The sequence below is a fragment of the Amycolatopsis silviterrae genome, assembly GCF_042684085.1.
Taxonomy (GTDB): Bacteria; Actinomycetota; Actinomycetes; order Mycobacteriales; family Pseudonocardiaceae; genus Amycolatopsis; species Amycolatopsis silviterrae.
Genome location: NZ_JBHUKS010000011.1, coordinates 225,954 through 281,579, shown reverse-complemented (window position 1 = coordinate 281,579; position 55,626 = coordinate 225,954). Strand labels below are relative to the sequence as shown.

The window sequence follows — 55,626 nt, the reverse complement described above, 5'->3', positions numbered from 1 at the left end:
ACCGTTCCTTCGGCGGATCGAACGGCAGTCCGGCTCCGTCGTAGTCGGCGCGCATCCACCCGGTGCCCAGGCCGACGTCGAGCCTGCCGTCGGAAAGCACGTCGACCGTCGCGAGTTCCTTGCCCAGCACTACCGGATGACGGTAATCGTTCGCGAAGACCAGCGTGCCGACCCGCAGCGTGGTCGTCGCGGCCGCGGCGGCCGTCATAGCGGCGATCGGCGCGAACCTCGGCCCGAGGACATGATCCGGAACCAGCAGCGTCGAGAAGCCCAGATCCTCGACGAGCCGGGCCCGTTCAGCCCATGCCCGGCCGGATTCCGCCTTGCGGACCACGACCCCGAACCGAAACGGATGCCTCGCCATACCGCACTCCTGACTGAGAACGACTGTGGATTTGACCAATCACTTGCTTGTTTTTCGGAGGCTAGCCTCGGCACTCGCGCACAGTCAATCGAAGACGATCAGCGATCGGTTCACCGCCCTTGCTTGTTGCCGGGCAAGCGCTTCGTTGACCTCCTCGATCGGCACTCGTTCCGAGACCAGCGGATCCAGCGAGAACCGGCCCGTTCGAACCAGCTCGATCAGGTTCGGCAAGTCCGCGGCCGGGTTCGCGTTCCCGCCGACGCACCCTCGCAGCACTCGCCCGCCGAACAGCAACGCGGAAGGCACGCCGATCTCGGCGGAAACCGGGCTGCCGACCAAAACCGTCGTGCCGCCCGGCTTTGTCGCCGCCATGGCGTCAGCGGCGATCCCGGCAGCGCCGGTCACGTCGAACGCGTGATCCCCCCGACTGGTCAGCCGGCCCACCGCATCGGACAGCGAATCGCCAGCATCGACTGCGTCCCTCGCCCCCGCCACGCGAGCTTCGTGGAGCTTGGCCGGGTTCACGTCGGCGGCGATCACCCTTGCGGCCCCCGCGAGCACCGCGGCCTGCACGACCGCAAGCCCGGCGCCACCGCATCCGACCACCAGGACGGTTTCGCCGGGGCGCACCCTGGCGCCCCGCCACACCGCGCCGGTCCCGGTGACCACAGCGCAAGCGAGCAACGCCAGCGACGCGTCGAAATCTCCATCCGGGACCGGAATGAGCATCTCTTCGCCGACCACGACCCGCTCCGCGAAGGAGCCGATGCCGATGAACGGCCGGCAGTTCCCGGCCGTCCAAGCTGAACGGCGTCCGCCCGTCCGCCAAACCGGCCGGCAACCGCGGAGTGCCGCGCCCGACCCTGGCACAGGTACGCATGACCAGAGGCGCACTCCGGACACCGCCCGCAGGCCCGGTTCATCGCCACGAGGACGTGATCGCCGGGCGAAACCGCGGTCACCGCCGCCCCCGTCGCCTCGACGATCCCAGCGCTCTCGTGCCCCGGAACGACTGGCGGCCGCGGGTACAGCGGATTCCGGCCCGCGCGGCTTTCGCGTCCGAACCACAGACACCGGAGGCGACTATCCGCACCTGGACTTCCTCCGGCCCAGGATCGGCGACGTCGATCTCGCGGATCTCCAACGGCTTACCGAATCCGGTGAGAACCGCGGCTTTGGCTCGCATGGACACCTCCCGACCGAACACGCACCCGGGCAGACGGCCAAGCGACCGCCCTTGCCGCCCGAATACTACTTCGCCTACGCTACTTGAGCGAGCGCTTGGTTTCTCGACGAGGAGGGCGGCGTGCGACCGATACCGGACTGGGGAACTGTTCCGCGCATGCTGCGGACGACAGCCGAATCCAGGCCCGACACAGTGGTTTGTCTCGACGGCGACGTCGAGTTGACGCAGAGCGGGCTGCGGGTACAAGCGTCCCGGGTGGCCAGGGCGTTGATCGCGCACGGAGTGCGGCACGGCGACCGGGTCGCGATCTGGGCGCCGAACACATGGGAATGGGTGGTGACCGCGTTCGGCATCTGGGATGCCGGCGGGATCGCCGTGCCCCTGTCGACCCGCGGCAAAGGCATCGAAACCGCCGAGTTGCTGCGCCGGATGGGCTGTTCGGTCCTGGTGGCGACCGAGGGATTCCTCGGCCGGTCCGCAGTGGACATGCTCGCCGATGTCGCCGGTCCGCCGGAGGGTTCCCGGCCCTTCGCCGAACTGCCGGACCTGCAGCATGTCGTCCTGCTCGGAGATTCGCGCGCCGGCCGCGGCCTGGTGTCCTGGGCCGGCTTCCTCGACTCCAGCGAAGCGGTCACCGCCTCGCACGCCGAGGACCGAGCTCGTGCGGTGGCACCGAGCGATCCGTTCGAGATCCTGTGCACCTCCGGCACCACCGGCACGCCCAAGGGCGTCGTGCTCGACGGCAGCCAAATTTTGCGCGCCTACTGGGACTGGGCCGAAGTGATCCGGCTCGGCGAAGGCGATCGGTACCCGATCGTGAGTCCGTTCGCACACGGTTTCGGCATCAATGCCGGGCTGCTCGTCTGCGTGGCCCGAGGCGCGACGATGATCCCGGTACCGGTCTTCAACCCCGACGCGGCGTTCGATTTGGTCGAGAACCAGCGCCTCAGCGTGCTTGCTGGCCCGCCCAGCCTCTTCGCCCGGATGTTGTCGCGACCCGACCTGCCCGGGCGGGATCTGTCGTCGCTGCGCGTGGCCGTGGTCGGCGCCGCAGCGGTTCCGACGGATCTGGTGCGTTCCATGCACACCGAGATGGGATTCGAACAAGTCGTCAACGCCTACGGACTGATCGAAGGCTCATGCGTGGCGATGACCCGCCGGGACGACCCTCCGGAGGTCATCGCCGCGACAGCCGGGCGCCCGATGCCCGGCGTCGAGGTGCGGATCGTCGACGATGCTGGGACTCCGGTTTCCGCCGGTGATCGCGGAGAGATCCTGCTCCGCGGATACGGCGTCATGCGTAAGTACTGGAACGCCCCCGATCTCACTGCGGCCGCGGTCGACGGCGACGGCTGGCTCCACACGGGCGACGTCGGCGTCCTCGACGCTTCCGGAAACCTGTCCATCGTGGATCGCAAGAAGGAAATGTTCATCTCCAACGGATTCAACGCGTATCCGGCGGAGATCGAGAACCTTCTGCTGCGCTACGAAGCGCTGGACCAGGTGGCGGTGGTCGCCGTCCAGGACGAGAGACAAGGCGAGACCGCGTGGGCTTTTGCCGTCGCCGCCGACGATGCCGAGCCCGACGAAGCCGCCGTGATCGCGTGGGCCAAGGGTGCGATGTCCAATTACAAAGTTCCGCGGCGCGTGGTCTTTCTGCCCGAGCTGCCGACCACGCCCAACGGGAAAATCGACAAGGCCAAGCTTCGAGAAGCAGCGCACGCCAACGAATCGCCGACCGGCTGACGGATGATCAGGTGCGCGATACGTGCCTGACACCGTGGGCGACTCGCATCTTCCTTGGTGGACGGAAATAGGCCGCCGCGGCACGGATACACACCGGTTTCGCTCCTGCCGACCGAGTGGATGTCCACGCTGCCGCGCAGGGCTGCACCAGCATCATGGTGATCAAGCCATAAGGTCGGCCATCGGCGTTGGCACCAGGGCCCAACCGATCGCCGCGGTCTGTGACAACCCGCGCAAGCACGGACCGGACGTCCGCGTCGAGGCGAATCCCTTCACCGACCTCGCCGATGTCCGGCCCACTCGATCGATCGTTAAGGCTGCGGACGGGCGAGCTGCAGGCCAGTCCTCGACACCAGGCATTGCTTCCGGGGCGCTGGCGACATGGAGGTGCTCGACGAGATCCCGGTGTCCAAAGCCGACAGCGACCTTGGAGAGGAGCCGCCGTGTCGGCTGATCCCAGGCACCGGCGGGCTCGACTTCAGACGAATACTCAGCACTCCGCGAGCACACGGCTTCTCCGGTCCCATCGGACCCGAAGTGATCTCGCCCGCTCTGCAGGCCCCGGAAACAGCCGAAGCGGCAGGCCGCGCTGCCGCGGCCTGCCGCTCGATGGGTGCTGTGAAGAGGGCACGGTTCTGGCACCGGACTCCCTCTGGCAGGCCTCAGCCAGTCGCCACAGGCGTCTTCGCGCCGATACGCCGCATCACCTCGTCAGCGACCTCCTGAAGCGCCTCCCGATACGCCCGCACTTCCTCCGTGCTGCTGGTCTCCGGCAACCCATAGACGCTCAAGCTGATCGCCGCCGAGCCCGTCTCGTCGAAAACCGGGACCTGCACATTGCGCACGTCGTATGACTGGCCAGGGATCAGGTCTTCCGGCTCGTAGAGACCGTCGAGCGTGCGGATCAGATCCCGCAGCCCAGCCCGTCGGTCAGGTCCCGCGGTGCTGCCCGCGCCGAAGACCCGTGCCAGTTCGGATTCGACCTGCGAATGCAGCGCGTTGCCCAAACCGACCGACCAGCGCCGCTGCCTCACCCGGGCGAGCACCGTGCGGAACGTTTCCCGCTGTGCGGCCGTCGCCCCCGCGGCCGTGAGGCGGGAGTCGACGACGTCGTCCTGCTCCCACGCCAGGTAGATCGATCCCAGCGGCGGGACCAGCGGAATACGCTGCCCGACCCGGGTCGGCGGCTGCCCGTGGTGCGGACGGATCCCGGCTCCGGCGAGCAGGACGATCTCGTCGCCGGCCACGGTCGCCGCATTGCATTCGACGCCGAACCGGTCCGCGGTGCGTTCCATCCCTGGCCGGGCGAGGTCCACCAGGCGCAACTGCCCCGCCAGACCCGGTTCGATCGGCGCGGTCAGCGAGGCGGAGTGGAACCGGCCGTAGCCGCCCTGGAAAAACACCAGCGGAAGGTCGGTCTCCGAGGCTTCGAGAGCACGCACCCGCCCGAGAACGATGTAGTGGTCGCCGGCCTCCGTCACAGACTCGAGGTCGCAGTCGATCCACGCGAGGACCCCGTCCAGGATCGGCGACCCGGTCGGCGCCGGACGCCAGTCGAGGGACGCGAACTTGTCGGCGCCGCGGGTCGCGAACGTCCGGCACACCGTTTCCTGCTCATGAGTGAGCACGTTGACGCAGAACCGGCCCGCTTCCTTGATCCGGGGGAAGCTGGTCGACGACTTGTCGGGCAGGAAGGCGACGAGCGCCGGGTCGAGAGACACCGAGGTGAACGACCCCACCGCCATCCCGGCCGGCTGCCCGGACGCGTCGATCGCCGTGACAACGACGACGCCGGTCGGGAAGTTTCCCAGCACGCGGCGGAAGTGGCGCGGATCGGATGAGTCCGCCATGGTGCTCTCCTCTACTTCGGGCCGTAAACGACGAATGGGTTGCCCCAAGGGTCGGTGAGGACAGCGCGGATCTCGTGCGGGCCCTCCGCGGGCGGCCGGACTACCGTCGCGCCTGCAGCCTCCAGGGAGGACACCACCGCCGACACGTCCGCGACTTTGTACGAGGCGGCGGGCCGGCCGCCGGTCACGTCTTCCTCAGGGCCGGCGATGGCGAGCGTCGCGCGTCCACCGTCCATCGCCGCGTATCGGTCGCCGTCGGCGAACTTCAACGGCAGGCCCAGTGCGTCCCGGTAGAACGCCACCGCCTTCGCGACATCCGGCACCGGGTACAGCACATTTCCGATTTCGGTCATCTGCCAAGCCTTTCTAGTAGCCGCCGGAGCGGGCGAGGATCTCGCGGGGATTCCGGACAAGCATCTGGTCGATCTGTTCCTCGGTGACGCCCCTCGCGCGCAAAGCAGGCAGCACGTCCTGGCTCAGGTGCAGCCAGTGCCAGTTCGGATGCTGCTTGCTTCGCTGATCGGGGTCGGACATGTCCGACCAGCAGGAGGTGTCGTGCGAAAGGACCATCCGCCCGGCATGTCCACGGCGGCACATCTCGACGACGATCTCCACCCGCTTGTCGAACGGGACGGTTTCCAGGCCGAACCGGTCCATGCCCAGATACGATCCGGCGGCGACGAGTTCCTCGAGGTACGCGAAGTCGTCAGTGTCCCCGCTGTGCCCGATGACCACCCGGCTCAGGTCGACGCCCTCCTCGGCGAACACCTTCTGCTGGTCGAGGCCGCGACGGCTCCCGGCGTGGGTGTGCGTAGTGATCGGAACTCCCGTCGCACGGTGCGCCCTGGCCACTGAACGCAAAGTCCGTTCCACGTCCACGGTCAAGCCGTCGACATCGGTCACGCATTTCAGCATCGCCGCTCGCACACCGGTGTCTCCGATGCCTTCGGTGATGTCCCGGACGAAGTAGCCGCACAGCAGATCCGGTCCGCCCAACGGCGCGCCGGGGCCGCGGAAATGGAAGTAGACCGGCAAGTCGTGCAACACGTACGCCCCGGTCGCGACGACGATGTTCACCTCGCTCCGCCGCGCGACCTCCGCCACTCGCGGAACGTATCGGCCGAGGCCGAACACCGTGAGATCCACGATGGTGTCGACTCCGGCTTTCTTCGCCGCGGCGAGTTTCGCCACCGCCTGGTCGATCTGTTCGGCCTCGTCCCAGCCGGGCGCCGGCCAGTTTTCCCGCACTTCCGGACTGGTGACGAAGATGTGCTCGTGCATCAAGGTGGTGCCGAGGGACTCCGCCGGGATCGCTCCCGCGGCAGTCGGCACCGTCGCCGCGCTCATCGCACCGTCTCCGGGTGCACGATGTGGTTTTGCGCGTGCCACGGCTGGTGGGCCTGGAAGCCGCCGTCCACGATGATCGTCTGCCCGGTGATGTACTTCGCGCCCGGCGAGGCCAGGAACACGATCGTCTCCGCCACGTCGCGCGGTTCGGCGAAGTCCGGGACCAGCAGGTTCGCATCGTAGGCCGCGAGCTTGTCCGGAGAGAGGTTCTTGCGGGCAGTCGGGCTGAGGACGAGCCCGGTCGCGACCGCGGCGCACCGGATGCCGGCCTTGCCGTGGCTGGCCGCGATCGACCGGGTGAGAGAATACTTCGCCGCCATCGAGGCGGCGTAAGCCACGTGGACGGTGTCGCCGCTGAAACCGGAGGTCGACCCGACGTTCACGATCGTGCCGCCGCCGTTCTTCAGCATCACCGGGATGGCATGCCGCGCACCGTAGACCGCGCCGTGGAAGTTCACCGCGAACGTGCGCTCCCAGTTCCACTGCGGAGTGCTGACGATGTCGAGGTCCGTGACGTGCACCTCGTGGTCGTAGACGACCGCGTTGTTGACCAGCACGTCGATCCGGCCGAACACCGACGCCGTTTCCTCGATCATCCGGCGCACCTCGTCTTCGACCCCGACGTCGGCTTCGACGACGTGCGCTTGTCCTCCGCGCTCGGTGATCTCGGCAACGGTGCGGCGAGCACCGTCGCCGTTGATGTCGTTGACGGTGACGGAGTAGCCCTTTTCGGCTAACAGGAGCGCCGTTTCCTTTCCGATGCCTTGTGCGGCACCGGTCACGACAGCTACAGCGCTCATGAACGCCGCCCTTTCCGCGCCGATTCGGTGGCTGCAGCATCGATGCTCGAACTGCCGCCGAGCACTACGCCGTAACGGGTTTCGGCGGCGTCCCGCGACACCTTTCCGGACAGCACGTCATCGCGGACGGCCGAAGCGGGCCGCTCCCATGGATGACCTAGCCCGCCTCCGCCCGTGGTTTCCACTACGAACGCTTCGCCGGCGCGGAACGGTTCGTTGTTCACCTTCGCGGCGAGCCGCTCCCGGGTCCCGTCAGCAGCAAGCCGGTAAAACCCGCCGGGCACACCCGGCTCGCCTCCGGACCTGCCTGGCGGACCGGTGCGCAGCCGGTCGCCACGAGTCGTCACATAGGCGTCGGCCAAGAGGCGGAACACCGTCCGCGTCCCCAGACCGCCGCGCCATTGCCCGGCGCCGCCCGAGTCGGCGATGTACTCCACCGCCTCGACCACGAACGGGCACCTCGCCTCAACCGGCTCCACCTGAGGCACCGAATTGCGCCCCAGTCCGAAGTGGACTCCCGTGGCGTCGGGACCGTCTTTGCCGTACCGGGCACCGACGCCGCCGTACTCGTAGGCGAGATGGACCCAGTACGGCGCGACCCGCGCCGCGATCGAAAACGGCTGCAGGATGCCCGAAGCCGCGATTGCGGAATCCTCGACCGCGTCGGAAAGGGCCTGGAACACGGCTTCCATCGCGGCGTATGCGGGCAAGAAGCGTCCCCCGCACGGATAGGGCGACGTGGCGTTGAGCAGACTCCCCTCCGGGAGCCGCACGTCGAGCACGCGGAGGCAGCCGTCGTTCATCGGGATCGCGGGATCCAGGAAGCACCGAGCGGCGAACACCGCGGCCGCAAGCGACTGAGACAAGCTCGCGTTGATCGCGGCGGGTACTTGATTGTCCGTGCCGGCGAAGTCGAGAACCGCACGGTCGTCGTCGATCGTCACCTTGACTCGCACCGTGTACGACCGGTCCGGGTGGATCCCGTCGTCGTCGATGACGTACGACGCCTGGTACTCGCCGTCCGGGAGCTCGCGAACGGCAGCCCGGGTCAGGGTCTCGGTGTAGCCGAGGTAAGCGTTCACCCCTGCGGCGAACCGTTCCGCGCCGTGCTCCTCGATGAGAGCTTCGACCCGGCGCGCCGCCGTGGTCGCGCCGGCGATCAGCGCGCGTACGTCACCCAGAACCTTGTCGGGAGTCCGGCTGTTGAGCGCGAGGATGCTGGTGATGGACTCCTCCAGGCCGGCCGCGGTGGCGATGCGCACCGGCGGGAGCTGGAGACCCTCCAGGAAAATCTCGGTCGCGAGCGACGCCATCCCGCCCGCAGATCCGCCTCCGATATCGGAGACGTGGATCAGAGTCGCGGTGAAGTACTCGACCGCTCCGCCGACGAAGACCGGCCGAAAGATCAGCAGATCGTTCGTGTGGATTCCGCCTTTGTACGCGTCGTTCGTCACATACACGTCGCCCGGGCGCATGGTGTCGAGCGGATGGTCGGCCAGCAGGTACGGCACTGCTACCGAAAGTGCCATGCTGTTCATCAGCGTGGTCGCCATCGAATGCGCGATGAGCGTGCCGGACTTGTCCAGGATCGCCGCCGACGCGTCGGACCCCTCGACGATGAACGTGGAGTACGCCGACTTCACCACCACGATGCTGGCTTCCTCGGCCGCCACGACCAGCGCGTTGCGGAGCACCTCCGCGGTCAGGTCCTCGGTGAGCACTCCGGTCATCGGCTGGTTTCCTTCCGGCTGAGCACAACGGTGTACGAACTGTCGGCTTCCGCCGACCAACCTGGCGGGACGACGATGGTCGACTCGTGATCGCCGATGATCGCCGGACCGGCTACCGGCGAACCCGGAACGAGAGCGTCGCGCTCCAGCACCGGCGTCTCGCGGTACTCGCCGTACTCCGGGAACCAGACCGCCCGCGTTCGCGCTGCGCCTCCACGGCTTGCGGGCCGTCGCCCGAGCGGCACCTTCGGCACTCGTTTCGTCACGCGGACCCGGAAACTGACCAGCTGCACGTCGCCTCTCAGCGCGATGCCGTACGCCTGCTCGTAGCCGGCGAAGAAGCGGTCTTTGAGTTCGGCGAACGCCGCGGCGTCGAGCGGCCACTCAGGCAGGTCCACGCGGATTTCGTGCGCTTGCCCGACGAATCGGAGGTCGACCGAGCGGGATATCTCGACGTCCGGCGAGCCGAGCGACACCCCGAGATCGTCAGCCGCATTCCCTTCCAAATCACCGAAAATCCGTTCCAGCTCAGCGAAGTCCCCCGCCGGCTCCGGCAGCACGCGAGTCTGCACGCCATCAGTGCTCAAGTCCGTCGCGAGCAGGCCGACTGCGGAGCCGACGCCGCAGGACGGGGGCACGAGAACGGTCGGGATGTCGAACCGCTCCGCGACGCGCGCGGCGTGCATCGGACCAGCCCCGCCGGACGCGACGACCGCGAACCTCCGGGGGTCCACGCCCCGTTGCACAGTGACTACGTGAACCGCGGAACCCATCGTGGCGTTGGCGATCTCGTGGACCGCGTTCGCCGCCTCCGCGATGGACACCCCCAGCGGGCGGGCGATCCGGTCGGCCACTGCTTTCTCCGCGAGTTCCGGCGCGAGCTTCATCGTTCCCCCGGCGAAGGCGGAAGGGTCGAGGTAGCCCAGCACCAGATTCGCGTCGGTCACCGTCGGTTCTTCGCCGCCGAGCCCGTAACAGGCAGGTCCGGGCGAGGACCCGGCCGAACGAGGCCCTACTCGCAGCGCGCCGCCCTCGTCGGCCCACGCGATGCTGCCGCCTCCCGCGCCGACCTCCGCGAGATCTATCGCGGGGATTTTGATCGGAACGCCGGTGCCTGCCCGCCTGCCGCCGAAGCTGCCTTTGCCGCCAACATGGAATTCGTGCGTGATGTCGGGCTTCCCGCCGCGGACTACGCACGCTTTGGCCGTCGTGCCGCCCATGTCGAACGAGATGACGTCCTCGTGCCCGGCGGCCTCGCCGGTGAACCGCGCGGCGATCACGCCCGCGGCAGGCCCGGACTCGATGGTCGCCACTGCCCGTCGGCCGGCGAGATCGGCCGACATCACGCCTCCCCCGGATTCCATCACCTGCACCCGGCACTTGACCCCCAGACCGGCCAGCCGGTGTTCGAGATTCGCCAGGTAGGACACCATGATCGGCCCGATGTATGCCGAAATGAGCGTTGTCGTCGAGCGTTCGTACTCCCGCATCTCCGGCCAGATCTCCGTTGAGGTGACCACTCGCGTCTCGGCAGGCAGGGCTTTCCGCAAGAGCTCGCCGACCCGCTGCTCATGGGCCGGATTGGCATAGGAATGCAGCAACGCCACCGAAACCGAGTGGATTCCCTTGGCGGCGATCTGCCGGGCGACGGCGCGGACGGCGTTCTCGTCCAACGGCTTCAGTACCCGGCCGTCTGCCCCGATCCGCTCCGGAACCTCGAAACAGTCCTCCGCCGGCACTGGCGAGGCAGGCGGGTCGAACCGGAGATCGAACCGGTCTTCCTCGACTCTGGCGTACCGGCCGAGCGGCAGCATCGCCCGGAACCCTTGCGTGGTCACGTGCGCAACCCGCACTCCCGCACCCTCGAGGATGGCGTTCGTCGCGAGAGTCGTCGCGTGCACGACGCGAGTGATCTGCTCGGCCGCTACCTCTCCCGCGGTCAGTGCCGAGCGCACTCCGGCGATGATCCCCTGAGTCGGATCGTCGTGCGTGCTCAGCGCTTTCGCGGCTGCGACCTGCCCCTCATGCCCAGCCAAAACCACATCGGTGAAAGTGCCGCCGACGTCGATTCCGAGTGCGTAGCCGCCGTTTCGTCCACTCCCGCTGCTGCTCATGCGTGCCAGCCTAATCTCTTAACCAAGCGCTTGTCCAAATCTGTTCTCGTCATTTGGCGTTCATGCCAGCGTCTACGGGGAGGGCGACGCCGGTCACGAACTTCGCCTCGTCGGAGGCGAGCCACACCACCGCGTTCGCGATGTCCGACGGCTCGACCCACGGAACCGGAAGCAGGTTCGTCGAGGCGAAGCTGTCTTCCACGTCCTCTTTGGACGGATGCTCGAGGTCCGGGCGGAACACGCGGAACGTCGTGTCGTTGATGATCATGTCCGTGTCCACATTGCCGGGATGCACGGTGTTGACGCGGATCCGGTGTTCCGCCAGCTCCATCGCCAACGTACGGGCGAGTCCGAGCACACCGTGCTTCGACGCCGCGTAACTGCCGTAATTCGGAACGCCCTTGAGTCCCGCCGCGGAACTGGTGATGATCACCGATCCGCCCTCGCCCGTCGCGATCACGTGCGGCACCGCGGCGCGGACCGTGTTGAACACGCCGGTCAGGTTGACGTCGACGGTCGTTTGCCACAGCGCGTCGGACATCTCCCACACCTTCGCCGGGGTGCCGAAGATCCCGGCATTGGCCACGACGATGTCCAACCGGCCCAGTTCCCGGACGCCGTCCTCGACCGCACGGGCCAGCTTCTCCGGATCCCGGACGTCCACGCGGGCCGCGATCACCTTACGGCCGGATTTGGCCACCAGCCTGCGCGTCTCCGCGAGATCCTCCTCCGTCGCCCCGGGAAACGGCACGGTCTCCACCGGGCGGGCGACATCGACGGCGATGACGTCCGCGCCCTCCTCGGCCAGCCGCACCGCGTGTGCCCGGCCCTGGCCGCGCGCCGCACCGGTCACCAATGCCACTTTTCCCGCTACCGCGCCCATTCGCTCTTTCCTTCCTCCGCAAATCCATTCCGGCACGTCTCCGCGAAGGCGGTCACGATCTCCGGCAGCCAGCGCACGATCGGCCGAGCTCCCCATTCCGCTGGCTCGAGCCAGGAAACGTCGTCGTTCTCCCAATTCAGCCGCAGCTCCGTGCCGGCCGTCTCGCCGCGATAGACGTGCACAATCCAGTAACCGCCGCGCTCGTCCGGGAGGCGCAGCACCGGACCTGTCTCGAACGACTCCAGCTCGTCCCGGCTCAGCCCGGTTTCCTCACGCAGTTCCAGTTCCGCCTGCCGGACCGGGATGCCACCGGGCGGAAGAAATCCGGTGACGCAATGCCACTGCCCGCGGTCCGATCCGACCGCATGACTGCGCCGCAGCAGGCAAACACGTCTGCGATGCGTCAGCAGCACCGCGACTACCTCGCCGCGCTGTTCCGCCATCCGCGACGTCACCCCAGTCCGGTGATGCGCTCGACCGCTCGTCGCCGGACCCGGTAGGGCAGCAATCGTGCCGCCCACGACGCCACGACATCGTCCGCACCGAGCCGGCTGCGCAACGGCGGCCGTTCCTGTTCAAGAACCGCACAGATCCGCGCCGACGCTCGATAGCTCGGCCGGCTGTACCGGCCCAGGCCAGTCAATTTCGGCAACGCGCGTCCGGCGTACTCGGCATACGCACTCGACTCCGGCAAAGCGGGAACTGTCGCCGTGCCAAATCCCGTGTCGTGGTTCCCTGGCTGGAACACCACGACGTCCACCCCGAACGGCCGCAGTTCGACTGCCAGCGCCTCGCACCAACCCTCCAACGCCCATTTAGTGGCTGCGTAGACGGAGAACATCGGGTGCGGCACGTTGACCGCGTTGCTCGACACGACCGCGAGCCGAGCTCGACCGCACCTTCGGAGCGCTGGCAGCAGTCTGCGGGTCAAATCCATGGCACCCAGCAGGTTCGTCTCCACCAGATGACGGAGGCGGTCCGGCGGCACATCTTCGAAGAACCCAGTCGTCGTGTACCCCGCGTTGTGGAGCAGCGCCGTCAACTCGCCGTCGCTCCTGCGGAGCACTTCTTCAACCGCTTCGGCACGGGACGCGTCAGACGCCACGTCCAGCTCGATGAATTCGAACGCGGAAAGTGGCGCTCCGACTGCCGACGCGAGTTCCAGAACCCGGTCTCGCTTGCCGGGATCACGCATCGAGGCGAACACCCGCCAGCCCTTTTTTGCCAGCATGACAGCCACTTCGCGGCCGAACCCGCCAGAGGCCCCGGTGATGAGAATCGACTTCATCGCATGCTCCGATCACCCCAGCGGAACCGGTACGGAGGCCATCTTGACGCTTTACCAAGCACTTGGTCAAGCGCTTGGTAAAGCTTCCGACGGCGATCAGTGCGCCGGCGCGGCGGCGACCTGCTCGACCGACTCGGCCATGGACCGGCGCCCGTGCCGCATGGCGATCGCCGCGGCGAGGCCCGCCGCGCACATCACCCCTCCAAAGGCGTAGCCCCAGGTGAAACCTGTGCCGCTGTAGATCGGGGTGCCTGACACGACAGTGCGGACATGACTTCCGAGGATGACGAACACGATCTGCACGATCACCGCGGCACCGAGGGACCCCACGACCCCGACTGCGCCGGCGCTCACCGCTTGCTGTTCGGGCGGGACTGCCGCGACGACAAGGTTCGGGATGGCGGCATTGAGCATCCCGCCGCCGACCGCGAAGACAAACCAGCCCAGCAGCACCTGCCAGGACTGCGCATGCATTGTCGCGAGCAGCGCCGAGCCCACGATGGCGAAACAGAAACCGGCCACCAGAGGATTCCGGGCACCACGCCGGTTGGCGATGAACCCGACCGAGAAGCCCATCAGCATCGAGATCACCGAGCCTGGCGAGGTAAACCAGGCCAGCCCGCTCGCATCCCTTCCCAGCCCGTAGTCGCCGCCCGCAGCCCGGGGCACCTGAACGACATAGACCAGCAGAACCGACTGCGCCGCGATCACGCCCTGGGCGACGAACTGCGCGATCATCGTGGTCATCAGCGGCTTACGGCGCGCAAGGTCGATATCGACGAGCGGGTTGCGCACTCGCTTCTCGAACACCACCCAGCCGGCGAAAATCACGACCCCCGCGCCAATGCACCCGAGAGTCGGCATCGATCCCCAGCCCCACGTCGCACCCTGCGTGGCCGCCGTGAGCAGCAGCGCGATGGAGACGCCCAGCAGCAGCGCGCCGCCCCAGTCCACCGACGAGCGGATCCGCACCGGAGACTCCGGCACCACGAACAGCACCAGCACGCCGAGGACGAGCGGGAAAGCGGCGAGGAAAAAGAACACGCCGCGATAGGTGAAATGATCGATCAGGAATCCCGCGATGATCGGAGCCAAGATGCCGGTGAGCCCGATCCCCGAGGTGGCGACGCTGACTCCGATCGCCACGAGCCGGCGCGGGAAGATGTCGCGCATGATGGAGTAGGCCAGCGGCACGATCGAGATGGCCACGCCTTCCAGTGCCCGCCCCACGAGGACGAACGCGAGCGACGACGCGGTCGCCACGATCAGCGAGCCCAGCGCCATCACGACAATGGTCGTGAGCAGAACGCGCTTCTTCCCGTAGATGTCTCCGAGCTTGCCGATCAACGGCACGGTCACGCCGCCGACCAGGCTGAAGAGCGTGGTCACCCAGACAATGTCCGAAGTCCCGAGCGCGGCCGCCATATGCGGCAGCGCCGGAGTGACCAAGTTGTATGCGTACGCGGTCTCTTCCGACAGCAACGTCAGAACAAGCAGGACGCCGATCCAGTAGCGAGTGGATCGCCGCTTTCCCCCTTCCGAGGGGGCGAGGACATCAGGGTGTTGCTGGCGAGCCATCGAGCACTCCTTTGTGCGAGTCCCGGCCGGAACCACCGTCCCCCATACCGGCCTTGACCGGGCAGTGCGCCGTACCTGTGATGGCGGCCACGTTAAACAGATCGAATGATCCAATCAAGTGTTTCACTCGACGTGATCGACCGGGCCCGAAAGGGAAACCGCGCGATGCGTCGACACCCGGCCGACCGCGACGCCCATCAGCGGTCCTGGGGTTGAAGCCCGCCGGGCCCTGAGGTAACTTGACTTGAGCAAGCGCTTGGTACAGAGAGGGAGACGGCGGATGGCACCGATTCGCGTGGGGATGGGCTACGAACTCGAGGTTCGCGGACGCTCCCGGAAGGTCGAACAGCGTGCGTTCGAGAACGTGCTCGAACAAGTCGTCCGTGCGGACCAACTCGGGTACAGCACCGCGTGGTTCGTCGAGCACCACTTCACCCGCGGCTTCTCGCACTCCTCCGCACCGGACCTCGTGCTCGCCGCACTCGCCCGGATGACCGAGCGCATCCGGCTCGGCCTCGGCGTCGTGCTCTTGCCGTTCCAGCATCCGGTCCGGACCGCCGAGCGCATCGCGACCTTGGACATCCTTTCCCGCGGCCGGGTCGAATTCGGCACGGGCCGCGGCGCTTCCCCGCTCGAGTACCAGTCGTTCCAGCGGCCGTTCGAGCAATCGCGCCGGCTGTGGGAAGAGAACCTGGACACAGTGCTGGCCATCTTCGAAGCCGACGGCGCACCGGTCACCGCCGAGCACGAGTACTGGAGCGTGCCGGACGTCGGGGTTTACCCCCGGCCCGTCCAGGAGCCGCACCCGCCGGTCTGGGTCGCCTCGACCTCGCTGGACGGCTATCAGCAAGCGGCCAAGCGCGGCCACAACCTGTTGGGCATGACCATGCTCAAGGGCCTGGACGACGTCGCCGAGGACATCGCCGCCTACCGCAAATGCCTGGCCGACAACGGCTACGACCCGGACTCGCGTCGCGTCGCTCTCATGATCCCTTGGCACGTCGCGCCCACTCGGGACGCTGCCTACGAAAACGCGGCCGACGCGATCATGTGGTACATGCGCCGCCAGGTGAACCTGGTCGCCCCGCCGGACTACTTCGACGCTCGGCACGCCACGCACCGGGTGCTCGGCCAGGAGGCCGTCGGCCAAAGCGCGGAGGACGCACTGGAAATCCTGCGCGAGCACCACATGATCGTGTGCGACGACGTCGAGGGCTCCCGCAAGGCGCTGCAGCGGCTGCACGAAGCCGGCGCGACAGACCTGATCTGCCAGTTCCAGGTCGGCGGCCTCGCGCAGGAACACGTGCTCAGCACCATCGAACTGTTCGCATCGGAAGTGGCAGGACTGTAGACCATGACGACCGTGGCATCCGTCGAATCGCAAGAGCTGAAGTGGAGCACCCGGGCGGACCTTTCGCCGGCCGTGGTGAACCCGGCCAAGGCAACAGGCCTGCTCGTCGCCACGCCGACCGCACGCACCGTGATCCCTTTCGGAAAGCAGGAACGCGAGAGCGCGCGGGAGCTCACCCGGGAAACGCTCGTGCAGGCGGGGGTCTCGCCTGGCGACCGGGTGGTGGTGTCGCTGAGCAACGACGCGGACCTCACCGGGTCCCGTATCGCGGAAGTGGCAGCCGAGGTCGGCGACGCCGCGGTCTCGGTCGGCCCGCGAGGCCGGATGCGGCTGCTCGAAACTCTGGAGCGCGTCGCGGCGAACGTGCTCGTCGCGACGCCGTCCGGTGCGGCCGACCTGCTGGCTCGGCTGCACATGGAGTTCCTGGTGGATCCGCTGGATTTGGAACTGCGACTGCTGGTTCTCGTGGGCGAGATCACCGACGACAAGACGCGCAGGCATCTCGCGGCGGAATTCGGCGCGACGGTCGTCGAGATGTACCTCGATCCGGTCACCGGGGTGCCGGTGGCACATCGCGCACCCAGCGGCGAACTTGTCGCTGTCCGCTCCGGTCTGTTCGCCCTCGCCGCACTCGATGAGGACACCCTGGTGACAGGACCCGCGCGCGGCGAACTGATCGCCCGCCACACTTGGCATCCCGATCTCGCCGGAGTCGCGCTGCGCACCGGCTACGTGGCCGAGCGGAGCGAAGAAGGAGCACTCCTCGCACCGCGGCACACCGTGGGAACTGCGCTTTTGGCGCGGGGGCAATGGCTTTCCGTGGACGAGGTAGGCGCCGCCCTGCGCAAGATCGACGGTATTTCGCGCTGGCGACTAGAAATCTCCCGCCCGGGCACCCTCGACACCGCCACGCTCACCGTCAGTTTCAACCGCGAGAGCCTGATTCGCAACGGAATGTGGAAGGGCCGCATCGAGCAGGTGCTCACCGCGCTGACTCCGGTCACCATCGAAGTGCAGGTCTCCGAGCACGTGCGGGAGGAGCCCGCGGCACCGGCCATCGTCGACCACCGCGGACACCACCTCGGCATCGATCGGTCGCACGCAGCTGAATGAGGCCGCGCGGCGCGACTGTCGGGACTGGGGCAGTCGCGCCGCGCGAGTCACCCACCGCGAAATCCGCTTCAGGGCATGGTGGTCATCGATCCTCATCGGCCCGGCTGGCCTGAAACGTCCCCGCGGCCAGCAGCCGCGATAATCTCGTCAACTGTCCGGGTGCCGGCCCCGCCCGTCATCAGCGCCGCGAACATCCCGAGCCTGCCGAGCGGGAACGAATCCGGCATCTTGCTCGCGTCGACGCCTTCCGGCAGGACCGACGCGATGCCGTCTGCCAGCCCCATCCGGGCCATCATGGCCTGCATCATCAGCCCGGCAACAGGATGCGCCAACGCCTCGGTCATCGCGGTTCGGATATAGCCCGGAGACACCGCGTTCACCCGGATCCCGGCCGGGCCGAGCTCGGCGGCAAGGCTGCGAGTCAGCTGCAGCACACCTGCTTTGGGAATGCTGTAAGCAGCAAGGTCGGCGACCGCACCGTCCACGGTCCCGGAGCCGACGTTCACGATAGCTCCGCCTGCCGTCATCGCCGCCGCAGCAGCCTGGCAGCCGAATACAAGGCTTTTCAGGTTCACGGCAAGCCCTCGGTCCAGTTCTTCCTCCGTCACCGAACCGACCGGTCCCCGATCGGTGATCGCGCCCGCGATGTTGGCGTACACATCGAGCCTGCCGTGCTCGTACCGGACCGCCTCGACCAGCCGCCCCACGGCGGTACGGTCAGTCACGTCCAGACACGCGGCGATCGCGCCTTCCCCGGCTTCTTCCGCGGTCGCGACCGCAGCCGGCCCGTCGCGATCGAGACAGACCACGGTCGCGCCGGCGTCCGCGAACGCAAGGGCGCTCGCCCGGCCGATCCCGCTGCCCGCGCCAGCGACCACGGCAACCCGGCCGGCGAGCCCCGAATCGTCCTCAGCCATCCGCCTCCTTAGCCAAGCAGGGTTGTTCCGGCTCGTCGGCCAGTCTGACCGGCTCTTGGCTCTGAAGCAAGCGCATGCTTGGTTTCAGGCGACCAGGATGCCCGGCTCCGTGATGTCGTGCCGCACCAGCACCTTCACGTGGTCGATGCGGTGTGAGTCCTGCGGCCGAAGCGCTTCGAACACCGCGCCGACGCTGTCCAGTCCCGCGTACCCGGTCACGATGGAAGCCGGATCGAACCGGCCCGCGACGATGTGGTCGAACATCATGTCGAACGCCTGATAGCCGGTCTCGCCGAGGCCTGGTCCGCCGACGAATTCCAGCGAAACGTTCTTCAGTATGCCGACGACCGGGCGAATCGGATCGGGCACCATCCCCGCGCCCACGATCAGGATGCGGGTGAATCGGGGCGCTGCCGCCATCAGGCGGTCGAGCAAACCACGAGCGCCGGATGCCTCGAATACGTGGAGCAGCGCGCCGGAGCGAGCGTGCGCCCGCCAAACCTCCACCGGATCTTCATCGGTCGGGTCCACGACTGCCGTCGCGCCGCAAGCAGCGGCCATCCGCCGGCGCCGCTCGGACGGATCCGAAGCCACGATCGGTCGCACGCCCCGGTGCACCAACTCGACGATGCTGCCGAGTCCCACCGGTCCGCACCCGGTGACGATGGCGCCGTCATCGCTCGTCGTCCCGGCCCGCAAGACGGCGTTGACCCCGGTCGCCATCGGCTCTGTCACCGCCGCGTGGACCGGCGAGACGGACTCCGGAATCGTCAGGTGCCCGTATGCCTGTACTACGACGTGTTCGGCCAGACCGCCGGGGTAGTCCGTGCAGTAGCCGAGTGTGTGCGGCTCGCCGTGCGGGTCGACGACCGCCGGGAGCACCACCAGTTTCTGCCCCGGCTGGTAATCGCGGACGCCGTCGCCGGTTTCCAGTACCTCGGCCGTGAACTCATGACCGAGCACCAGGTCCTGGTCCGGGTCGAACATCTCGCCCGTCATTCCCGTATCCGCGTGCGCGCGCAGGAATTCACTGGTGTGCTGCCAGGCGGACAAGTCGCTCCCGCAAATCCCGACCGCGATCGGCCGGACCTTCAGCTGTCCCGGCCCCAGCGGCGGCTCCGCCACCTCGTCGACGACCAGCTTCCCGTTTCGCAACACCGCTGCGCGCATCCGGCTCCGCTCCGTTCCCTCGTTGGAACCGGCCGGCGGGCGTGTTCCCTGCTTCCGCCCGCCGGCCGGGGTCTGTTCACAAATAGGCCTCGGCGGACCACGTTTCGAGCTTCCGCTGGACCGACTGCAGGGCGCGCAGCGCGGCCGCGCCGTCGAACGCCCGATGGTCGAATGTGAGCCCGAACCGTGCAACCGGACGGACGGCGACGTACTGCTCCCCCGACGGCGAAGTCACTGCCACTGGCGTGCGGACGATCGCCGGCACGCCCAGCGACGCGACTTGCGGACGGGTGAGGATCGGCGTAGCGATCACTCCTCCTACGCTGCCCGAGTTGCTGATAGTGATGGTCCCGCCTGTCAGATCCTCGGCTGTCACGGTGCGGTCGTGCACCGCGGTGGACAGACGCGCGATCTCCTCGGCGAGCGCCGGAGCCGTCAGCCGCTCGGCTTGCTTGACGACCGGCACCAGCAGGCCCTGCGGTCCGTCCACGGCGACACCCACATTGACTGGTTGCCAGCGCACTAGGTGGTCGTCGGTGAACGTCGCGTTCACATCCGGATGCTCCGCGACCGTGGCGCACAACGCCCGGGCGATGAACGGAAGGAAGCTCAGCTTCGACTCGCCGCGGGCGAGCCTGCGCTCGTTGACCGCGGCCCGCACCTGCGTCACCGCGGACATGTCGACGTCGACCTGTGCGGTCAACTGCGGTGCCGTACTGACGGATTCGAGGAGGTTGCGGGCGATCGCACGACGCTGCGGCGTCAGCGCGACCGCCTCGTAGGCGACGTTCTCGTACCCACGCGGAACGGCGACCTCCCCCTTCGTCTTCGCGACCGGGGCCGGGACCGGGACTGCGGCACGGCTTTCCGTAACCGCCTCCACAGGTTTCGGCGCGGTGGCAGCGGCGTCCAGGTCCTTGCGCGTGACGCGGCCTCCCGGTCCGGTGCCGACAACCTCGCGGAGGTCCAGTCCTCGTTCCTTCGCAAGCTTTCGCACCAGCGGAGTCGTCGGCACGCCATTGCGGCTTCCGTTCCGGGCAACTGCCTCGGGGCTCGGGAGCGGCAGCCACGCCGCGGAGAGCACCAACGAAGAACCATCGGGCGGCTGAACGGCCGTCGGCACCGGACCCCGGACCGGAACTGGGTCGGCGGAAGGCGCTGGCGCCGGGGCCGGCTCAGGCGCGACCGGAGCCGCTACAGCCGTCTCTGTCGACGCTGCCGCACCGGCACGGATCACCTCCGCCACTTCGTCCTCGGTGGCGTCGGACGGCACGAACCGGGCAATCACCGCGCCCACGGGCACTTCTTCGTCGACTTGGGCGACGTAGCCGACGAGCACTCCGCTCACCGGCGACGGCACTTCGGTGTCGACCTTGTCCGTGGACACCTCGCACAACGGCTCGGACTCCTCGACGCGGTCGCCCGGAGAGCGCAGCCACGACGTCAGGACAGCCTGCTCCACCACGCCCATGTGCGGCAGGCGGACATCGATCAGAGTGGTCATGTGAGGTCTCCGGTTCAGGCGCGAGCGAGCTGGCGGGCCAGTTCGACGACGTCGGTCACGCTGGGAAAGCACAGATCTTCGAGGAAGCGGCTTGCCGGGATCGGCGCGTCGACCGCGCCCAGCCGGGCGACCGGCGCTTCCAGGGCGTAGAAGCAGTGCTCCTGGATCAACGCGGCGATTTCCGCACCAGGGCCGGCGGTGCGAGGGGCTTCGTGCACGATCATCGCCCGCCCGGTTTTGCGCACCGAGGCCAGAATGGCCTCCCGGTCGAGCGGCACCAAAGTCCGCAAGTCGATCACTTCGAGATCGATCGACTCCGCGGCGAGGGTTTCCGCGGCTTCGAGAACACGCGGCACCATGCAGCCGTAGCTGATCACGCTGACAGTCGTGCCCGGGCGGGCGATCGCGGCCTTGCCCAGCGGAACGAGCAGGTCGGGATCGGCCGGGACGGGCCCGCGCTTGAAATTGAGCTGTTTGCTCGGGTAGTAGAGCACCGGGTTCGGATCCCGGATGGCGGCTTTCAGCAAGCCCTTGGCGTCCGCGGGGTTCGAAGGCACCACTGCTTTGAGGCCGGGGAAGTGCATGGGCAGCATCTCCATCGACCCTGAGTGCTCCGGCCCGGCTCCCCCGCTGGGCCCGATCGGCATGATGATCGTCGCGGGAAGCTCGAACTGACCGCCGTGCATGTGCCGCCACTTGCCGAGCTTCTGGAAAATCTCGTCGCCGGCGATGAGGCTGAAGTCGGCGAACCCGAGCTGGACGACCGGGCGCATCCCGGTCATCGCCGCTCCGGCCGCGGCGCCGACCATGAACGCCTCGGTGATGCCGGTGTTGCGGACGCGTTCGAGGCCGAACTCCTCCACGAGGCCGCGGCCTCCTCCGAAGAACCCGCCCATCGCGACGTCCTGCCCCATCAGGAAGACCGTCGGGTCCCGCCGCATCTCCTCCGCAAGCGCGGCGCCCTGCGCGGCGTCGTAGGTCATCACCGTCGTCTCGGCTGCGGTCTCCACGCTCATGCGAACACGTCCTTCAGAATCACGCTGGGGTCGGGATACGGCGCCGCTTCGGCGTCGCGGAGCGCGGCCGAGACCTCGTCCCGCACCTCTTCGAGGATTCGGCCGGCCACCGCACCGTCCACTCTGGACCTGAGCACGTCCAGCGGATCGCGGTAACTGGCCAGGAAATCCGCCGGCCGGTATTGCTGGGCGTCGCCTTCCCAATGGCCGCCTACCCGGGTCACCGTCGCTTCGATCAGGCTCGGCCCCTGGCCGGCGCGAGCCCGCTCGACGGCGTTTCCGACCGCGTCGTACACCGCGAGTGCGTCGTGCCCGTCGACGACCTCGCCCGGCACTCCGTAGGCGGCAGCACGCTCGGCGATCGTCTTGGTCGGGCTCACGTCCTCGAACCTCGTCGAAACGGAGATGCCGTTGTTCTCGCAGAAATAGACGAGCGGCAGCCGCCAAGCCGACGCTTGAAGGAGCGTTTCGTGGAATGTGCCCCTGGCCGAAGTCCCGTCGCCGAAATCGGCGAGCGCGACCTGATCCGTCCCGCGGAGTTTCGCGGACAGCGCTGCCCCCGCGGCGATGTGGTAGACGCTGCCCAAGGACGCGCCTTCGCCCATGATGCCGAGCGCCGGGTCCGCCCAGTGCGGGACACCGGCCCCTTTGCCGCCGGTCGAACCGGTCGACCTGCCCAGCAGGTCCCCGATGATCGGAGCCAGCCCCATGCCCTTCGCGAGCGGCCAGGTCGCCCCGCGTCCTTGGTAGAAGAGGTAGTCGTCGGTGCGCAGCGCCGCGGAGGCGCCGGCAGCGGCGGCTTCCTGCCCTTTGCCCGGGTGCCAGTAGCCGGCGAACCCGTGGTCCCGGATGTGCATTGCCAGGGCGTCCTCGAGCGCCCGTGCTCGCGCCATCGTGGTGAACAGCGTCACCGCCAGCTCCGCGCGTTCGGATGTGCTCACTCGCTCTCCCTTTCAGCTTGTTCGCGTGTTCGCGCAGCCGCGACCATCGCCACCGCGAGCAGCGACAACGCCCCGACTAGCACGAACGCGATGGTGTAGGAGGAATCGGCGTAAACGGGCTGCCCGCCGGCGACGGCGACCACTTGCATGGCCAGCACGATGAAGATCACCTGGACGCCGGCGCTGGACCCAAGGCTCTGCAGCAGGCTCACCACCCCGGCAGTCACTCCCTGCTGCTCGGCTGGGACCGCGGCGATGACCAAGTTGGGCACCGCTCCGAGTGCGAGCCCGCTGCCCGCGCCGCTGACCAGGTACGCGGTCACCACCTGCCAGGACTCGCCGTGCACGAACGCGAGCGCGAACGCACCGACAGCCATCAGGATCGCGCCGGCCGCCAGCAGCCGCGGAGGACCGAACCGGCGGGCCAGCGCTCCGATCGCGAGGCCGCCGAGCATCGTCGTCACGCCCGCGGGCACGAGGTAAAGCGGAACCCCGCTCGCGGTGACTCCGAACCCGTAGCTTCCGCCTGCGGACCGCGGCGTCTGCACCATAAGCGGGATCAGGACAGCAGCGGCGGTCACCGCAGTGGTCACCGCGGCGCCGGCGACCATGACAGTCCACACTGGACGTGCGCGCACCACACTGAGGTCGACGAGCGGATCATCGCTGCGCCGTTGGTGCCGCCACCACGCCACTGCGGCGAGCGCACCGCAGGCCAAGGGCAGCAGCGCAGCGGTCGAGCCCCAGCCTTGTTCCGAACCGAATGTCAGGCCGAGAAGCAGCAGCGCGACTCCCCCGCCGAGCAGCAGCCCACCCACCACGTCAAGCCGCGCAGGAACTCGGAGCGCCGATTCGGGCACCACCGACAGCACGAGGAGCAGAGCGAGCACGCCGAGCACGACAAGGAACCAGAAGACCCCGCGGAATCCGAAGGCGTCGATGAGATAGCCCGACAGGAACGGCCCGGCGATGGTCACCAGCCCGATGCCGGTCGTCGAGACGCTTGCCCCCAGCGCGAGCATCCTGTGCGGCAGCACGTCTCGCATCAGCGAGTACGTGAGCGGACCGGCAGCGATCATCAGTCCTTGCAGCGCACGCCCGAGGAGCACGAACCCGAAGTTCGGCGCCAGCGCCACGACCACCGAGCCGACGATCATAGCCGCGGTGAGCCAGACGATGACCTTGCGCTTGCCGCGAATGTCAGCCGATTTGCCCGCGAGCGGAACAGCGATCGCGCCTACCAGGCTGAGGATCGTGACGACCCATCCGATCTGCGCGGTGTGGAACCGCGCCGCCATCGGCGACAACGCCGGAGTGACCAGCTGGAAGGACAACGCCACCACTTCGGTCACGAACACCAGCACGATCAGCACCGCGATCGCGCGAGCAGTGCTCATCCCGGCGCTTTCTCCCGTCCGACGCGACCGCACTGTCGCCATCGGTCCACCTCCGCTCCTTCGCGGCACCGGCCACGGACGTGGCCTCGCTCACGCCAGCACTTTAATCCGATCACTCGATCGAATCAAGTGTTCGGTTCAAGTGTTCGGTAGACTCCGGAGACGAGAACTTCAGGAGGTCTCATGGCCCGGCGGAAAGGACCACGCGACGGCGACGCGACCCGTGCCGCACTGGTCGACGCAGCCGCGAAGCTGTTCGCGGAGCAGGGAGTGGACGGGGTTTCGATCAGGGCGATCAACTCCGAAGCCGGCCTTGCGCCCGCGGCTGTGCACTACCACTTCGGCACCAAGGACGCCTTGGTCAACGCGGTCCTCATGCGGGACGGCGAGCCAGTGCGTGAGCGGATCCACCATCTGGCCGAAGAACTGGCCGCCGCGGATCGCCCGCCGACCGCACGCCAGCTGATCGATCTGCTCACCACGCCCTACCGGGAGCTCATCGACCGCGACGCCGAGCGCGCCGCGCAATGGCTGGCGATCTGCGGGCAGCTCAGCCTCGCTCACGACAGCCGGCTGCTCGACACCGCGTCACTCACCAACAAACTGCTCCACGAACTCGTGGCCTGGGCCTACCCGAAGGTGCCCGCGGAGGAGCTTGAGGTCCGCTGGGCCATCGCCGCGAACACGCTGATCCAGATGACCGCGCGATGGTCGTGGGCGGTCAAGGGCGTCCCTTCCGAGGAGAGGACGCGACAGCTGGAAGCGCTCGCCGAATTCGTGGCCGGCGGCCTTGACCACGCGATGGCAGTCGCCGGCGGACGGCGGGCTGAGGCATCCTGATCCGGATCAGTCCGCGGGCCGGTGGCGCGCGAGTTCTCGCCGCGCCACCACCATGCGGTGAACTTCGTCCGGGCCGTCGATGAACCGCATGGTCCGCGCCTGGACCCAGAGCTCGGCCAGCGGGGTGTCTTGCGACATTCCCTCCGCGCCGTATACCTGAATCGCCTTGTCCAGCACCCACTCGGTCACCGCGGGCGCGGCGACCTTGATGGCCGAGATGTCCGTCCGCGCGGCGCGTGCGCCTTCCGAGTCGATGACCGACGCCGCACGCAGCACCAGCAGCCGAACCTGGTCGATGCGCACCCGCGCCTCAGCGATCCGGTCCTGGGTCGTGCCCTGGTCGGCCAGCCGCTTGCCGAACGCTTCCCGTCGCAGCGCGCGGGAACACAGCAATTCCAGCGCGCGTTCGGCCATTCCGATCATCCGCATGCAGTGATGGATCCGGCCCGGTCCCAGCCGTGCTTGCGCGAGCTTCGTGCCGGCCCCCTCCTCGCCCAGCAACGCAGAGCGCGGGATGCGCACGTCATCGAACTCGACCTCGCCGTGCCCGCCGCTCGCGCCGTGCGTGAAACCGAACATCCGCAGACCGCGAACCTTGCGGACGCCGGGGGCATCCGCCGGAACGAGGACGATGCTGTACCGGGATTTCGGCGGCGCGTCCGGGTCCGAGACGCCCATCACCACCAGCAGTGCGCACTCCTCGCCCAGCAGGCCGGTCGACCACCATTTCCGGCCCCGGACGACGAAATCGTCGCCGTCGCGCACGATCGCGGTTCCGAGATTCGCCGGGTCCGAGGACGACACCCCGGGTTCGGTCATGCAATACGCCGACCGGATCTTTCCTTCGAGCAAAGGGAAAAGCCAGCGCTCCCTCTGCTCCTCGGTTCCGAAGAGCGCGAGCAGCTCCATGTTCCCGGTGTCCGGCGGCGCGCAGTTGAGCGCTTCCGGGGCCACCGCCGGGCTCCACCCGGTGATCTCCGCGAGCGGCGCGTACTGGACGTTCGTCAGGCCAGCCCCGTATTCCGAGTCGGGGAGGAAGAGATTCCAGAGGCCACGCCGCCGCGCCTCGGACTTCAGCCGAGCCATCGCCGCAGGACGGCTTCCCGTCTCGGCGCGCTCGTCGGCGAACTGGTGCTCGACCGGGTACACCTCGTCGGCCATGAACGCCAGCAATTCGGCACGCAGCGCTTCGGTGCGCGCGTCATAGCGGAAATCCATCGACAGCTCCTCAGATCAAGTCGAGACCGCGCGTGGCGAGCGGCAGCACCATCTCGCCGATGCCGGCGAAGCCTTCGCCGACCGTGAGCCCGCGGGCATCGCGGTAGTAGATGCCTTCGAGAATCACCGCGAGCTTGAAGCAGGCGAATGCCTGGTACCAAGCGAAATCTCCGACATCCGCGCCAGCGCGTTCCCGGTACCGCGCCATCAGCTCGGGCCATTCCGGGTAGTCCGCGTGGAGCCCGGCGGTGCCGGCGATGGGGTTGTCGATTCCGCGCCAGCCCTCCCAGAAGAGCCAGGCCAGCCCAAGGTCGGTCAGCGGATCCCCCAAGGCGGACATCTCCCAGTCCAGCACCGCGGCAATTCGCGGTTCGGCTCCCGGCGCGAGAATCATGTTGTCGAGCCGGAAATCACCGTGGACGATCGAGGTCCGGTCGTTCCCGGGCACGTCGGCCGCGAGCTTGGTCGCGAGTTCGTCGAGAACCGGCACAGCACGTGAGCGAGAGGACTCAAGCTGTTTCGTCCACCGCCGCACTTGCCGGGACGCGAAGCCCTGCGGCCTGCCGAAATCCGCCAAGCCGACCGCTTCAGGGTCGATCGCATGCAAGGCCGCCAAGGTATCCACGTACGCATGCCCGACCGCGGAGCGCTGGCCGCGGAGCACGCCGGCGAGATCGCCATCGGTCCGCAGAACCGTGCCAGCGACTCGCTCCATCACGTAGAACGACGGGTCGGCTGAGGCGAGCACGACCCGGGGCACCGGAAAACCAGTGCTGCCGAGCGCCTGCTGGACCCGCTCCTCACGGGTCATGTCGTGGGCGGTGGCCAGTACGTGGCCGAGCGGAGGACGCCGCAGAACCCATTCCGACCGGCCGTCGGAGAGGACGTAGGTCAGATTGCTGCGCCCGCCGGCGAGCAGTTCGAGTTCGAGCGGCCCGGCCAGCTCGATCCGCGCTTGGTTCCGCAGCAGCCGGGCGACCAGGTCCAGGTCGACCGCCTCGGCGTGGTCGTGGATCGCCGCACCAGCCATGCCGCACCACCTCTCCGAAAAGCCAGCATCCGATCACTCGATCGAATCATTCGATCGAATCTGGGTCAAGGGCCGGGTCGCCACGCCCGCGTCACACCCCCGGCGAAGTTCTCCTGAACGCTGCGCGCGGTGGCGCGGCGACAGACGGCACACCTCGAGGAAGCAGCACGCAACCGCATCAGGTCGCGCTTCGAATCACCAGCGCAGCGCACCCTGGCAGTGATGCACGGAGTCCTCCGTGGACAGGCGAGCACGACTCTGCCGCACAGCGGGTTCCGGCACTGCCTTTGACACCACGGCCGGCTTGCCGCACTATTTTAGCAAGCGCTTGGTTTTGGAGGTCAGCATGTCGTCGGAATCCGCGGTTATCGCCTTTCCCCGCAACGAGGGTTTCGACCCCGTCCCCGCCGCTCTGGAGGCGCTGGGGCACGGCGGGATCGTGGTCGTGGTCGACGACGAGGACCGGGAGAACGAGGGCGACCTGGTGATGGCCGCCGAGTTCGCCGACCCGGCCTCGATCGCGTTCTTCGTGCGGCACACCTCAGGTTTCCTTTGCGTCGCGATGCCGGAAGAGCAGGCCGACCGGCTGGGCCTTCCCCCGATGGTCCCTCCGTCAGCCAACTCTGACACACACCGAACCGCGTTCGCGGTCGCCTGCGACGCCGCCGATGGCGTGTCCACGGGCATCTCCGCAACCGATCGCGCTCGGACTGCCCGGCTCCTCGCCGCGCCCGGCACCCGGGCGGAAGCCCTCGCCCGCCCGGGACATGTGGTGCCCTTGCGGGCAAGGCCGGGCGGGGTGCTGGAGCGGGCGGGCCACACCGAGGCGACTGTCGACCTCTGCCGGCTCGCAGGCACAGCGCCGACCGGAGTCTTGTGCGAGCTCCTGGCGGAAGACGGCTCGATGGCCCGGCGGCCGGAACTGCTCGCGTTCGCCCGGACACACGGCCTGCCGATTATCACCGTCCGCGCGCTCGTCGCTTATCGCCGCCGACACGAACTCGCGGCGGCCGCTACGGCTCAGCTGCCCACCGCACACGGCACTTTCACCGCGCACGCATATCGGAACGCAGCCGGAACCGAGCATCTCGCACTCGTGATGGGCGATCTGTCGGACGGCTCCGCGCCTCTCGTCCGGCTCCACAGCGAATGCCTCACCGGCGATGTGTTCGGTTCTCGCCGGTGCGACTGCGGGCCTCAGCTCGATCAAGCTCTTCGCACTGTCGCCGCGCACGGCAGCGGCACGATCGTCTATCTCGGCGGGCACGAGGGCCGGGGAATCGGACTCACCGCGAAGATCGCCGCGTATGCGTTGCAGGAAGACGGTTACGACACCGTGGACGCGAACCACCAGCTCGGGTTGCCCGCGGACCAGCGGGACTACACCGACGCAGCTGCGATTCTCGACCACCTCGGCGTGCGCCGGTTGCGGCTCCTGACCAACAACCCGGCCAAGCGTGACGCGCTGGTTTCCGCAGGAATCGACGTCGTCGAGTGCGTCGCGATGCCTGCCGCCGTGACCCCGGAGAACATCGGCTACCTTCTCGCCAAGAACAGCCGGATGGGCCACCGGATTCCCGGGATCGCCGCGCCTCGCGCCTACGGGACCACAGTCGGCTGAGCCTTCACCGCGGCACGGACCGCGTCAGCGGAAGCGTCTCGACCCCGTTCATCGCGGAGAGACCGGCAGGCATCTGAGGTTCGCCCGCGAGAGCCAACAACGGAAACCATTCGAGGAACACCTGCAATGCTTCAGCCATCTCCGTCCGTGCCAGCAGGTGTCCGAGGCACATCCGCCCGCCGGATCCGAACGTCAGATGCTTGCCCGGGCTTGTTCGCGCAGGGTCGAAAGCATTCGGCTCCGGGAACATCGCCGGATCCCGGTTCGCCGCGAACGTATTGAGGATCAGCAAGGTTCCGGCGGGAAGGACGAGCCCCCGGTACTCGAAATCCTCTCGCGCCTGGCGCAGCAGAATGTGCAGCGACGGCTCGAGCCTCAGCGCTTCTTCGACCGCACCCGGAATCGCGTCCGCGTCCGCGCGGATCCGTTGCCACCATCCGTGCCGGACCAGCAGGTGCACCATTGTCCCGAACTGGTAGCGAGTGGTGTCGTGACCGGCGAACAGCAGGTTCAGCAGAGCTCCGCACAGCTCGTCGTGGGTCAGCGAACCAGTTTCCCCCTGTGCGGCAACGACAGCCGCGACGAAGTCCTCCCCTGGATGGTCCTCGCTCCGGCCGATGAGTTCGGCGAAATAGCCGCGGAGGCCGCGGATCGCAGCGTCGATCCGCGGCAAATGCGGCTCGAGCGGGAACTTCGCGAGCAGTCCGAGATCGACGGTCCAGCTCCCGAACCGGTCGATGTCCTCGTCCGGCACTCCCATCAGAGCGCACAACACCTCGATGGGATAACGGTCGGTGAAGTCCCCGACTACGTCGAACGGATCCCGGCCCGCCATCTGTTCCACCAGCCGCCACGCGGCCTGGCGCATGAGCGGGCGCATCCGTTCCACGCGAGGGCGCGTGAATCCGTGCTGCAGTGCCTTGCGAATCCGCGCATGCCGCGGCTCCTCGATCATCGGCAGTGACGCTTGGGTGGCGTACCACATGACCTGCTCGGACGCGCCGAGCCGGCGGTAATAGTCGGGTCCGACTCCATCAAGGCGCCGATCCACGCTCAGCTCTCGGCACGCGGCATACTCGATCACCTCGTAGCCGCGCGTTGTGCGAACAAGCCATGACTGTTGCCGCGCGGCGTCGAACGCGGCACCCGTGCGTCCGTTGTCTTGCTGCGGCGGCAGATCGACGAACGGGACCGCGTCCTCCGTCAAGAACCGATCTGCCGCCGCGGTCACGACGAAACCTCCCGCGACGCCTCGTAGCGCTGCTGCGCACGACGGTTCGCGGCTGACAGCGCCTTCTGGAAGTCGCCTTCGGAACCGGAGAAACTTGCCCAGTTCTCCAGTCGCCGTGTCGCGGAGTCCTGGAAATGCGGTGCGACTTCACGGGCGAACAGCTCGTAAGAGTCGAGGGTGTCCCGCGGGTGGGCCCAGTCCAGCACCCGGATCAGGTGAGTTCCGTATCCGCCGGACAGTTCCCGCATGTACTCGATGTGCTCGATGACGTCTTCCGGGGTGCCCACGACGCCGAGCTGGGAAGCGCGGAAAACGTCGAGCCACGGCGCATCCGCCGGAAGCCCTGAGGTTTCGTAGACGGCTTTCAGGAAGGATGCGTCACGCAGCGCGTAACGGGCGGCATGGTCGATCCCATAGGCGACCTGGCGCTCCGCCTCTTTCCGGGTCGGCGCCACATGGACACAGCTGACGAGTCGCCAATCAGCCCGGTCGGGTTCGGCGTATCCGTGCCGGTCCAGCTGCTCGGAGTACATCTCCCAGTGCTTCGCGAGCACCTTGCTGCCGGCGGGGCTCGCTGCTGCCAGCGCCAGCATGGGAAGCCCGAACCGGCCGGCGAGGTTCGCGCCCGCCGGCGACACCACGGCGGTCACCGCCATCGGCGGATGCGGCCGGGTGCAGGGAAGAAGCTGCAGCTGAGCCTGCCGCAGCTCGAACCAGTCGGTCTTCCGGTCTACTGGACCGGATTCGGTGAACAGCGCGAGAATCGCCTCGAGCGACTCCTCCATCCGCTCGCGGAGCTGGGTGTAGTCCAGCCCCATCATGGCCGCGTCCGACGGCAGCGCACCGGGACCGGTCCCGACGATCAGCCTGCCCCGCGTCAGGTGATCGAGCAGAGTGATGCGCTCCGCCACCATCAGCGGATGGTGGTACGGCAGCGAAATCACCCCGGTGCCGAGCTTGATGTCACGCGTGCGTTGCGCCGCGGCCGCGATGAACACCTCCGGGCTGGAGATGATCTCCCAGCCGCTCGAGTGGTGTTCCCCGATGAACGCCTCGTCGAATCCGAGGCGGTCCAGGTGCTCCACGAGCTGCAGGTCGCGTTCCAGATCCCAAGTCGGGTTGTTCCCCGGCCGGTGCTCCGGCCCGAGGAAAACCCCGAACTTCATCCGGTTCGGCACAATGCTGGTCATCAGATTCCGCTCCCTCAACCCATTACTCGCTTGCGTTCGGACGCGCCCGCGGCGGTGTCCGCGCCGGTTCGCACCTGAAGTACGTCTTTGCGCCGGCCGTGCGGCAGCACACTCGCCAGCAGGACACTCACGAGCCCGCATCCGGCCGCCACCGCGAAGGCGACCCGGTATCCGCTCTCGCGGTAGAACACTCCGGCACCCGCCTGAACGGCGTTCGCCGTCAACGCCGCGAAAGCGACCTGGATGAGCACCACCGTGCCGATGTTCTGCCCTTCCAGCGCCATGATCGACGCGATCCCCTGCTGCTCGGGCGGGCTTGCCTGCATCACAAGATTCGGCAACCCGCCGTAGGTCGCGCCCATCCCGGCCCCGAACACCACGAGGAGCACCGCGACCTGCCAGGCTTGCGCATGCCACATAGCCAGTCCTGCTGACCCGAGCGTGAGCAGAACCGCGCCGGCGATCATCGGCGTGCGGATACCCCATCGCGCCGCTCGGGCACCACAGAGGAACCCGGCCACCACCATCGCGGCGCCGAGCGGCGACAGGAAGTACGCGACTCCGATCGCATCGCTGCCGAAACCGTAGCCGCCGCCCACTTCTCGCGGAGTCTGCAGCATGCTGGGCACGATCGACGAAACAATACCTGTCGTGGCATACACGGACGCGCCGAGCAACAGTGTGGTCCACATTGGACGGCTCCGCAACAGAGGCAGGTTGATCAGCGGGTCCGGGAAACTGCGGTCCCACCACAGCCAAGCGCCGAAGCACAGGATGCCGCCCGCGAGAAGGCCAAGCACCGAACCGGATCCCCAGCCCCGCTCAGAGCCTTCTCCGAGCCCGAAAACAAGGGCCGCACCGCCGAGCCCGAGCAGTACCGCTCCCGGCCAGTCCAGCCGGGCACGCACGCGCAGCGGCGATTCCGGCAGCAGCGCCCACACCGCGACAATGCACACTGCCTCGTAGATCGCCACGAACCAGAAGATCGACAGCGCACCGAACGAGTCGATCAGCCATCCCGCCAGGAAGGGCGCGAGGATGAACGTTACGCCGGAACCGGTCAAGGTCACGGCGACCGCGAACGCGATGATGCGTTTCGGGAACACGTCCCGGATCAACGAGTAGGCCAGCGCCGGCGTGATGTAGAGCAGGCCTTGAAGCGCTCTGCCGACGAGGAAAAGCTCGTAGGACGGCGCGACCGCGGACAGGATCGCGCCCGCTGCGGCGATCGCAGTAGCGACCAGCAGCAACAGCCGTTTGCCGCGCAGGTCCGCGAGTTTGCCAATGATCGCCATGACCACCGCCGCGGCGAGGTTGGCGATCGTGATCGTCCACCCCACCTGATCGGTGCGATAGTGCGCCGCGATCCCCGGCAGCGCGGTGGCGACCAGGTTGTAGGAAAACGCGGCGAGTTCGGCGAGAAGGACTATGACGAGCAGGCCGAACACCCGTCGCGCAGTCCAATCGCGACCGGACGGGTCGGTGCCGGAAGAGGACAACGATTCGGTGGCCACTGGACCTCCTGGAGTGCGGCATTGCACGCAGAGACTCCCGTCACAGTACGGAACCAAGCGCTCGCTTGGCAAGGCCTGTTAAGCTCCCGGCTCGGGGTTTTCCTTTTCCTGAAGGGTATTCACGATGTCGGACTTCTCCATGAAACCCGGTGCCGCACTCGTCGCAGGCGGAACCGGCGGGATCGGCGCGGCCATCACCCGGCTCCTCGCCCGCAGGGGCAGCGACGTCGCTTTCACCTACCGCGCCAACGAGGTCGCCGCGAAAGAACTGGGGCGCGAAGTCGAATCCATGGGCCAGCGCCAGAGCGCGTACCAGCTCGATCTTGCGGACGCCGATGCCACCGCGACCGCGGTTTCCCGGGCATCCGAGTCGTTCGGCGGTATCCACTCGCTGGTGTACGCCGCCGGTCCGCACGTGCCGATGATGCACCTGAGCAAGGTTTCCCCGGCCCAGTACCGCGCGCAGCTGGACGCGGACGCTGCGGCGTTCTTCAACCTGGTCCACGCCGCGCTGCCGGAATTGCGCCAGAGCAAGGGAACCGTGACGGTGGTGACGACCGCAGCCACTCGCCGATTCCCAGTTCGGGACGGGCTGTCTTCCGGCACGAAGGGCGCTGTCGAGGCAGTCGCGCGGGCGTTGGCCGCCGAAGAGGGCCGGTTCGGCGTCCGGGTCAATTGCGTCGGCCCCGGCATGCTCACCGACGGCATGGCGGACCGGCTCATCTCGTCCGGCGAACTCGACGACACGGCGCTCGAGATCACCCGGCGGAACATTCCGCTGCGCCGCTTCGGCAATGCTTTGGACATCGCCGAAGCGGTCGCGTTCCTCGCGTCGGACCGGGCAGGCTTCATCACCGGCCAATGTCTTGACGTCGACGGGGGCTATGGAGTCTGACCGCCGCCTCCGGCGGTGAACCGGCCGAAAACCCCTTCGACTTCCCTGCGGATTCTCCGGCTGATCGCCGCGCCGGGCTGCAGCGCGGTGAAGGCGTGCGGCACGCCGGGGACCACGTGGAGTTCGACCGGCACGCCTGCTGCCTGCAGCTGCCGCGCGTACTCCACCGCCTCGTCACGCAGGCAGTCCTCGCCCGCCGCCAAGACGTAAGCGGGCGGCAGCCGACGGAAGTCTCGCGCCGCCGCAGGCGAACCAGTTGCCGGCGGCGCTTCGACGAGGGATCCGAGGTAGTGCTGCCAGCAACGCCGGGCATCCTCAGCGCTGAATACCGCAGCTGTCGGCAACTCCGTGAGCGAAGCGCCCCGCATCGTCGCGTCCAGGAACGGGCACAGCAGCACCTGGCCGTCGATGGCCGGTCCCCCCTCGTCCCGGGCGCGGATCGCGACCGCCGCCGCCAATCCGGCACCGGCCGACAACCCCGCGACCACCAGCGGTGCTGCCGCCGCGACATGCCGCAAGGCAGCGTGGCAATCGTCCAAGGCCGCCGGGTAAGGATCTTCCGGAGCGAGCCGGTAGTCGACCGAGACGACCGTCGCTCCGACATCGGCCGCCAGGCTCGCACAGAACACCTCGTCCTCATCCAGGTGGCCGATGCAGTACCCGCCGCCGTGCATCCACAGCACGACAGGCGTCGACTCTCCTGCTTCATCAGGCACGTACCTGCGGATCGGCACCGACCAGCCCGCTGCCACCGGGACCTCTTCGTCGATCCGGGAGACTCCAGCCGGCCAGGGAACGGGCGGCCACTCCGCCCGCACCTTGGCACTCATCTCCCGTTGCGCTGCGGGATCGTCGAACTGCAAGGGTGGCATCGCCGCCAGGAATCCCGCGAATTCCGAATCCATATGTCTCCTCCTGTCATCCCGTGCCGGTCGCTCCGCCGTCCACGACAAGCTCGGTCCCGGTGAGGTAGCTAGAGTCTTCGGACGCCAGGAAGAGCGCCGCTCGCGCGACTTCGTCCGTGCGGCCTGCCCGGCCGATCGGGGTGCCCGCCCAGTGCTCCGGGTCGGCGAGCACTTCCGGCGGCACGCTTTGTTCGAGCATCGGCCCCTCGATGGCGCCGGGAATGAGGCAGTTGACCCGAATCCCCTGCGGCGCGAGCTCAGCCGCGGCAACCTTGGTCAGCCCTCGCAGCGCCCATTTGCTCATGCCGTAGGCACCGTGTCCGGGGTAACCGGTCATTCCCGCGGTCGAGGACACATTGACGATCGAGCCACCGTGTTCCATGCGTTTCGCGGCGGCGCGAATCCCGAGAAACGGCCCGCGCAAGTTCACCGCGAGAATGCCGTCCAGCGCGGCGACCGATTCCTCCGTGAGGAGTTTGGTCCGATAGCGGGCCGCGTTGTTCACGAGCACGTCGAGCCGGCCGTACCGGACGACAACACCGTCGAGCGCGGCCTCCCAGCCGTCTTCGGCACTGACGTCGAGCCGGACGAAGCTGCCGCCGAACCCCGCCGCGACGGCGCGACCGGCCTCTTCGTCCACATCGGCGAGGATCACGCGGGCACCCTCCTGGGCGAAGAGCGCACCCTCCGCCGCGCCTTGGCCGCGGGCACCGCCGGTGATCACCACGACCTTTCCCTCAAGGCGCATCAGGATCGTGCTTCTTTGGCCCGGAAATGCGGGATGACGTGCTCGCCCCAGTTCCGGATGGTCTCCAGGCACACCTCTTGCGGCACCGTGCCCATCTGGATCAGGCAGAGCACCTCGTCCACGCCGACCCGCTCGAGCTCGGTGACATAGTCGATCGCGGTCTCCACCGTGCCGTAAGCGTGGTCGATGTTGTAGTTCGCCGAAGCGAGCGAGCGTTCCGAATACTGCGGCAGTTCCCCTCGGTCGTAAGCCGCGGCACGCGACTCGGCCCGGTCCCGCATGAAGGCGACATTGTCCTCGTTGACGGTGTCGCCCGTGGGCGGCTCGGCTCCGCCGAGATGCCAATAGCCGATCGACTCCCCGAAGAACCGCTGGCCGCGGGCACCGATCTCCTTCGCCTGCTTCGCGTCGTCGAGCGCGATAGTCGGGCACAGCGCGACAAACTGGTCGTTCGTCACGTCCGAGACCAGGTTCTCGCCGCTGCGCGTCTCGCAGCGTTCCCGGTACAGCTTGTGCTGGTGTGCCACGCTGTCGAGGCCCGCGAAGCCGAAGATCAATGCACCCACACCGAGATCCGCAGAGTGCACCACGGTGTCAGGCTTGGTGCTCGCCAGGTACAACGGTGGATGCGGACGCTGCACCGGGCGCGGCAAGATGCGCAACGGCGCGTTCCCCTTCGGTGCTTCGAGGTCGAGTAGCTTGCCATGCCAGGAGAAGTCTTCCGAGCGCCAAGCGGAACTCACGATCCGCAGCGCTTCCTCCACTTCCGCGGCGGTTCGCTCTGGGTCCACATTGCACAGTGCGGCTTCCTGCAACGTCCCGCCCCGGGCGGCACCGAGGTTCAACCTGCCGTTCGACAGCACGTCGAGGAACGCGGCCTTCTCCGCGACGCGCGTCGGGAAGTTGTAGTTGAACGGCATGCACACCGCGCCGTGCCCGATCCTGATTCGAGATGTTTTCGCGGCCACGGTCGCGAGGAACAGCTCCGGCGCCGACATGTGCGAGTAGTGCTCGAGACCGTGGTGTTCGACTGCCCAGATGCCGTCGAAGCCCATCTGCTCCGCGAACACAGCCTGCTCGACCGAATCGAAGATGAGCTGCCGCTCGGTCTCCGGCGTCGGATCGGCCAGCTGCGCCTCGAAGATCATCGAAAATTTCACACGCTCTCCTTGTCTTGCTCTATCGCTTGCTTGGCTGCTCGAGGCATGCGGGATCCCCGGCCCGGCAGCTGCGGGAAAGATCAGTGACCGCGGAGGAGTCGCCTGTTCCGCGCGAGTGCGCGCACGCGCCGGCCGAGAAGCACCAGCCGGGACGCGTCAGTCACGTCAGCGAAGACGATGTCATCTTCTCCCGCGATGAGACCGGCGGCATCGAGGCATATCCCCGTCCCGACGGGGACTCCGCCGCGCACTCGCACGGCCTGATGGAGTTCCGCGAGCATGGCGGCGCCGCAGCCGACTTCTTGTGCCACGACGATCAGTCCGACCGCGTTGCCGGACAACCGGAACTCATTCAGGCGAGCCTCGATTCGGGTCGGGACGTCTGCGCCGGGGTGGCATTCGCAGACGATCAGGACAGCGCCCTGTTCGCCTGAGCCGCTTCCCGGCGCAGGTGACGCAACGGAAAGAATCTGGCGCAGGACAGGCGTATCCCCGAGACAGAGCGAAGCTGTCTCGGACTGCGCGGGCGCGGCGTTCGCCGGGATATCCATGGTGACGGTCATGGCCATCTCCCACGTCGATGTAGGGGGGGTACACCGATGTAACCCCGCTCACGCGCGGAGCGTCAAGAGACTCCGAGTCTCTTTCTTTACTTAACCGATTCAGTCAAGGTCGAGCGCCGCACTCCACATCCGCGCCAGCACGACGGCCGTTTCGTCCCGGTCGAGGTCCCACCCGTGCGACGACCAGCGAAGGAACATCTGCTGCAGCTGCCCGAAGAGCAAGGCCGCCCGAACTTTCGCCTGCGGCTCAGTCCAGCATCCGCCCTTCTGCAAGGCGGCCGCGAGCAATTCGATGTCGCGCTCAAAGCTCGTCTGCTGGCGTTCGCGGACAGTGTCGTCCAGCAGAGCGGCCTCGGTGACGGCCGCGGACGCCACCCGGGTTCGTTCCCACACCCGCAACGTGTCGTCGAGCCAGCGGGAGATGCGTTCCCGGCTCGGACGCTCCGCGAGTTCGAACAAGGCGAGATAGACCGGCTCGTACTCTTCGTCCAGGTGGCGCAGAACCTCCATCAGCACATCCGCCTTCGACCTGAAATGGCGGTAGAACGTCGCTCGTGTCGTGCCCGCGGCGGCGGTGATGTCTTCGATCGACGTCGCCACGTACCCGGTCAGGGAGAAGCAGTCGACAGCGGCGTCCGCCAACCGTGACCTGGTCTGGTCCCGGCGGGTTTGCCGGGCGGCAGCCCGTGCGTCCTCGGCCATCGAGCCCCCTCGCGTGCGGATGGTTCGTCTGCCGTCCAGGAAACCAAGCGCACGGAGCGCGGCACAAGCCGGGGTGCTCAGCCGTGCTCGATCCAGACGCTCTTGTGCTCGAGCCACTCGTCGAGCGCACGCGGTCCGTTCGAAACGCGGTTGCCGCTTTCCTTTTGCCCGCCGAACGGCAAGGCCCAGTGCAGCCTTCGGTAGGTGTTGACCCACACCGTTCCCGCGCGCAGACCGTCGGCCAGCCGGTGGACCCGTGACACGTCGCTGGTCCACACCCCCGCCGCGAGCCCGTAGACGGTGTCGTTCGCCAACTCGAGCGCGTGGGCTTCCGAGCTGAACGGAATCGCGACCGCGACCGGGCCGAAGATCTCCTCCTGGCAGACCCGCAGCCGGTTGTCCGGAGTGGCGAACAGCGTCGGCTCCACGAAGTAGCCGCCGGACAGCCGGTGTCCCGGTTCAAAGAGCTCCTTGCCGCTCCGCCCTCCGAACACCCGCCGCGCGCCTTCCGCTTCGGCAAGCTCCAGATAGCCCCGCACCTTGTCGAACTGCGTGTCGAAGGCGACCGGCCCCATCGTGGTCTCCGGGTCGAGCGGATCTCCCAGCCGGATCGCCGCGGCGTGTGCGCGCACGCGCTCCAGGAACTCGTCGAAGATCGTGTCTTCGACGAGGATCCGCGATCCCGCAATGCAAGCTTGTCCGGCGCTGCCGGTGAAGATTCCGGCTGCCGCACCGGCCGCGGCGGCGTCGAGGTCCGCGTCCGCGAACACCAGGTTCGGCGATTTGCCCCCTAGCTCCAACCCCAGGACTTTCAGGTTGCTCACCGATCGCTGAGTGATCCGCCGTCCCGTCGCGGTCGACCCGGTAAAGCTGATCTTGGCGATGTCTCGGTGGTCTGCCAGCGCTTCGCCCGCTGTCGCGCCCTCGCCGCAGACGACGTTCACCGCCCCGGGCGGAATTCCCGCCTCTTCCAGGCGACGCGCAGCCGCGAGAATCGACACCGAGGCGCGCTCTGGCGGCTTCACGACCACAGTGTTGCCGGCTGCCAGAGCTGCCGAGGCCTTCGCCAGAAACATGGCCAGCGGGGCGTTCCACGGAATGATGATGCCGACGACACCGAACGGCTCTCGCACTGAGTACGTATGCGCTGCCGGAGTGATCGCGACGGTTTCCGAGGTGATCGTCTCCGCCAGTCCCGCATGAAACTCGATCTGCGCGGCACCGCCGAGAACTGCGGGGCGCGCCTCGGTGCTGGCGCGACCGTTGTCGGTCGCGTCGAGCCTCCACAGCTCCTCGGCGTCTTCGCGAACTAAGCTTGCCCAACTGCGGAGAATCGCCGCCCGTTCCATCGGCAGCTTCCCGCGCCAAGCGGGAAACGCGGCCAGCGCCGCGGCTACTGCGTCGTCCACATCGGACGCCTCGCCGGCCGGGATCCTCGCCCACACCTCCCCGGTCGCCGGATTGACGCTGTCGAGCCACTTCCCGCTCCGCGCAGTCCTGAACTCGCCGCCGACGTAATGCGGAACATCGGCCGGGCGCGCCTCTGCCATGGTGATTCCCTCCTCTGGTTCACGACGCGACAAGCGCCGCGATCCGATCGAGCTTGTGCAACGTGGCCGGCCCACCGGCCGTGGGCATCCAGAACACGACGCGGGCGATCCCCAGCTCCGCATACCGGGCAAGCGCGTCGGCATGAGGAAAAGCGTTGAAAAGCGTCACCGGCATCTCGGTCCGCCCGGCATCCGCGGCACGCTTCGCGAGCTCACGGACCCGCCGCCCGAGCCGAGCGCTGAACACTTCCTCCGCGCCGGACGGTTCGTCGCCGATCTGTTCAGTTCCGTCGCGGTAGGGAATCCAGCCGTCCGCCAGTTCCACTACCCGATCTAGCACGCGAGGGCCGCCGCCGCCGAGCAGGACGGGCGGCCTCGGACGCTGGACTGGCTTCGGCCACGACCAAGCCGGGCTGAACTCCACGAAGTCGCCATGGTACTCCGCTTCGTCCTCGGTCCAGAGCGCCGTCATCGCGGCCAACCGCTCCCGCAGTACCGCGAAGCGGCGCTCGGGGTCGGTTCCGTGGTTGCGGAGCTCGGTTTCGTCCGAGCCGGCACCGACGCCGAAGACGAATCTGCCGCCGGAAAGCTCGTCGATCGTCGCCACCTGCTTGGCGAGAACGAGAGGCTCGCGCTGAGGCACCAGGCAGACCGCGGTGCCGAGTCGGATGCGGCTGGTCGACACGGCGACAGCGGCGAGCGCCACCAGCGGGTCGAGCAAGCGCCGGTAGAACGGCGGGCTGGCGCTGCCCACCGGGACATGCGTGTGGTCGGGAAAAAAGACCGACTCGAACCCGCGCTCCTCGGCCGCGCGGGCGAACGCGACCGGCGAAATCGATTCCGCGGACGGGAAGAACTGCACGCCCGCGTCCATCAGAGCCGTTCCCAGCTCTGGAGCCGGTCGGAGTCGCCGATTTCCATGGGTTCCAGCAAGTGCGCGCTCAAATCGCCGAAGAGATCGTTGCCGATCCTCCGCTCGGCGAATCGCCATCCGGCATCGGTCTTCGTGAACCGGTCGAGGTAATCGCCCGCGATGATGGGCTGCAACGGGAACGACGCGGCGTGCTGCACCACCAGGATGTACGAATGAGCGCGCGCCCGCCCCGGGCCGTCGTCTTCGACCACCAAGTTGGTCGAGAGGTGGTGGGTTCGCGGCGTCCCGTTCGCATGGATCCGGACGTAGCGGCGCCACAGTGCAGCCACCGCGACGGGGTCGCGGCGAGCCACCAGCGCGTCGCCGACGTAAAGGTCCGCGTCCGCGAACAAGCGGCCGAGGTCGTCGAACCGGCCGTCGTCCAGGCAGTAGCAGTAGAGGTGGACCAGCCGCTCGATCTCCCGATGGTCCTCTGCGCCGATCATGCGGTGTACCTCGCGGCCGACCCGGCATTGACGTCGATCACCGAGCCCGTCACGTGCGGAGTGCCCGGGCCGATCAGGAACAGCACCGCGGCCGTGATCTCCGCGGCGTCCAGCAGCGTCACCGGCTGCACGTGGTGCTCGCGCAGCAGCGGCTCGACATCCTTCCATTCAGGCGCGTCGAGATCAGGACGCAACGCCCGGTACAGCGCGTCGTTGTGCACCATCGGAGTCGACGTGTTCCCTGGCGCGACCGCATTCACCGTAATGCCGAACGCCGCGAGATCGAGCGCCGCTGCCTTCACCAGGCCGACCACGCCCCACTTCGATGCGACGTACGGGACCGAGCCAGGTACTGCCATCCGGCCCTGATTGGAGGCGGTCGCGACGATGCGGCCGTATCCGCGTTCGATCATGTGCGGCGCCACCGCGCGCATGGACTGGAAAACGCCAGTCAGGTTCACGCCAAGGACTTCGTCCCATATCCCCCGGTCAGCGTCTTGGATCGATCCTCCGCCGTGTACTCCGGCGTTGGCGATCAGCGCGTCGATGCGCCCGAATCGGCGCACCGCTTCCGCGACCGCCGAATCCACCTCGGCCGGGTCGCGCACGTCGCCGGTGAGCGCCAAGACCTCGCGCCCATGCGCGCGCACCAGCTCAGCCGTCTGCGCCAGATCCGCTTCGGTGGCAAGAGGGTAAGCGACCGCCGCGGAGTCTTGGCAACGGTCGAAGAGGACGACGTCGGCTCCTTCCCGTGCCGCCGCCTCGGCGTGAGACCGCCCCTGCCCCCGCGCTCCGCCCGTGACGAAGACGACCTGCCCGGCAAGCTGCCCGCTCACGGGCGAGCCGCTTCCAGGAGATGCCCCCAGCGTTCCCTTACCTCGCGACGCAGGAGCTTTCCCTGTCCGCCGGACCCGTCGTTCGCGTGCGGCAGCTCGTCCGCGACCGCTACGAGGTCCGGTCGCGACTCCGGCGGCAGCTTGTCCGCAACCGCCGCCCGAACGACCTCGGGATCCACCGTGCGGTCCTGCTCCGGCCGGACGACCAGCAGGATCTTCGGTTCCGCGCCGCCATCGACACCGACCGCAGCGGCTTCCGCGACCCCGTCCACCGTGGACGCGACGTCTTCGACCTGCGCCGGCAGGGTGAATACTCCGCCGCGCACAATCGCGTCTGCTCGCCGTCCCAGCACGGACACTCGGCCCGCGCGGTCGACTTTTCCGAGGTCTCCCCCGGTGAACCAGCCATCCCGCAGCGCTTGCTCGGCAGCTTCCGGCTGACCGTCGTATCCGGCGGCGACGTGCGGACCCGCGAGCTGGATCTCTCCGATCTCACCGGTGATCCGCTGCCCGGTGCCGTCCACCACCCGCACCGCGCCACCGGTTCGGGCCCAGCCCACGACGTCGTCCGGCACCTGGTCGCGCCGGCCGATTACGCTGTAGGGCGCTTCGGTCTGCCCGTAGTAGCCATAAAGCGCCAGCTCCGGCAAACGCTGGTGGATGCGCTGCTGCAGTGAGGACAACAGCGGCTCCCCGCCGAGCATCGCCACCCGGAGCGAGGAGAGGTCCACCGTTTCGTGTGCCCGGTCGGACAGCAACTCCACGAAGAAGCTCGGCGTTACGCTCAGGTGGGTGATCCGTTCCCGCGGCACCGCTCCGAGAAAATGGCTGGGCCCGAACCCCTCCTCCAGGACCAGTCGCGCTCCGCCCGCGAGGGCGGGCGCCGCGACCGCCAGGAAACCGATGCCCCAGACGATCGGTCCGGTGCCGACGACAGCGTCCCGGCCGAGCGGCACGTCCAGCCACAGCTTCTCGGCGATCGCCAGGCCGCTGAGGTGCGTGTGAACAACCGCTTTCGGCAGCCCTGTCGTGCCGGACGTGAAGAACAGCGCCAACGGAGCGTCGCTGCCTGCCCGGATGTCCGGCTCGGCGTCGTCCGCCGTGTCGGTGAGCGCGTCAAAATCGAGCGCGTCGTCCGCCGCTCCGCCGAGACGCAACCATTGCCGCACTCCGGGCAGCTCGGGCCGCAGCTGCGCCACAAGATCGTCGAACCGCGCGTCGTAGACGAAGGCGGTGACCTGGCTCCGCGTGAGCACTGGCACGAAGACATCCGGTGACCAGAATGGGTTCAGCGCCGCGAGCACAGTCCCGAGCTTGGCCTGGGCCAGGTATACCTCCAGCACGGACAGAGGAGAGTCGAGCAAGGTCGCGACGCGGTCGCCGGGGCTCACCTCTGCCGCGGCCAAGGCCTTCGCCCGGCGGTTGACCCGACGGTTCAGCTCTTCAAAAGTCAGGTGGTCACGACCCGCGAAGGTCACCGCCACCGCGTCCGGAGTCCGATCGCGTTGCGCGGTCAGCACTGCGTGCCCGAAGTTGGTATAGCGCGTCATTGCGTTTTCTCCTTCCGGGTAAGCGGTTCAGGCTCCTGGGTAGCCGCCGCCGCCGTAGCGGTCGTCCAGCTCGTCGTAGTCCGGCACGAAGCCGCGACGCGGAATCTCCTCGGCGAGGATCACTTCCTTGGGCTTCTTGTACGACGCCACCACAGTCCGCACGTGCTCGATGAGCTCGGCTTCGGTGATCTCGGCACACTCAGCGGGCACCACAATCGCAACCACGTTCTGTCCCCATTCCGGATCGGGCCTGCCGATGACCGCGGCCGCCGAAACCCCCGGATGGGAGTTCAGCGCCCGTTCGACTTCGGCCGGGTAGATGTTCTCTCCCCCGGACTTGATCATGCGCAGCTTCGGTCCGAGGAAGCTGATGGTGCCGTCCTTTTCCCGCCGGCCGAGATCTCCGGTGTGGTGCCAACCGCCGCGCAGCTTCGCCGCTGTCAGCTCCGGACGGTTGAAATAGCCGCTGAACACGTGCGGCCCTCGCGCGACGATTTCCCCGACCTCCCCGTCGGGCAGTTCGCCGTCCACCGGATCGACGATCCGCAACTGCGCGAACAGGCTCGGCCGCCCGCTGGTCCCGGTCCCTTCGAGACCGAGCGCGTGGTAAGTGAGCATGCCGGCGACTTCCGTCTGGCCGTATCCGGCGAAGGAACGTCCCCACGGGCTCTCGTCAATCGTGATCATCGAGTTCCACGGTTCGTCGCCGGCGGCGAACCGAAGACTCGAAAGGTCGAATCGGCCGTCGGCGTTGGCTTCCACCAACTGCGCGATCATCGCCGGGAACAACATCGCCGCCTGGCAGCGCTCCCGCTCGATGAGCCGGCACGCCAACTCCGGTTCGAATGTCGGCAGCACGACGTTGGTTCCTCCGAAATTCAATGTCGCGAGCGCGAACATCATCGTGCCGACGTGGAACAACGGCCCGGAATCGAGGCACACGAAGCCTTCCTCGATCTGCCGCACGACGCCGAGCATCATGCTGTGCGCGATGAGCGCCCGCTGGGCGAGCATCGCCCCGTGCGGGCGCCCGTCGAAGGCAGCGGTGTAGAGCACGAGGACCGGCGATTCCTCGGAAACCTCGCACCCGGGGTCCGAGTCCGGGTGCGAGGACAGCCAATCCTCGTAGCCGTCGTCCGCGTTGTGGCATACCCATTTCCCGGTTGTCGCTTCGCGGAGCGGCTCGAGCGCGGCGTCCAGCGGCCCGGCTTCCCAGACGACCACCGCCGGCCGGAGATCGTCGAGCACGAAACGCAACTCGTCGCTGCTCTGCCGCCAGTTGGCCGGGCACAGCATCGCGCCGACCTTCGCGCAGGCGACGAGAAGCTCGATGATCCGAAAAGAATTGACGCCCAGCCATAGAACTCGCTCCCCAGGGCCGGCACCCGCGTCGAGAAGCGCATGCGCGAGCCGGTTGGTTCGCTGATCCAGTTCGGCGTACGTCAGCCGGCGGTCCCCGTCGACAAGTGCGGTGACGTGTCCCCGGCCGCGCCGGTGCTCTCGGACGACGTCCCCGATCGTGAACTCGTGCATGCTGCGCCTCTCAGCGGAATGCCGGGATGACTTCCTTGGCAAAGAACGTGATCGCCCGCTTCATGTCCTCGAACGGCAGGTGCCGGGTGCTGCCGAAGTCGCACATGAGGTGTCCGAAGCCGAACTCCTGCAGCATCGCGACCTGCCCGATGACGCGCTCCGGGTCGCCGATCACTTCGAGCTGTTCCCACCGGAAGTCGGTGCCCACGCTCCCGCCCTTGAGGTAGCGCCCTTCCCAGAACTCGAAGCCCTTGGCGATCTCGCCGGTCTTCGAGTCGATCGGTGCGCTCTTCTCATTGAAGATGCGCGCCCGGTCGAAGGCTTTCTCGAAAGACTCTTGGTCGGCACGCGCCTGTTCGACGGTCGGAGCGAGCCAGACCGAGCGCGAAACGACGAGTTCGGCTTCGTCAGCGGCGTGCCCGGCTTCGGCCGCGACCGTCCGCCAAGTCTCGGCTGCCTTGTGCACCTTGCGAAAAGGAGCAGCCGGATCGGCGAGGATCGGCAGGCCGCGCTGGGCATAGCGTTCGACTGTTTCCGGGCTCACCGCGGCCACATACACGGGCGGGTGCGGCCGCTGCAACGGCCTCGGCGTCAGGTCGACCTCACCCGTGCGGTAGAACCGCCCCTCGTGGCGGAACGTGTCCTGCGTCCACAGCCCGGTGATCACTTCCAACGCCTCGTCGAACCGGTCGCGCGCCTCGGCCAGGTCCAGGCCGAAGCCGTCGAACTCGATGCTCTGGTAGCCGCGGCCGACGCCGAGGTCGAGCCTGCCGTTCGACAGCAGGTCCACCTGCGCTGCTTCTTCGGCTACGTGCACGGGGTTGTGCAGCGGCAGCACAACGACGCCCGTGCCGAGGCGGATCCGTTCGGTCCGGGCCGCGAGGTGGCTGAGCATAGTGAACGTGTTCGGCACGGTTCCGTAATCGCGGAAGTGGTGCTCGGACGCCCACAGGCCGTCGAAGCCGAGTTCTTCGAGCAACTCGGCGACCCTGATGTTGTAGTCGTAGACCTCCTTCATGCTGCGCTGCCGGTCGGGCCGGTGGAACAGCAGGAACGCGGAGAACTTCATCGGACGGTGCACGGAGTCGGGCACAGCATCCACCTTTCCGTTGTCAGGACTGCGCCGGTGCCAGCACCGAGCCGGGGAACGGGGCGAGCAGGGTTTCCCGCCAGGGTCCGTCGAGGTACTGCCGCGCCGTCTTGCGCCAGTCGAGCAACCGTGGGTCAGCTTGCGCCTCGGCGTCGAGACCGACCGCGGCGTCGTAAGCACGCTGCGTGCGCAGGTGCGAATCCATGTCGGTGCCCCAGAACGTCACGACTTCCGAATCGGACATCAGCACCTCGTACAGCCCGACGAGGCGGTGGCCGTGATCGGCGAGAATGGGCGTGCGTTCCTCCCGGACGGCAGCAAGGTAGTCGAGTGCCGCACCGGGACGGACGTGCGCGACCTCGTGCAGGAAGAACGGCGCGGTGTAGTGCTCGGCACGCAGCGCCTGCAAGTCCGGAGTCCCCTGGACGCCGCCCATCGGGCGCGAGAACGCCTTGTGGCGCAGGTCGTCGATGGACGACAGGAACAGCTCGGGCTTGACGTTGTCGTAGATGTCGAGCATCTGCCGCCAGCCGCCCTCCCAGCCGCCGTGACAGTCCCACAGCGTCACCGCCTTGAACTGCTCGTGGCCGGTGATGCCGATCGCGTAGAAGGCGCCGACCAAGTCGATCGCCCGCGAGCGCACGGACAGGCCGCTGGTCAGTTCGGCACCGGAGCCGTCCCGCTGCTCGTCTTCCTTCTTGTAGTTCACCAGCCACTGCAGGTATTCGCGCGGGTGGCGCGAGTTCATCGGGTGGAAGTACACCTCTTCGAGCAGATAGATCCCGCGCGCCACAGTTTCTCCTCTTCCAGCCGACTTGAGCAATCGCTTGGTTAAGAACCGTACGACGTGCTCGGCCCGCCGTCAACTTCCCTTCGTTGACACGATCTCGGCAGCGTTCGTAGTATTTGAGCAAGTGCTCGCTTGGGATGAGGAGGTGTCGTGAGTCCGCTCCGCGATCGCACCGCTGTCGCCGGCCTGGGATGGACGCCGTATTCGAAGAATTCCGGCGTGAGCACTCTCGAACTGGCTCTCCGCGCCATCTCCTCCGCGCTCGACGACTGCGGCCTCTCTCCCGGCGACGTCGACGGCTTGGTGACGCATTCGGTCGGCGACGCGGCCCCCGCTGCCGTCGTCGCCGCGTCGCTCGGGGTCTCCGACCCGCACGTCTTGCTTGACCTTTGGGGCGGTGGCGGCGTTTCCGCGGCGACGATCGGAACAGCCGCGATGGCGGTCGCGAGCGGGCAAGCGTCCACGGTCGTCTGCTGGCGCGCGCTCAACGCCCGCTCGGAGTTCCGGATGGGCGGCACAGGGCGGGCAGCGCCGACTCTCGTCGAGTTCCAGTACCAGGTGCCGTACGGCCTCCTCGCCCCGCCGCAGCAGTACGCCCTGGTCAGCCAGGCTTACCTGGCCGCCTCAGGCGCCTCCGAAGAGGACCTCGGCCGGGTGGCGATCACCCAGCGACAGAACGCCATGCGCAACCCGCGGGCGATGATGCGCAAGCCGCTGTCCATGGAGGACTACCTGGCAGCGCCCTGGATCGCCGAACCGTTGCGGCTCTTCGACTGCTGCCTGGAGACCGACGCGGCGATCGCCGTGGTCGTCACGTCCGCGGAACGCGCGCGCGATCTGAGGCAACCGCCGGTTCTGATCAGCGCCGCCGCTTCAGGAGGCGGGCACAGCTTGTTCTCCGCCGCGCGGCCCGATCTGTCGATCAGCGCGGCCGCGGATCTCGCCCCTCGCCTCTACCGGGCCGCCGGCATCGGTCCGGAGGAAATCCAGATCGCCGAACTCTACGACGCTTTCACCCCGCTGGTCCTGATGCAATTGGAGGATTACGTTCTGACGCCCCGGCATACGGCCGCGGAGTTCGTCGCATCCGGTGCGACCGCGCTGGACGGACGGCTCCCCGTCAACACTCACGGCGGGCACCTATCCGAGGGCTATCTGCACGGCCTCAACCACGTCGGCGAAGCCGTGCAGCAGCTGCGCGGACAAGCCGGCGAACGGCAGGTTCCCGGAGCCGAGGTAGCGCTGACGACCGGCCAGCCGGGCTACGTGTCCGGCACGACCTCCGCGCTGATCCTGCGAGCAGACCGATGACCCGCCCGCTCGCCGACCGCGACTCCGCCGAGTGGTGGGCCGCTCTCGCCGACCACCGCCTGCAAATCCAGACGTGCCAGTCCTGTCGCACTCATCGGTTGGTGGCCAGGGCGATGTGCGCTGCGTGCCGGTCGTTCGACTGGGAATGGACTGAAGCCAGCGGCGAAGGCACCATCGTCAGCTGGACGGTGTCCCACCGGGCCTACCAACCGGAGCGCACCGCTCCGTACACCGTGGTTATCGTTCGGCTGGCGGAAGGAGAAGGACTCCTGCTGCCGGGAGGATGGAGCAGCGACGCCGCGCCGTCGATGGGCATGCCAGTCCGTGCGGAGTTCGAGGATGTGCCCGGAGAACCACCGGCGGCGCTGCTGCGATGGGAGCCGGTCACCGATTGACGAACCGCCGGATCAGCTCCTGCGCTTCGTCGGTAGTCACCGCTGAAGCAATGGTGCGCGCTTCGTCAGCCGCGCTTTGCTCGCGGGTCGCCGAGAACGACGACCGGATCAGCCGCTTCGCCTGGCCGAACGCAGCCGCCGATCCGTTCGCCAGCGCAGCGGCTATGTCAGCCGCAGCAGCAGACAGCGCATCGTCCTCGACCACCTGCGTGACAAGACCCCAATCGCGCGCTTCGTCTGCGGTCAGCGTGCGCCCGACGAGTGCCAGCTCGAGCGCTCGCTGTGTGCCGACTGCACGGGGCAAGAGGTATGACACTCCGCAATCCGGGGTAAGGCCGACGCCGGAATAGGCCATCCGGAACTTCGTAGAGTGCGCCGCCACCACGATGTCCGCGTTCAGAACGAAGGCGAGGCCAGCACCCGCGACCGCACCCTGCACCGCAGCCACGACCGGCTTGGGCAGCTCCGAAAGCCGCCGCAGCGCGGCTTCCAGTTCGGTGGCGAGCTGGTGGAGGTGCATCGGAGGTTCTGCAGCCGCGACGAACGACTGCACGTCTCCGCCCGCGCAGAACCGGGCACCCTCGCCGGTGAGCAGAACAGCCCGCACAGCAGTTGCCTCGGCCGCCTCCACCGCCTCGGCGAGGCCCCGCGCAGCAGCCAGGTCGACCGCGTTCGACACCTGAGGCCGGTCGAGGACGATCCGGCAAACACCCTCGCGCACTTCCCACCGCACACCAGTCATTACGCGACCCTCCGCAGCAGGGCGGCGAGCGCCTGTCCTCCGCCGATGCACATTGTCACGATGCCGAGTTCTTTGTCGGTGCGCGCGAGGTGTTTAGCTGCACGGAGCGTGAGAATCGCTCCAGTCGCACCGACCGGGTGTCCCAGCGCGATCGCGCCGCCGTAAGGATTCGTGCGCTCCGGATCAAGGCCGGCGTCGCGAACGACCGCGACCGCCTGCGCCGCGAACGCCTCATTCAGCTCGACAATGTCGATGTCGCTCGGCGTGGTACCGGTCTTCTCGAACAGCTTCCGAAGCGCGGGAACGGGTGCGTAGCCCATCAATTCCGGCTCCAACGCAGCCGTGGCGACCGCCTCGATCCGCACCAAGCCGGACAGCCCGCGCTCGGCCGCCGCAGATTCGCGGGCGAGAACCACCGCAGCCGCACCGTCGTTGATGCCAGACGAATTGCCCGCGGTGACAGTGCCGCCTTCCTGGAAGGCCGGCCGCAAGCCAGACAGCGCTTCGACAGTCGTGCCCGGCTTCGGGTGCTCGTCGTCAGTGACCGTCGCCGATCGCCGACCGCCCGTCTCGACCGGAGTGATCTCTTCGGCGAACGCCGCCTTCGCATCCGGCGAGGCAGCGCGCCGCTGCGATTCCGCAGCGAACTCGTCCTGTTCCTGCCGCGAGACGCCGTATTTCTGGGCGACGTTCTCCGCGGTCACTCCCATGTGGACACCGTGGAACGGGTCGGTCAACATCATGACCGTCCCGTCTGCGAGCGTGCGGTCGCCGAGCCGGTATCCAGAACGTGCCTCGAAGTCGTAGAACGGCATCCGGCTCATCGACTCGTCGCCGCCTGCGAGCGCGAAGCCGAGGCCGTCCCAGCGCATTTGCGATGCTGCGGACCAAATCGCCTGAAGTCCCGAGCCGCAAAGGCGGTTCACGGTGTACGCAGGCGTGGCAACCGGAAGTCCGGCCGCAAGCGCGACGCGGCGGGCGTTGTACGCGTCCGGCCCGATCTGCCCGATGCAGCCCATCACCACTTCGCCGATTTCCTCTGGCGCGACCCGCGTCCGGTCGAGCGCGGTCCGTGCCGCGGCAGCGCCCAGTTCGAACCCCGGCACCTCCCGGAATACCCCGCCGAAGCTCCCGACCGGGGTCCGCGCCCCGTCCAGCACCAGAATCCCGTCGTCGCCCATGGTCCACCTCACCCGTCGTCAGCCTGCCTGAATAGTAGGACGTCCTACTATTTTGTGCGGTGATAACTGGGTCACAGCAATGTCAGGCACCGTACTTCTGGGTCGCCTGCTCGATCGCCTGCGTCATCCGCCCGACGAACCGCTGGCTGTTGTCTCCTGCCCAGGCGATGCTGGCCGCCCGGTTTCGGTTCGCCTGCCGAAAATGCGGAATCACGTACTCCGCGAACAGCTCGTAGCAGCGTTTGGTCGCTTGCCATGGCGCGCAACTGTGGACGTTGAGCAGGTACGTGCCGAAGCCGCCGGTTTCCCGCTGGAGACTTTCGATGGCGGCGATCGCGTCATCCGGTGTACCGACGATGCCGACTCCCCAGCTCGGCAGACCTTCGGTCGTCCATTGGTCCACCGCCGTCTCGGGCGAAGACCGCCACGGCATTTTCTTGCCTGTCAATCCCTCGAAATACGCGGTCGAGCCCAGCACTCCCCACTCGACTTCACGCCGCGCCTGCTCGCGGGATTCCGCGAGGTGCATCATCCCCACCACCCGCCACCGGCCGCGCCGGGCGGTTCGGCCGTGATCGGCCGAGACTTGTTCGTGCACCGCCCAGTTCCCGGCCAGCCGGCCGCGTGCCCGCAGATCCGACGCCGCCACCGACAACACGCTGAGCCCATGACGCCCGGCGAGGGTCACCCCGGTCGCGGAATACACGGACGCGATCGCGACCTCGATATCCCGCCCTCGGTAAGGCAGCAGCTGCACGGCTGCTTCACGCAAGTCGAACCATTCCGTCCGCTTGGTGACTTTCTCGCCCCGCAGCAGCGGCAGGAGAGCTTCGACGGCTTCGGCCATCATGTCGCGCTGGCGCAGCGGGTCGATCCCGAGCATGAACGCGTCGGAAGGCAACTGCCCCGGACCGATGCCCATCATGACCCGCCCCCGGGTGAGATGGTCTAACTGCACGATCCGGTCGGCGAGAATCAGCGGATTGTGGTAACTGACCGAGTTCACCCCGGTGCCCAGCATGATCCGGCTGGTCCGCTCCCCCGCCGCGGCGATCATGAGCTCGGGCGAACCGATCGTCTCGAAGCCCGCGGAATGGTGTTCGCCGAACCAGACCTCGTCGAAGCCGAGTTCGTCGGCGAGCACAGCCAGCTCCAGGTCCCGCCGGAGCTGCAGAGTCGGATCTCCGTCCAGCGGATGGAACGGAGCGATGAACAGGCCGAATCGGTTGTCGGTCAGGGCGACTGCATCATCCACTGTGGATCCTTTCGCCGTGTTGCCGCCTCAGCGCCGGGATTCGAGAAAGGCGGAGCGCAGACGGGAGATCGCCCGCGGGGTCAGGCCGAGCCCGCGGGGAGGTATGCCTGTGTGCCAGGACTTTCGAGAACGTATCGATCGGATAGCTGGTAGTCCTGCATGACTGCGTCCTGGTCGACGCCGAGCAGAGTCAGCACCACCGCAGCCGCCCAACCGGTCCGGTCCTTGCCGCCGGTGCAGTGGAACAGCTGCGCGCCGTCTCGTGTCGCGAGGTCTGCGAGCACGGCGCCGAACTCGGCCCGCGAGGCAGGATCGTCCACGAAAACCCGTTCCATCGCACGCATGGTGTCGGCAGCCTGCAAGGGTGTCGTGGGCGCGGGGCCTTGAACACCGGCACCCATGACGTCATGGAGTTCACGAGTCGCACCAGCCGGAACCACGTCCGGTGCCTGGCCCGCTTCGGCTGCCGTGCGAAGGTCGTAGACGTACCGGAGCCCGAGAGAGTCAGCGGTCGTCTTGTCCGCGGCCGACAAGGTCAGCGCGTTCGACCGGTAGAGCAGCCCCATCCGGACCCACTCGCCCGTCGCTGTCCGGTAGCCGCCCAGATCGCGCAGGTTCGGAACACTGGGCAAGACGAGCGATCGGGCCGCTACGACCACAGAGCTGCCGCCGGACTGCAGGCGAAACCACGGACGCGGAGCCGCGGCGTCGGCGGGGACTGCAGGGTGGTGTCCGGCGACCTGCGCGACGCGGTCCCAGCTCCGTCCTCGATCAAAGGAACCGGCGACCGACACAGGCCCCCGGTTCCGGACTTCCCAATCGAGACACCACGCGTCTCCCTCGCGCACGACCTGCGCAGCGAGAGACCGCGAACCCGCGGAAGAGCCGCGATCGAGAACCGAGTGCGGGTCGCCGCCAGGCGCAGCCATCGCCGCGGTCGGGCTGAGCAAGAGCGCGCAGCAAGCGACCGCACCGGCTCCGATTCCGCGCAGACCTGGGGACATTGCCGCCTCCGACCGGTTGGGCTACCTTTCAGCCTCACACCATTCGATCGAGTGATCCAATCACATGATTTGTAATCTGGGAACCCTGCGGTCCCGGGACGTCGCTCCCTTCACCCAGATGGCCCGCGTCGCCCCAGACGCACGCCACCGATCCGCAGCGACGTCCACCGTCGACCGGGCAGCAGCGCCCCGGCCAGAGGAAGGCAACCATGAACCTCAAGCGCCGATCGTTCATTTCCGGCAGTGCGGCCGTCGGGCTCGCCGGCGCGTTCGCCGGAAAGGCACAAGCAACGCCGCCCGCCGACGGCGACGGGAAGGACTCGGCAATGCTCTGGAAGCGCTCATCCACCGCGGGCGCACCAACTGTGACAGGGCTGCACCTGCAGTTCGGTGCCGACGCCTCGCGAGAGGTGGTGGTCTCGTGGTTCACCCCGCGGCCGGTCGCCCGGCCGCTGGTGCGGTTCGGCCCTGTGACGCAAGGAATCGGCCGCACGGTCGAGGCTGAAACGAAGTACTACAAGGACGGACTTTCCGGAAGAGCGGTGTATGCCCGCCACGCGAGGCTGACGGACCTTCGACCGGACGAGGAGTACGGCTGCTTCGCCGGCCACGAGGGCTCACCGCCGGACAGCGGGGTTTTCCGGACCGCGCCGAGCGGCCGGTTCCCGTTCACCTTCACGAGCTTCGGAGACCAGGGCACCTCCAATCTGCGCAAGGTCGTGCACCTCCCGCCGGGCACCGCCTCGCCGACCGGCGCCCGCACCCGCTCTACAGCAGCGATCAGGCCGGCAGCCCGGCATCGTCGGACATCGCGATAGCCGTCGAACGCGTGGCACCGCTGTACAACCTGGTCAACGGCGATCTCTGCTACGCCGCGATCACCGCCTACAGCGGCGGCGAACGCACCGACACGTGGACCGACTGGTTCGTGAGCAACAGCCGATCCGCGCGGTTCCGGCCGTGGATGCCCTGCGTCGGAAACCATGAGAACGAAAAAGACAACGGTCCGCTCGGATACGCGGCTTACCAGGCTTACTTCCAGACGCCAGCGTCGGACGCCGACGAAAACCCCGACACGCGGGGACTGTGGTATTCGTTCACCGCCGGGTCGGTCCGCGTCATCAGCCTCAGCAACGACGACGTGGCGTTCCAGGACGGTGCCGACAGCTACGTGCGGGGCTACTCCACAGGCGCACGACAGCGCTGGCGCGAGAAGGAACTGCGGAATGCGCGCGCCGACCGGCGCATCGACTGGATCGTCGTGACCATGCACCAGCCCTACATCTCCAGCGCGGCGCACGGCAACGGCAGCGACCTCGGAGTGCGCGAGGCGTGGGGCCCGCTATTCGACAAGTACGGCGTCGACCTCGTTGTCAGCGGCCATGACCACCACTACGAACGCTCGCACCCGCTCCGCGGCTGGCTGCCGAACGACACTCGCACCCCCACGCCGGCCTCCACCCGGAAAGACGTCATCGACACCTCGCGCGGAACGATGCACATGGTGATCGGCAGCGGCGGAAACTTCGCCACCAGCAACGGCGACCTGTTCGAGCGGCCGCAAGGCCGGGTGATCATCGCCAAGAGCGACAGGCCGAGCCCGGTTCTGCCGGGCCCCTACGACTCGGTCTGGCTGACCGAGGACGCGCCGTGGGCATCGGTGCAGGACCGCGCCAACACCCATGGGTTCGCGGCCTTCGACGTCGACCCGGGCCGCGGTCCTGGTGACAAGACGCGGATGAAGGTCACCTACTGCACATTCGGCAACGCCGCCGCGGACCTGGTCCCGATCGACCGATTCGTGCTCGAGTGCCCGCGCCGAGACGCTCCGCCGAAGTAGCGCGAATCCCACGTTTCCGCTGTCCAGGGCCTGTTTATGCAGCTACATACCTTCACCGGGTCGCCCGTCGCGCGTATACTGAGCAAACGCTTGGTATAAACGGGAGGGGCCCTTCCGCCTCGTGCGCCTCGGCGGGTCTACCGAGCGCTTGCCCAAGGACAGGGGATACTGGTGCACATGGCAGCCACGAAACGCCAAGCAGGCAGCTCCGCGACCCGAACCGAAGCGCGAGCGGCCGAATCGAAGCAGAGCAGCTCGCAACGCCGTCAGGCTCTCGTCGAGGTCGCCGCGGAACTTTTCGCCGAAAGCGGGTTCAGGGCCACAACAGTCCGCCAGATCGGCGAGGCAGCGGGCGTCTTCTCCGGCAGCCTCTACCACCACTTCGATTCGAAGGAGGCGATCGCCGACGAGATCCTCTCCACCTACCTCGACGGCATCGTCAGGGAGTACAAGTCGATCGTGAAAGAGCACACCGATCCGGGCACCGCGCTCCGCGAACTGGTCCGCGCCGCGTTCGCCTCGCTCGAACCGCACCGCGCGGCGATCACGATCCTGCAGAACGAGCGGAGCTATCTCGCCGAACTGCCGCGGTTCGCGTACCTCACCAAGGTGGAGAACGAAGTCCGCCGAATCTGGGTGAAGGTGCTCGACACCGGCATCGCGCAGGGATCCTTCCACAAAGATCTCGACACGAAACTGACGTATCAATTCCTTCGCGACGCCATCTGGGTCGCCGTCCGATGGTTCGCACCGTCCGGGCGGCTCAGCGTCGACCAGCTCGCCGACCAGTACCTGAAACTAGTCATGCGAGGCATCGAACTCGATTCAGACGAAGCTCCGAGGCTGTGGTGAAGCAGGGCTTCAGCCCGCTTCCGCGGACTCCGCCGGCCCGTCGCCTTCGGGCGCACCAGTCAGGTTCTTTTCCAGCAGACGTCCCGAAATGGTCGACGCCGCCTGCTTGACGGCGAGTACTGCGTGCTCAACGTCGACGCCGCGCCGCTTGTTCTCGTCCCAGGCGACGCCGACGCTGCCCAAAGAAGCCTTCTGGTCAGTGAGGATGGGCGCGGCCACGCTGTAGACGCCGGGATTGAACTCGCCCGCGGTCAGCGCGTAGCCGTCCTTTTTGATTTTGCCGAGTTTGGCGCGGAATTCGCTCCAGTCGCTGCCCAGCTCGGCGTTCTCGATCTCCTTGCGCTGGCGCGGGTAGATAGCCCGCAGGCGATGGTGGGGCAGGTACGCCAGGATCACCTTCGAGACCGCCCCCTGGAACAGCGGCCG

Annotated in this window: 53 protein-coding genes and 1 pseudogene (2 of these 54 running past the window's edge); 12 read left to right on the top strand and 42 right to left on the bottom strand. The window is 67.8% G+C overall.

Going from position 1 to position 55,626, the window contains the following annotated elements; translation table 11 throughout:
- From ACFSVL_RS16870 to ACFSVL_RS16855, 4 genes and pseudogenes are all read right to left on the bottom strand, one after another.
- Positions 1 to 364, bottom strand: partial view of a TIGR03621 family F420-dependent LLM class oxidoreductase gene (locus ACFSVL_RS16870; protein WP_378305155.1) — the 5' end (the start) only. The gene continues 554 nt to the left of window position 1, outside the view; 364 of the gene's 918 nt are visible here — the first part of the coding sequence; it begins with the start codon at positions 362 to 364; the stop codon falls past the left edge of the window.
- 84 nt (positions 365 to 448) lie between these two features.
- Positions 449 to 1,108 (bottom strand): zinc-binding dehydrogenase, encoded by a 660-nt coding sequence (locus ACFSVL_RS16865; protein WP_378305153.1) that lies wholly within the window; start codon positions 1,106 to 1,108, stop codon positions 449 to 451.
- Between the two features lie 122 nt (positions 1,109 to 1,230).
- A pseudogene (locus ACFSVL_RS16860) lies at positions 1,231 to 1,350 on the bottom strand (alcohol dehydrogenase catalytic domain-containing protein); the annotation flags it as partial.
- A complete protein-coding gene (locus tag ACFSVL_RS16855; RefSeq protein WP_378305152.1) occupies positions 1,323 to 1,550 on the bottom strand; it encodes a hypothetical protein in 228 nt (75 codons plus the stop codon). The gene ACFSVL_RS16855 and the pseudogene ACFSVL_RS16860, both read right to left, overlap by 28 nt.
- 156 nt (positions 1,551 to 1,706) lie before the next feature.
- On the opposite strand from ACFSVL_RS16855, the gene ACFSVL_RS16850 reads away from it, so the two are divergent.
- Complete coding sequence (locus tag ACFSVL_RS16850) at positions 1,707 to 3,296, top strand: AMP-binding protein (protein ID WP_378305150.1); 1,590 nt, start codon at positions 1,707 to 1,709, stop codon at positions 3,294 to 3,296.
- Between the two features lie 662 nt (positions 3,297 to 3,958).
- On the opposite strand, the gene ACFSVL_RS16845 is transcribed toward ACFSVL_RS16850, so the two are convergent.
- From ACFSVL_RS16845 to ACFSVL_RS16800, 10 genes are all read right to left on the bottom strand, one after another.
- The gene (locus ACFSVL_RS16845) at positions 3,959 to 5,146 is read right to left on the bottom strand and encodes a flavin reductase (protein ID WP_378305148.1); all 1,188 of its coding nucleotides are present in this window, start codon (positions 5,144 to 5,146) and stop codon (positions 3,959 to 3,961) included.
- Positions 5,147 to 5,157: 11 nt separating this feature from the next.
- Positions 5,158 to 5,499 carry a VOC family protein gene (locus tag ACFSVL_RS16840; protein WP_378305146.1) on the bottom strand — a complete coding sequence of 114 codons (342 nt, stop codon included), beginning with the start codon at positions 5,497 to 5,499 and terminating at the stop codon, positions 5,158 to 5,160.
- A gap of 13 nt (positions 5,500 to 5,512) precedes the next feature.
- Positions 5,513 to 6,493 carry a phosphotriesterase family protein gene (locus ACFSVL_RS16835; protein WP_378305144.1) on the bottom strand — a complete coding sequence of 327 codons (981 nt, stop codon included), beginning with the start codon at positions 6,491 to 6,493 and terminating at the stop codon, positions 5,513 to 5,515.
- Positions 6,490 to 7,293, bottom strand: coding sequence for an SDR family NAD(P)-dependent oxidoreductase (locus ACFSVL_RS16830; RefSeq protein ID WP_378305142.1), 804 nt, complete (start codon positions 7,291 to 7,293; stop codon positions 6,490 to 6,492). Before ACFSVL_RS16830 ends, ACFSVL_RS16835 begins: the two co-directional genes overlap by 4 nt.
- Entirely contained in the window at positions 7,290 to 9,023 is a 1,734-nt protein-coding gene (locus tag ACFSVL_RS16825; RefSeq protein ID WP_378305140.1) for a hydantoinase B/oxoprolinase family protein, read from the bottom strand. Before ACFSVL_RS16825 ends, ACFSVL_RS16830 begins: the two co-directional genes overlap by 4 nt.
- Positions 9,020 to 11,137, bottom strand: a complete 2,118-nt coding sequence (locus tag ACFSVL_RS16820; protein WP_378305139.1) for a hydantoinase/oxoprolinase family protein — start codon at positions 11,135 to 11,137, stop codon at positions 9,020 to 9,022. Before ACFSVL_RS16820 ends, ACFSVL_RS16825 begins: the two co-directional genes overlap by 4 nt.
- A 49-nt stretch (positions 11,138 to 11,186) precedes the next feature.
- Complete coding sequence (locus ACFSVL_RS16815) at positions 11,187 to 12,020, bottom strand: mycofactocin-coupled SDR family oxidoreductase (RefSeq protein WP_378305137.1); 834 nt, start codon at positions 12,018 to 12,020, stop codon at positions 11,187 to 11,189.
- Positions 12,008 to 12,463, bottom strand: coding sequence for an NUDIX domain-containing protein (locus ACFSVL_RS16810; RefSeq protein ID WP_378305135.1), 456 nt, complete (start codon positions 12,461 to 12,463; stop codon positions 12,008 to 12,010). Before ACFSVL_RS16810 ends, ACFSVL_RS16815 begins: the two co-directional genes overlap by 13 nt.
- 8 nt (positions 12,464 to 12,471) lie before the next feature.
- Positions 12,472 to 13,308 (bottom strand): SDR family oxidoreductase, encoded by an 837-nt coding sequence (locus ACFSVL_RS16805; RefSeq protein WP_378305134.1) that lies wholly within the window; start codon positions 13,306 to 13,308, stop codon positions 12,472 to 12,474.
- A gap of 96 nt (positions 13,309 to 13,404) precedes the next feature.
- Positions 13,405 to 14,886 (bottom strand): MFS transporter, encoded by a 1,482-nt coding sequence (locus ACFSVL_RS16800; RefSeq protein WP_378305132.1) that lies wholly within the window; start codon positions 14,884 to 14,886, stop codon positions 13,405 to 13,407.
- A gap of 280 nt (positions 14,887 to 15,166) precedes the next feature.
- On the opposite strand from ACFSVL_RS16800, the gene ACFSVL_RS16795 reads away from it, so the two are divergent.
- Together ACFSVL_RS16795 and ACFSVL_RS16790 are read left to right on the top strand one after the other, a co-directional pair.
- The gene (locus ACFSVL_RS16795) at positions 15,167 to 16,237 is read left to right on the top strand and encodes an LLM class flavin-dependent oxidoreductase (protein WP_378305130.1); all 1,071 of its coding nucleotides are present in this window, start codon (positions 15,167 to 15,169) and stop codon (positions 16,235 to 16,237) included.
- Between the two features lie 3 nt (positions 16,238 to 16,240).
- Positions 16,241 to 17,350 carry a hypothetical protein gene (locus ACFSVL_RS16790; protein WP_378305128.1) on the top strand — a complete coding sequence of 370 codons (1,110 nt, stop codon included), beginning with the start codon at positions 16,241 to 16,243 and terminating at the stop codon, positions 17,348 to 17,350.
- A gap of 92 nt (positions 17,351 to 17,442) precedes the next feature.
- Here the strand turns inward: ACFSVL_RS16790 and ACFSVL_RS16785 are convergent, their stop codons facing one another.
- From ACFSVL_RS16785 to ACFSVL_RS16760, 6 genes are all read right to left on the bottom strand, one after another.
- The gene (locus tag ACFSVL_RS16785) at positions 17,443 to 18,267 is read right to left on the bottom strand and encodes an SDR family NAD(P)-dependent oxidoreductase (protein ID WP_378305126.1); all 825 of its coding nucleotides are present in this window, start codon (positions 18,265 to 18,267) and stop codon (positions 17,443 to 17,445) included.
- Between the two features lie 84 nt (positions 18,268 to 18,351).
- The gene (locus ACFSVL_RS16780) at positions 18,352 to 19,437 is read right to left on the bottom strand and encodes an alcohol dehydrogenase catalytic domain-containing protein (RefSeq protein ID WP_378305124.1); all 1,086 of its coding nucleotides are present in this window, start codon (positions 19,435 to 19,437) and stop codon (positions 18,352 to 18,354) included.
- A 76-nt stretch (positions 19,438 to 19,513) separates the two neighbouring features.
- Positions 19,514 to 20,941, bottom strand: coding sequence for a dihydrolipoamide acetyltransferase family protein (locus tag ACFSVL_RS16775; RefSeq protein WP_378305123.1), 1,428 nt, complete (start codon positions 20,939 to 20,941; stop codon positions 19,514 to 19,516).
- Between the two features lie 14 nt (positions 20,942 to 20,955).
- On the bottom strand, positions 20,956 to 21,957 hold the full coding sequence (locus ACFSVL_RS16770; protein WP_378305121.1) for an alpha-ketoacid dehydrogenase subunit beta: 1,002 nt from the start codon (positions 21,955 to 21,957) through the stop codon (positions 20,956 to 20,958).
- On the bottom strand, positions 21,954 to 22,898 hold the full coding sequence (locus ACFSVL_RS16765) for a thiamine pyrophosphate-dependent dehydrogenase E1 component subunit alpha (RefSeq protein WP_378305119.1): 945 nt from the start codon (positions 22,896 to 22,898) through the stop codon (positions 21,954 to 21,956). The genes ACFSVL_RS16770 and ACFSVL_RS16765 overlap by 4 nt, the downstream gene beginning before the upstream one ends.
- A complete protein-coding gene (locus tag ACFSVL_RS16760; protein WP_378305117.1) occupies positions 22,895 to 24,295 on the bottom strand; it encodes an MFS transporter in 1,401 nt (466 codons plus the stop codon). The genes ACFSVL_RS16765 and ACFSVL_RS16760 overlap by 4 nt, the downstream gene beginning before the upstream one ends.
- 183 nt (positions 24,296 to 24,478) lie before the next feature.
- On the opposite strand from ACFSVL_RS16760, the gene ACFSVL_RS16755 reads away from it, so the two are divergent.
- On the top strand, positions 24,479 to 25,135 hold the full coding sequence (locus ACFSVL_RS16755; protein ID WP_378305115.1) for a TetR/AcrR family transcriptional regulator: 657 nt from the start codon (positions 24,479 to 24,481) through the stop codon (positions 25,133 to 25,135).
- A 6-nt stretch (positions 25,136 to 25,141) separates the two neighbouring features.
- Here the strand turns inward: ACFSVL_RS16755 and ACFSVL_RS16750 are convergent, their stop codons facing one another.
- Together ACFSVL_RS16750 and ACFSVL_RS16745 are read right to left on the bottom strand one after the other, a co-directional pair.
- Entirely contained in the window at positions 25,142 to 26,353 is a 1,212-nt protein-coding gene (locus tag ACFSVL_RS16750) for an acyl-CoA dehydrogenase family protein (RefSeq protein WP_378305114.1), read from the bottom strand.
- Between the two features lie 10 nt (positions 26,354 to 26,363).
- Positions 26,364 to 27,383 carry a phosphotransferase family protein gene (locus ACFSVL_RS16745; protein ID WP_378305112.1) on the bottom strand — a complete coding sequence of 340 codons (1,020 nt, stop codon included), beginning with the start codon at positions 27,381 to 27,383 and terminating at the stop codon, positions 26,364 to 26,366.
- 346 nt (positions 27,384 to 27,729) lie between these two features.
- Here ACFSVL_RS16745 and ribB point away from each other — a divergent pair, with 346 nt between their 5' ends.
- Positions 27,730 to 29,004, top strand: a complete 1,275-nt coding sequence (ribB, locus tag ACFSVL_RS16740) for a 3,4-dihydroxy-2-butanone-4-phosphate synthase (RefSeq protein WP_378305111.1) — start codon at positions 27,730 to 27,732, stop codon at positions 29,002 to 29,004.
- Between the two features lie 4 nt (positions 29,005 to 29,008).
- Here ribB and ACFSVL_RS16735 read toward each other — a convergent pair whose 3' ends face one another.
- From ACFSVL_RS16735 to ACFSVL_RS16725, 3 genes are read right to left on the bottom strand one after another with little or no spacing between them, the layout of a single operon-like run.
- Entirely contained in the window at positions 29,009 to 30,235 is a 1,227-nt protein-coding gene (locus ACFSVL_RS16735; protein ID WP_378305109.1) for a cytochrome P450, read from the bottom strand.
- A complete protein-coding gene (locus ACFSVL_RS16730; RefSeq protein WP_378305107.1) occupies positions 30,232 to 31,425 on the bottom strand; it encodes an LLM class flavin-dependent oxidoreductase in 1,194 nt (397 codons plus the stop codon). Before ACFSVL_RS16730 ends, ACFSVL_RS16735 begins: the two co-directional genes overlap by 4 nt.
- A 14-nt stretch (positions 31,426 to 31,439) precedes the next feature.
- Entirely contained in the window at positions 31,440 to 32,939 is a 1,500-nt protein-coding gene (locus ACFSVL_RS16725) for an MFS transporter (protein WP_378305105.1), read from the bottom strand.
- A gap of 124 nt (positions 32,940 to 33,063) precedes the next feature.
- Here ACFSVL_RS16725 and ACFSVL_RS16720 point away from each other — a divergent pair, with 124 nt between their 5' ends.
- Entirely contained in the window at positions 33,064 to 33,834 is a 771-nt protein-coding gene (locus ACFSVL_RS16720) for an SDR family NAD(P)-dependent oxidoreductase (protein WP_378305103.1), read from the top strand.
- On the opposite strand, the gene ACFSVL_RS16715 is transcribed toward ACFSVL_RS16720, so the two are convergent.
- From ACFSVL_RS16715 to ACFSVL_RS16705, 3 genes are read right to left on the bottom strand one after another with little or no spacing between them, the layout of a single operon-like run.
- Positions 33,822 to 34,739, bottom strand: a complete 918-nt coding sequence (locus tag ACFSVL_RS16715; protein ID WP_378305101.1) for an alpha/beta hydrolase — start codon at positions 34,737 to 34,739, stop codon at positions 33,822 to 33,824. The two genes, ACFSVL_RS16720 and ACFSVL_RS16715, sit on opposite strands and share 13 nt — an antisense overlap.
- Before the next feature lie 13 nt (positions 34,740 to 34,752).
- On the bottom strand, positions 34,753 to 35,487 hold the full coding sequence (locus ACFSVL_RS16710) for an SDR family NAD(P)-dependent oxidoreductase (protein WP_378305099.1): 735 nt from the start codon (positions 35,485 to 35,487) through the stop codon (positions 34,753 to 34,755).
- Complete coding sequence (locus ACFSVL_RS16705) at positions 35,487 to 36,647, bottom strand: LLM class flavin-dependent oxidoreductase (RefSeq protein ID WP_378305097.1); 1,161 nt, start codon at positions 36,645 to 36,647, stop codon at positions 35,487 to 35,489. The genes ACFSVL_RS16710 and ACFSVL_RS16705 overlap by 1 nt, the downstream gene beginning before the upstream one ends.
- An 83-nt stretch (positions 36,648 to 36,730) precedes the next feature.
- Between ACFSVL_RS16705 and ACFSVL_RS16700 the strand changes: the two genes are divergently transcribed.
- A complete protein-coding gene (locus ACFSVL_RS16700) occupies positions 36,731 to 37,081 on the top strand; it encodes a hypothetical protein (RefSeq protein WP_378305095.1) in 351 nt (116 codons plus the stop codon).
- A 228-nt stretch (positions 37,082 to 37,309) separates the two neighbouring features.
- Here the strand turns inward: ACFSVL_RS16700 and ACFSVL_RS16695 are convergent, their stop codons facing one another.
- The 9 genes from ACFSVL_RS16695 to ACFSVL_RS16655 form a co-directional block, all read right to left on the bottom strand.
- Positions 37,310 to 37,912, bottom strand: a complete 603-nt coding sequence (locus ACFSVL_RS16695) for a TetR/AcrR family transcriptional regulator (RefSeq protein WP_378305093.1) — start codon at positions 37,910 to 37,912, stop codon at positions 37,310 to 37,312.
- 77 nt (positions 37,913 to 37,989) lie between these two features.
- Positions 37,990 to 39,462, bottom strand: a complete 1,473-nt coding sequence (locus tag ACFSVL_RS16690; protein WP_378305091.1) for an aldehyde dehydrogenase family protein — start codon at positions 39,460 to 39,462, stop codon at positions 37,990 to 37,992.
- Positions 39,463 to 39,481: 19 nt separating this feature from the next.
- Positions 39,482 to 40,336: an LLM class F420-dependent oxidoreductase gene (locus ACFSVL_RS16685; RefSeq protein WP_378305089.1), complete on the bottom strand. Its 855-nt coding sequence runs from the start codon at positions 40,334 to 40,336 to the stop codon at positions 39,482 to 39,484.
- On the bottom strand, positions 40,336 to 40,821 hold the full coding sequence (locus ACFSVL_RS16680) for a nuclear transport factor 2 family protein (RefSeq protein ID WP_378305087.1): 486 nt from the start codon (positions 40,819 to 40,821) through the stop codon (positions 40,336 to 40,338). Before ACFSVL_RS16680 ends, ACFSVL_RS16685 begins: the two co-directional genes overlap by 1 nt.
- Entirely contained in the window at positions 40,818 to 41,657 is an 840-nt protein-coding gene (locus ACFSVL_RS16675; protein WP_378305085.1) for a mycofactocin-coupled SDR family oxidoreductase, read from the bottom strand. Before ACFSVL_RS16675 ends, ACFSVL_RS16680 begins: the two co-directional genes overlap by 4 nt.
- Positions 41,654 to 43,207, bottom strand: coding sequence for a class I adenylate-forming enzyme family protein (locus tag ACFSVL_RS16670; RefSeq protein ID WP_378305083.1), 1,554 nt, complete (start codon positions 43,205 to 43,207; stop codon positions 41,654 to 41,656). The genes ACFSVL_RS16675 and ACFSVL_RS16670 overlap by 4 nt, the downstream gene beginning before the upstream one ends.
- Positions 43,208 to 43,234: 27 nt before the next feature.
- Positions 43,235 to 44,740, bottom strand: a complete 1,506-nt coding sequence (locus tag ACFSVL_RS16665) for an AMP-binding protein (RefSeq protein WP_378305081.1) — start codon at positions 44,738 to 44,740, stop codon at positions 43,235 to 43,237.
- Between the two features lie 10 nt (positions 44,741 to 44,750).
- The gene (locus ACFSVL_RS16660; RefSeq protein ID WP_244223623.1) at positions 44,751 to 45,833 is read right to left on the bottom strand and encodes an LLM class flavin-dependent oxidoreductase; all 1,083 of its coding nucleotides are present in this window, start codon (positions 45,831 to 45,833) and stop codon (positions 44,751 to 44,753) included.
- Positions 45,834 to 45,852: 19 nt separating this feature from the next.
- Positions 45,853 to 46,623 (bottom strand): hypothetical protein, encoded by a 771-nt coding sequence (locus tag ACFSVL_RS16655; RefSeq protein WP_378305079.1) that lies wholly within the window; start codon positions 46,621 to 46,623, stop codon positions 45,853 to 45,855.
- A gap of 216 nt (positions 46,624 to 46,839) precedes the next feature.
- Here ACFSVL_RS16655 and ACFSVL_RS16650 point away from each other — a divergent pair, with 216 nt between their 5' ends.
- Entirely contained in the window at positions 46,840 to 47,931 is a 1,092-nt protein-coding gene (locus ACFSVL_RS16650) for a thiolase C-terminal domain-containing protein (protein ID WP_378305077.1), read from the top strand.
- Positions 47,928 to 48,326, top strand: coding sequence for a Zn-ribbon domain-containing OB-fold protein (locus ACFSVL_RS16645; protein WP_378305075.1), 399 nt, complete (start codon positions 47,928 to 47,930; stop codon positions 48,324 to 48,326). Before ACFSVL_RS16650 ends, ACFSVL_RS16645 begins: the two co-directional genes overlap by 4 nt.
- On the opposite strand, the gene ACFSVL_RS16640 is transcribed toward ACFSVL_RS16645, so the two are convergent.
- From ACFSVL_RS16640 to ACFSVL_RS16625, 4 genes are all read right to left on the bottom strand, one after another.
- Complete coding sequence (locus tag ACFSVL_RS16640; protein ID WP_378305074.1) at positions 48,316 to 49,068, bottom strand: enoyl-CoA hydratase/isomerase family protein; 753 nt, start codon at positions 49,066 to 49,068, stop codon at positions 48,316 to 48,318. The genes ACFSVL_RS16645 and ACFSVL_RS16640 overlap by 11 nt on opposite strands.
- Positions 49,068 to 50,249 (bottom strand): thiolase family protein, encoded by a 1,182-nt coding sequence (locus tag ACFSVL_RS16635; RefSeq protein WP_378305072.1) that lies wholly within the window; start codon positions 50,247 to 50,249, stop codon positions 49,068 to 49,070. The genes ACFSVL_RS16640 and ACFSVL_RS16635 overlap by 1 nt, the downstream gene beginning before the upstream one ends.
- A gap of 82 nt (positions 50,250 to 50,331) precedes the next feature.
- The gene (locus tag ACFSVL_RS16630; RefSeq protein WP_378305070.1) at positions 50,332 to 51,504 is read right to left on the bottom strand and encodes an LLM class flavin-dependent oxidoreductase; all 1,173 of its coding nucleotides are present in this window, start codon (positions 51,502 to 51,504) and stop codon (positions 50,332 to 50,334) included.
- A gap of 80 nt (positions 51,505 to 51,584) precedes the next feature.
- Entirely contained in the window at positions 51,585 to 52,136 is a 552-nt protein-coding gene (locus ACFSVL_RS16625; protein WP_378305068.1) for a tyrosine-protein phosphatase, read from the bottom strand.
- Between the two features lie 581 nt (positions 52,137 to 52,717).
- Between ACFSVL_RS16625 and ACFSVL_RS16620 the strand changes: the two genes are divergently transcribed.
- The 3 genes from ACFSVL_RS16620 (at position 52,718) to ACFSVL_RS16610 (ending at position 55,200) form a co-directional block, all read left to right on the top strand.
- Positions 52,718 to 53,326 carry a fibronectin type III domain-containing protein gene (locus tag ACFSVL_RS16620; RefSeq protein WP_378305067.1) on the top strand — a complete coding sequence of 203 codons (609 nt, stop codon included), beginning with the start codon at positions 52,718 to 52,720 and terminating at the stop codon, positions 53,324 to 53,326.
- Positions 53,327 to 53,337: 11 nt separating this feature from the next.
- On the top strand, positions 53,338 to 54,348 hold the full coding sequence (locus ACFSVL_RS16615) for a metallophosphoesterase (protein WP_378305065.1): 1,011 nt from the start codon (positions 53,338 to 53,340) through the stop codon (positions 54,346 to 54,348).
- A 177-nt stretch (positions 54,349 to 54,525) separates the two neighbouring features.
- Entirely contained in the window at positions 54,526 to 55,200 is a 675-nt protein-coding gene (locus ACFSVL_RS16610) for a TetR/AcrR family transcriptional regulator (RefSeq protein ID WP_378305063.1), read from the top strand.
- 9 nt (positions 55,201 to 55,209) lie between these two features.
- Here ACFSVL_RS16610 and ACFSVL_RS16605 read toward each other — a convergent pair whose 3' ends face one another.
- A protein-coding gene (locus tag ACFSVL_RS16605; RefSeq protein WP_378305061.1) for an IclR family transcriptional regulator crosses the window boundary here: on the bottom strand, positions 55,210 to 55,626 show its 3' portion. Its footprint extends 363 nt past the window's final position; 417 of the gene's 780 nt are visible here — the last part of the coding sequence; its start codon lies off the right edge, out of view; it ends in the stop codon at positions 55,210 to 55,212.

What these genes read in the sequence shown, in the direction of transcription:
- ACFSVL_RS16855 (WP_378305152.1), bottom strand. Translation starts at nt 1,550, where the DNA reads ATGCGAGCCAAAGCCGCGGTTCTCACCGGATTCGGTAAGCCGTTGGAG.
- ACFSVL_RS16835 (WP_378305144.1), bottom strand. Translation starts at nt 6,493, where the DNA reads ATGAGCGCGGCGACGGTGCCGACTGCCGCGGGAGCGATCCCGGCGGAG.
- ACFSVL_RS16820 (WP_378305139.1), bottom strand. Translation starts at nt 11,137, where the DNA reads ATGAGCAGCAGCGGGAGTGGACGAAACGGCGGCTACGCACTCGGAATC.
- ACFSVL_RS16760 (WP_378305117.1), bottom strand. Translation starts at nt 24,295, where the DNA reads ATGAGCACTGCTCGCGCGATCGCGGTGCTGATCGTGCTGGTGTTCGTG.
- ACFSVL_RS16640 (WP_378305074.1), bottom strand. Translation starts at nt 49,068, where the DNA reads ATGACTGGTGTGCGGTGGGAAGTGCGCGAGGGTGTTTGCCGGATCGTC.
- ACFSVL_RS16815 (WP_378305137.1), bottom strand. Translation starts at nt 12,020, where the DNA reads ATGGGCGCGGTAGCGGGAAAAGTGGCATTGGTGACCGGTGCGGCGCGC.
- ACFSVL_RS16670 (WP_378305083.1), bottom strand. Translation starts at nt 43,207, where the DNA reads ATGACGCGCTATACCAACTTCGGGCACGCAGTGCTGACCGCGCAACGC.
- ACFSVL_RS16810 (WP_378305135.1), bottom strand. Translation starts at nt 12,463, where the DNA reads ATGGCGGAACAGCGCGGCGAGGTAGTCGCGGTGCTGCTGACGCATCGC.
- ACFSVL_RS16610 (WP_378305063.1), top strand. Translation starts at nt 54,526, where the DNA reads ATGGCAGCCACGAAACGCCAAGCAGGCAGCTCCGCGACCCGAACCGAA.
- ACFSVL_RS16785 (WP_378305126.1), bottom strand. Translation starts at nt 18,267, where the DNA reads ATGGCTGAGGACGATTCGGGGCTCGCCGGCCGGGTTGCCGTGGTCGCT.
- ACFSVL_RS16620 (WP_378305067.1), top strand. Translation starts at nt 52,718, where the DNA reads ATGAACCTCAAGCGCCGATCGTTCATTTCCGGCAGTGCGGCCGTCGGG.
- ribB (WP_378305111.1), top strand. Translation starts at nt 27,730, where the DNA reads ATGTCGTCGGAATCCGCGGTTATCGCCTTTCCCCGCAACGAGGGTTTC.
- ACFSVL_RS16755 (WP_378305115.1), top strand. Translation starts at nt 24,479, where the DNA reads ATGGCCCGGCGGAAAGGACCACGCGACGGCGACGCGACCCGTGCCGCA.
- ACFSVL_RS16680 (WP_378305087.1), bottom strand. Translation starts at nt 40,821, where the DNA reads ATGATCGGCGCAGAGGACCATCGGGAGATCGAGCGGCTGGTCCACCTC.
- ACFSVL_RS16825 (WP_378305140.1), bottom strand. Translation starts at nt 9,023, where the DNA reads ATGACCGGAGTGCTCACCGAGGACCTGACCGCGGAGGTGCTCCGCAAC.
- ACFSVL_RS16775 (WP_378305123.1), bottom strand. Translation starts at nt 20,941, where the DNA reads ATGACCACTCTGATCGATGTCCGCCTGCCGCACATGGGCGTGGTGGAG.
- ACFSVL_RS16795 (WP_378305130.1), top strand. Translation starts at nt 15,167, where the DNA reads ATGGCACCGATTCGCGTGGGGATGGGCTACGAACTCGAGGTTCGCGGA.
- ACFSVL_RS16805 (WP_378305134.1), bottom strand. Translation starts at nt 13,308, where the DNA reads ATGAAGTCGATTCTCATCACCGGGGCCTCTGGCGGGTTCGGCCGCGAA.
- ACFSVL_RS16800 (WP_378305132.1), bottom strand. Translation starts at nt 14,886, where the DNA reads ATGGCTCGCCAGCAACACCCTGATGTCCTCGCCCCCTCGGAAGGGGGA.
- ACFSVL_RS16780 (WP_378305124.1), bottom strand. Translation starts at nt 19,437, where the DNA reads ATGCGCGCAGCGGTGTTGCGAAACGGGAAGCTGGTCGTCGACGAGGTG.
- ACFSVL_RS16685 (WP_378305089.1), bottom strand. Translation starts at nt 40,336, where the DNA reads ATGGACGCGGGCGTGCAGTTCTTCCCGTCCGCGGAATCGATTTCGCCG.
- ACFSVL_RS16635 (WP_378305072.1), bottom strand. Translation starts at nt 50,249, where the DNA reads ATGGGCGACGACGGGATTCTGGTGCTGGACGGGGCGCGGACCCCGGTC.
- ACFSVL_RS16710 (WP_378305099.1), bottom strand. Translation starts at nt 35,487, where the DNA reads ATGCGCCTTGAGGGAAAGGTCGTGGTGATCACCGGCGGTGCCCGCGGC.
- ACFSVL_RS16690 (WP_378305091.1), bottom strand. Translation starts at nt 39,462, where the DNA reads ATGGCAGAGGCGCGCCCGGCCGATGTTCCGCATTACGTCGGCGGCGAG.
- ACFSVL_RS16830 (WP_378305142.1), bottom strand. Translation starts at nt 7,293, where the DNA reads ATGAGCGCTGTAGCTGTCGTGACCGGTGCCGCACAAGGCATCGGAAAG.
- ACFSVL_RS16745 (WP_378305112.1), bottom strand. Translation starts at nt 27,383, where the DNA reads ATGGCTGGTGCGGCGATCCACGACCACGCCGAGGCGGTCGACCTGGAC.
- ACFSVL_RS16770 (WP_378305121.1), bottom strand. Translation starts at nt 21,957, where the DNA reads ATGAGCGTGGAGACCGCAGCCGAGACGACGGTGATGACCTACGACGCC.
- ACFSVL_RS16845 (WP_378305148.1), bottom strand. Translation starts at nt 5,146, where the DNA reads ATGGCGGACTCATCCGATCCGCGCCACTTCCGCCGCGTGCTGGGAAAC.
- ACFSVL_RS16840 (WP_378305146.1), bottom strand. Translation starts at nt 5,499, where the DNA reads ATGACCGAAATCGGAAATGTGCTGTACCCGGTGCCGGATGTCGCGAAG.
- ACFSVL_RS16720 (WP_378305103.1), top strand. Translation starts at nt 33,064, where the DNA reads ATGTCGGACTTCTCCATGAAACCCGGTGCCGCACTCGTCGCAGGCGGA.
- ACFSVL_RS16715 (WP_378305101.1), bottom strand. Translation starts at nt 34,739, where the DNA reads ATGGATTCGGAATTCGCGGGATTCCTGGCGGCGATGCCACCCTTGCAG.
- ACFSVL_RS16850 (WP_378305150.1), top strand. Translation starts at nt 1,707, where the DNA reads ATGCTGCGGACGACAGCCGAATCCAGGCCCGACACAGTGGTTTGTCTC.
- ACFSVL_RS16730 (WP_378305107.1), bottom strand. Translation starts at nt 31,425, where the DNA reads ATGACCAGCATTGTGCCGAACCGGATGAAGTTCGGGGTTTTCCTCGGG.
- ACFSVL_RS16750 (WP_378305114.1), bottom strand. Translation starts at nt 26,353, where the DNA reads ATGGATTTCCGCTATGACGCGCGCACCGAAGCGCTGCGTGCCGAATTG.
- ACFSVL_RS16665 (WP_378305081.1), bottom strand. Translation starts at nt 44,740, where the DNA reads ATGCACGAGTTCACGATCGGGGACGTCGTCCGAGAGCACCGGCGCGGC.
- ACFSVL_RS16790 (WP_378305128.1), top strand. Translation starts at nt 16,241, where the DNA reads ATGACGACCGTGGCATCCGTCGAATCGCAAGAGCTGAAGTGGAGCACC.
- ACFSVL_RS16645 (WP_378305075.1), top strand. Translation starts at nt 47,928, where the DNA reads ATGACCCGCCCGCTCGCCGACCGCGACTCCGCCGAGTGGTGGGCCGCT.
- ACFSVL_RS16695 (WP_378305093.1), bottom strand. Translation starts at nt 37,912, where the DNA reads ATGGCCGAGGACGCACGGGCTGCCGCCCGGCAAACCCGCCGGGACCAG.